The sequence below is a fragment of the Rhodohalobacter sp. 8-1 genome, assembly GCF_038150125.1.
Lineage (GTDB): Bacteria > Bacteroidota > Rhodothermia > Balneolales > Balneolaceae > SW132.
In genome coordinates, this window is the sequence record NZ_JBBVMF010000003.1 from 57672 (window position 1) to 115342 (window position 57671).

The window sequence follows — 57671 nt, forward strand, 5'->3', positions numbered from 1 at the left end:
ATGGGAGATCGCAGGTCGGGCCCGCGATGACTTAGATTAGTGAACAATTTATTAGTCATGCCGCACCCCGATACGGCATCTCCAATTCCTGCCCGAATCGTACATTTTGCCAGGGTTAACCCCACTCCGTTGCTGAGACTGGAGATCTTGGGTCAAGGCCCGCGATGACTTAGATTAGTGAAACAATTTATTCGTCATGCCGCACCCCGATGCGGCATCTCCCATTCATGCCAGAACCATACACCTTGCCAATGGCAACTCCCTCTCCATGGCAAAGATGGGAGATCGCGGGTCGGGGCCCGCGATGACTCATGTACTTTAGGAAAATGTATTCTCCTGGATTCTAATTCCCACCGTCCATCTCAAAACGGTCCGGCCGCTTCCATCGTACGGGATCTTCAGGCGTGGGAACAATTGGATCTTCATAGTTTTGAAGCATCCTCATTGCTTCTTCCACCGCGCGCTCCAGCTGTGGATCGTGCCCTTCAATCACCTCTTTAGGCGTTTGCATAACATGAATATCGGGTTCGATACCTTCGCCTTCAACATCCCATTCGCCCTCCAGGTTGTAGAATCCGCCTCGCGGAGCCACAAAATATCCGCCATCAATAAAAGGAGGCGTATCCCAGGTGCCCACAAGGCCACCCCAGGTTGTGGTTCCGACAAGTGGGCCGATTTCCATCTTTCTGAACAGAAACGGCAGTAAGTCTCCTCCAGAGCCGGCGCGTTCGTTCATCACCATCACTTTCGGGCCCCAGATGCCGGCGCCCGGTGTGGTGAATGGCTTGCGATCACCCGCCTTGCTGTTGAAAAATCCATGCAGCTCACGATCCATAATATCTACCATATAATCGGCCGCCGAACCTCCGCCATTGTTTCGCTCGTCAATCACCGCGCCGAGCTTATCCTGCTGGGCGAAGTAGTAGCGATTGAAATAGTTGTATCCGCTTTGACCGGTATTGGGCACCCACACATAGGCCAGCTGTCCATCCGACATCTCGTCAACCATTCGGCGGTTCCCTTCCACCCATTCGCGCGTTCGCAGTCCGCCCTCACTGCTGACCGGCACTACTGTCACAAGCCGGGCACCTTCCTGATCGGGAGTATCATTCAAAAGCAGCTGAACCTGACGGTTGGCCGTACCTTCAAAATTACTGTAAAAGTTTTCTGTCGGGTTGATGGCGTTTCCGTTCACGGCGAGGATATAATCTCCCTCATTTACATCTATGCCGGGTCCGGATAGGGGAGCTCGCAAATCGGGGTTCCAGCTTTCTGCCGTGTAAATCTTATCAATGCGATACGCACCATTTTGTAGTGAAATATCTGCGCCCAGCAATCCGGCCTGCACATCTTCGAGATCAGGAAAGTCGCCGCCGCCCACATAGGAGTGACCCACAGCTGCTTCGCCGCTCATGATATCGAGCACATAGTTTAGGTCTGAGCGGTGTTTTGCATGAGCCACCCATGGCGCATACCACTCATAAATTTCCCCCCATGGCGCCCCGTGCATGTTGTCGACATACAGGAAGTCGCGCATGAACCTCCATCCATCACGAAAAATCTGTGTAAACTCCTCCATGGGATCTACCTGCACTTTTACGCCGGAAATGTCCAAAGCACCGTCACCGGGTGATTTCTCGCCTGTATCGGTTCCTACAATTCCCCAGGTTCCCCCGCTTCTGTACAACAGGTTTTGTCTGTCGTGAGAAACAACGGCTTCGTTCACGCTTCCCATAAACAAGCTGCTCTCTTGTGCCTCCAGGTCATATTTATGGAGCCGTGTGCCTTCATTTGGAACTGATTCAGTAAAGAACACGCTCCCGCCGGGTCCGGGAATCAGGCCGGTGTAGTTGCGTTCGGGAACGTCAACCGGGAGCGTGCGCTCGGCAATTCCATCAGTGTCAATAACAACTGTTAGCTCCTCTTCGGATTCGGCGTCAGCTTCATCAGTCTCTTCATCAGCGGATGCGGCGGTCTCGTCGTCACTTTTGGGTAGTAGTGGTGACGGTTCGCCATCAGCTAAAACAATCATGTACAGTGCGCGGGTCACCGGCATGTTATAGGAGCTCATATCGAGCCAGCCGGTGTTGAGCCCGTAATCGGTGCTGGCCAGGAACCATATGTATTTTCCATCTTCGCTCCATGCAGGCGTAATGGCGTCCGACATGCCATCGGTGAGCTGATGCGTATCGCCGGTTTCCACGTTGTGCACATGCAGCGCCTTAAACTGATTGTCGAGCAGCTTCACGTAGGCAATCCATTTACTGTCGGGCGACCATACCGGGTTCATGGTCCGGTTTGGATGTGCGTAACCATCGGTGTCGACCATCTCTGCTTCTCCAGATTCCACATTTACATACCAGAGATTATAGTCCGTATCAGTATAGGCGATATGTTCACCATCAGGCGACCAGTCTGGCCGGAAGTAAAACGTTGGGTTCGGAAGCTCTATCATTCGCGGCTGCTCATACCCATACTGATCAGAAATCATAAGCGTATATTCGCCGCTTTCATCAGAAAACCACGCAATTTTATCACCCTGGGGCGACCACACGGGGTACCGTTCAGCGGAAGCTGACGAGTTTGTGAGATTTCGCCATGTTCCATCTTCTTTTGGCACGGTGATGATTTCTCCCCGGAACTGAAAGACAGCCCGTTTGCCCGTGGGTGATATCTCAGCATTATCCATATTGAATGCTGATGGCTCTTCCCATCGCGTACGGCCGTAGCTCATGTCGCCCGCCACGTGAATCTCAAGCTGTTTCGTGGTTTCAGTTTCGGGATCGAGCAGGTGCAGGTAGCCACCCTGCTCATACACAATCATTCCAAATCCGGCATCAATGTTCTTGGCATCAAACTGTGAGTGAAACGTCCACTGTTTCTCTTCATTTGTTTCAGGATTAAACGACCAGATATTGTTGGCGAAATCCCGTTCTGAGAGATAGAACACCTCATCACCAAGCCAGGCCGGATCGGTGTGGCGTTCGCTGTCGGTTCGGGGCGTTTGAACGAGTTCATAAGAATCCAGGTCTACAATCCAGATCGGCTGGGCCTGGCCGCCGCGGTAGTTTCTCCATTCCGGGTCCCAAAACGTGATCGGGTTGTAGGCGATATGTTGTCCGTCATCAGAGATGTCGCCATTGGCAGCCCGGGGAATGGGCAGAACAGTTGGTGTGCCTCCATCAGGGCTGACTTTCCAGATTCTATTGGTTTGCGTGGGATGTCCATCGCGTCCCGATCGGAACAGGATCTCACCTTCGGGCGTCCAGCCGGTCACCATATCTGTGCCAGGATGCCAGGTGAGACGTTCAGGAGATCCTCCTTCAGCCGACACAACATACACATCAGAATTCCCCTCATACTGCCCGGTAAAAGCAACCATGCTTCCATCAGGCGAAAAGTGAGGAGCCATTTCTCCGCCAATGTTGCTGGTCAGGCGGGTGGCATCGCCGCCGGTTCGGTTCACTTTCCAGAGATCGTAGGCGTGCACAAAAACGATACTGTTATCAGAAATGGTGGGTTCCCGCAGCAGTCGTGTGCCTTGTGAAAAGATGGCGGGAGCTGCGATTAAGAATATGAATAAGGTGACTAAAAAATTTAGGCGATAGGACATGAGCAATCGGTTTAGCTAAAGTTCAATTCCAATATATAGAAATGATGGTAAAGAACCATTTGATGGGTGGTGGCTTTTAAACTTGTCAAGAAAGTGGAAGCACCATATAAATATTGGAAGAATGCGTTTATCGATTCAGGAATAGCATGCGGTGTTCCGGGCAAATTTAACTCTTAAAAGTACTGATTCAGCCGATGATGAAACCACGGTTTAAATCATTTGCCCCCCTTCGATTGTATCCCTTTCTTCTGCGAAATCAACCGCCTCGGTGTGTCTGGACGGCCAGATTCTGCTAACCCCGCACTGCGCGCCGGAAAAACCACGGCGCTTGTACGAGGCTATCAAGCGATCGCCCCTGTCGGGGCTTTTTGTTACGTGCAGGCACGGAACCGGCAGCACATCTGCACATGATAACGTAAGTGTTCATAAAGATGAAAACGTCGATTAAAGTCTAAAAAAAACTTTTAAAAATCTGTCATTGGTAGCCTATAATTTTGCTCCAAAAGGCTGGGCAACACCATATGAGAGGTGACAGGATGCGTTTTCCGATCCGGAAGTACTATGCGTTTTGCGAGTGGTGGGTAGTGTGCGGTGTTCCGGGTAAATTTAAATTTCAAAAGCACCTCATCAGATCGTTATTCATCCATGGAATAGATCTTTCATAACCCCTTCGACTGCATTCAATTCTTCTGTAGAATCACCCGCCTCGGGGACTTGAGACGCCTGCCTTCTCTTACCCCGCACTACGCGCCGAAGAACCACGGCGCTTGTACGGGGCTATAATATGGGCCGCCCCTGCAGGGTTTTTTTGTTTCGCGCAAGCGCGTAACCGACTTACATTTTCAATTAATAAGATAAGTGATCATAGAAATAATCTTTGTTTAAACACTAAAACGACACATTTTACAATCTGTCATCGGTAGCTGCCAATTTTGCCCCAAAAGTGGGGCACCACTAAAATTTTGGAGACAGAATAGACCATTGTGTTCTTAGATGCATTTTGAACAGCGAGCGATCAAAATTCATACCGGTAACAAGGAGATCAGCCGGTGGGCGGACAGGTAGGTATCTCCATTCCGGCCAAAAAGCGCGGCTTGCAGTCGATATGACAATGAGAGCGGTTAAGAAAGCACGGCGCATAAATAATAGGAATCGAACTATATCTCCTGTCGCGCCGTGAAAGTTGTTTGCGATTGGCGGCGTAAGTCAGGCCGTTACAAATTTTTTAGTTGAAAACGCCGCCCACTATTGCCACCACGCGATGTCATGTCGACCGAATCCCGACATGCCTTTTGGAGGGATGAGTGGAGACATCTCACTGTTCTTAGATCCATTTTGAACAACGCCTATTCGAAACGGCAACGCCGGATGAGGGTAAGAAGTAATATGTTCAGTATTCTTAAACTGGATCAGATCTATCTTCACGCTTTACGGCCTTATCAAACACACCCCTGAACCCCAAAACGGAAACTCCGCGTTGTTTTGTGATTCTGTCCCCTCTCGAGATGGGATTAAAAGCTTATTACATATTTCATGCTTAGAATCTATCACCAGTAGGATTAAAGAGTGCCGAACGAATCAAATGAGTGAAAGGTGAGATCTTCACCCTATAATAGAGTAGAGATTCCCTGACTAAAAGCTGTATCTTTGGCACTTAATTGAACAATACCAAAGATCACAAAAATTTCTGCCATGCAGATTGAAGCATACCTTACCAAGCAGCTAAAGCAAGTACTTGAACAGTTTGACATTGATCCGGCGGAGATGCCTGATGTACAGCTCGAAACACCCCGGGATCCCGAGCATGGCGACATGGCAACCAATGTGGCGATGCATCTTGCTAAACCGCTTCGGAATAATCCGCGGAAAATTGCCGGAGAAATTCTTGAAAAGCTGGAACTTGATCCTGAGCTGATTGAGTCGGCTGGCGTGGCGGGCCCCGGTTTTATCAACTTCAGATATTCCGATCAATACCTTACGAATGCCCTGAAAAATCTGATCGCGGATGGTGAAGCATTCGGGCGATCGGATGAGAAAAAAGGGACAAAGGCGCTTGTTGAATTTGTAAGCGCAAATCCCACGGGGCCGCTAACGGTAGGCCACGGACGAAATGCTGTTCTGGGCGATACCGTCGCGCGGCTCCTGGAGTGGACGGGGGCCGAAGTTGACAGGGAGTACTATTTCAATAACGCCGGCCGGCAGATGCGTAAGCTCGGGCTCAGCGTGAAGGCGCGCTACTTGCAGGCGATCGGACAGGATGCGGAGATGCCTGAAGATGGGTACGAAGGGGAATATATCAAAGAGATAGCGCAGAGCCTGGTGGATGAACTTGGTAAGAAACTCGCTGATGAAGATGATGAAACCATATTTAAAGAAGCAGCTGAATCGGCCATTTTTGAGCAGATTCAGAATACGCTCAGGCGGATGAATATTGAAATGGATTCTTTCTTCAATGAAAAATCACTGTATGATAGCGGCGCGATTGAACAAACGATCGAGACCTTCAGGGAAAAGGGGATGGCTTATAATGAGGAAGGAGCCGTTTGGTTTAAAACTACGGAATTTGGCAAGGACAAAGACACAGTACTGATTAAAAGTACAGGCGAGCCGACCTATCGGCTGCCTGATATTGCCTACCACGCCAACAAGCTCGACCGCGGATTTGATCTTTGCATTGATGTTTTTGGTGCCGACCATATCGACACGTATCCCGACGTGATGAACGGGATTAAGGTGTTGGGCTACGACCCGGACAAAGTGGATGTTCTTGTGTACCAGTTTGTAACGCTGGTTAAAGATGGTAAACCGTATAAAATGAGCACCCGGAAAGCGAACTTTGTGACGCTGGATGAGCTGATGGACGATGTGGGTGAGGATGTGACTCGTTTCTTCTTTTTGATGCGATCACCCAATACACATCTTGAATTTGATGTGGCACAGGCAAAAGAGACTGGCGAAAAAAACCCGGTGTTTTATCTGCAGTATGCACACGCCCGAATCCAGTCGATTCTCAGGAAAAAAGCTGAAATAACTGAAGAGGCAGAGAATCATAAGCTTGAGCTGCTGACTCATCCGTCAGAGGTTACGCTCATTAAAAAACTTCTGGGATTTCCTGATGTGATTGAACTCGCGGCAAAACATATGGAGCCGCACCGCGTCATTACATACCTGAATGAACTGGCGTCCGACTTTACCTCATTCTACCACGACTGCAGAATTATCGGCGAAGAACAGGCGCTGATGGACGCTCGTGCAGAACTGGCTAAAGCCACCGCACAGGTCCTGGCAAACGGGCTCGGAATTCTGGGGATTACGGCACCGGACAGAATGTAGATGTTAGATTAGAGATAAAAGATGTTAGGTTTTAGGGGATGTAAATCGAAGCTCCTGCTTCGATTGCTTCGCTACAATCGATTCGTTTCTTGCGAGCTCAATCGCTGGTACAGAAATATAACCCACATTTAATTACAACCTTTAAGCTGCTTCCAGTCCTGTCGAACGGGGACGTTCGACCTACGTAGAGCGGCGTCGCTGACCCGCTTCATCGTAGTTCAAAAATGTTCCAATTCTGGTGAAAAGAACGGGTTTTAATGGGTGTCCAAACTTAAAGTGGCTACCGGCGGGAAAAACATCATTCCCTCTCGGGTCAGCGACCCGAGATACTTAGACCGAAGCTCTTGCTTCGATTATGTTGCTTCAAACAATTCGTTTCTTGTGAGCTCAATCGCTGGTACAGAAATATAACCCACATTTAATTACAACCTTTAAGCTGCTTCCAATCCTGTCGAACGGGGACGTTCGACCTACTACTCTGCGGCGATTGAAAAATCAAACTCATAAAAATGCTGACCGTCATTAATTTTTATGGACATGCTGCCGCTGATGCCGGCCAGGTCCCCGGTGCCTGAATCGGGGACGACCTCAAGAATCAGGCGTTCATGTCCCGAGTGCATGGTTCCGAAATGCTGCAACACAAAACTTCCGTTCATGCCGCCGATTTCTCCGGTCACCTGCTCAATAGCCACGTAGCCGGCCGAGCCTTTTACTGGCGTCATGACACTTAACATCTCACCTTTACTTGTGCCCGTGAGGTCACCCTCAAACGATTTATCGATCGATATTCTGTTAAGCTTGATGTCGTTTATTCCTTCAGCATAGCCGTCAATAGGTTTCAAGTCTGCATTGAATGTGCCTGTTGCTTTCATATAAGTTTGATTCTGGATAGAAGTATAATTGGTTTGATTTACAAAGCCATCTTGAAGCTAAGATGCTAAATATTTTCGGTTTTACGGGAAAGTTTGTGGGTAAATCAAAAATGTTTTTCAACCCTAAAAAAACTGCGCATTCCCAGGCTGAATTTTGCAAGGCCTTTAGCCTTTATAGTTTCGTTTAGGAAAGCCAATATTGCATGAAAAGAAGCAGGTGTGGAAATCTGCTTTAATCACGGAACGCAACTGGTTTGGCAAAACCGAAATTTCAATCAATCTGTCCGAATAATTACAAATATATCAGCTGGGGGTTGCTGTAGATTATTGTCGGACATTGGCGCTTAGAAATACAGCTTATAATTACTAATTGAGCTAAAAAAACTGGAATATGAGATTAATCTAATGGCGTGCGTTCGGTTCTTTTGTTAACTAATTTGTCTTTATCAGCTATTAGGCTGAAATCGCTTTTTAGGTAAAAATAGAGAGTATTGAACTGTTTTCCTCTGATTTGACATATATGAGACGACTTCTATTTGTATTGGCTTCCATCATCGCAGTTTTAACGTTCAGCTGCGATACAACTCAGCCGGACTTTGATGATGCGGTCCCGGGTGTGAACACGCTGACCACAACTGTATCACCCGATGAAGGAGGCGAAGTTCTTCCGTCCGAGGGTGAGTTTGTTGAAGGCACCACTATTGAAATTGAGGCTGTGCCAAATACGGGTTACACGTTCGACCGATGGGAAGGTGATTTGGTGGGATCGCTCAACCCGACATTCTTATCGATGACTGACAATCGGTCGGTTACCGCATTCTTTTCAGAAATTGAGGTGCCGCTGACGATCAATATTGTGGGCGAAGGATCTGTATCGCAGGAAATTATTAACCAGGAACAAGAGCAGGCTGCCGCATCACTCACAACTAAGATTAAAACGGATACACCTACAGATACACTTTCGGTTAATCGGGACGGGGGAAATCAGAAACTTCAAAGGGATGGAAATCGCGCGATTGACGAAAGCGTTGATGGGTCGGAACTCAAAAGAGAGCGGCCGCCGTTGCCTGATGAGAGAATTGAAACGACTGAGATTCCTCAGCAACGAGCAGAAACGCGCTCGCAAAAAGCAATTACAACGCTTCAGCTGACGGCGGTTCCCGAAGACGGCTGGCGGTTTGCCCGTTGGGAAGGAGATCTGACTGGCTCACAAAACCCCGATACGCTGGTGGTTGAGACAGAAACAGTTGTAACAGCCATTTTTGAGCAAGAGGTTACCGAACTGTTTACTCTTGATCTCACTATTGAGGGACAGGGATTTATTGAAGCGGTTCCCGACAAATTGGAATATACCGCCGGAGAGGAAGTTATGCTGACGGCCGTTCCGGAAGATGGCTGGGAGTTTTCTCAATGGAGTGGTGACTTAAGCGGAAGCGAGAACCCCGGGACGATCATCATGGATTCGGATAAGCAGGTCACTTCCCGTTTTGTGATGGAAGGATCGGCATCAATGGAGATTGTGCAGCAGCCTTCGCAAACGGTGGCCGGCGAAACGATATCACCGGCTCCAGCCGTGAGATTCACCGACTCAATTGGTGAACCGGAAGAGGGAATAAATATTCAGGCAACGCTGAATGCGGAGAGTTTTTCCGGGAGTTCCGTAACAACCGTTTCAACAAGTGCTGATGGCGTTGCAACATTCGAGCAATTATCGGTTGAAGCGGCCGACGGAAATTACCGAATCGAGTTTGAGGCGTTAGACTCTGATGTGCCCACACTCAGCACATCACAGTTTACAGTCATGGCTGCAGCGGGAGATCCTTCGGCAAGTTCCGTTAGCGTTCCCGATGGTATTGCCGGTGAGTCGACTATTATTAGTATATCCGTTGACGACAGTTTTGGGAACCCTGTATCGGGCGCCGAGGATCAAATAAATGTAGCTGTAACGGGTGATAACAGTGCCTCGCCCGTAGTTACAGCAGGTGGAGATGCGGGAAGTTATACTGCAGAATACACGCCTCAAAGTATAGGCAGTGATCAGATTGCCGTAACATTAAACGGTACAGCAGTTGCCGGGTCACCCGTCGAAAGCGTGGTGACGGCAAGTGATGTGAGTGAGGAAAATTCCACGGCTGATATTTCACCGCAAGAGTTGCAGGTGGGTCAGGAAGCAACGATCACGGTAACTGCAAAGGATGATCAAAACAATCCATTGAGCGGGATTGAAGATGAAATCCAGGTGTCAGGAGCTGGTGATGCAACAGTCAGTTCGTTTACAGAAGACGGGCAGTCAGGCGTTTATTCCGCAACCGTGACCAATACGGTACCGGGTGAGCTTTCCCTGACCGTATCGGTTTCCGGCGTAACGCTCGAGCCTGTGCTTGTCGTCACATTTTTGACAGGCGGCGCGGAAAACATAGAGATTGTGTCGGGTGATAATCAATCGGCTAAGGTAGGCAATGAGCTCCCCAATCCTATCATCGTACGCGTGACAGATGCATTTGGTAATCCTGTTGAGGGTGAGACTATTACATTTACATTTGATGAAACGCCGGGTGCTGCAGTGGGTCGCTCCATTGATCCGTCAACTGGAGTGACAAATACTGACGGGGAAGCGTCGGCGATTGTTACCCTTGGAAACACTCCGGGAACTTACACTGTGGAAGCATCAGCAGAAAATGCGGGAGCTGTCACGTTTAACTTCCAGGCTACGATTGGTCAGGCGTCGGCTATATCCATCACCAGTCAGCCAGCTACCACTGTGGCAGGCGAATCCATTTCACCCTCTCCGGCAGTGGAGATTACCGATGATGAAGGAAATGGCATTGAGGGTATAGAGGTTAGTGCCGGGCTCAATGGCGGAAATTATGCAGAGCAAAGCACTGTTCAGGTATCAACAAATAGTTCAGGTGTAGCGGCATTTGGCGACCTGAGAATTACAGAATCCGGGACAGATTACACGATTACTTTTACGCCGGCGTCTTCATCTGTAAGTGACATTACCTCGGATCCGTTTGATGTATCAGCCGCAGTTGCTGATCCTGCGAACAGTACAGCCGATGTGCCAAACGGTTCCGCGGGAGATGTAACGGAGATAACCATCACGTTGCAGGACGAATTTGGAAACCGGGTTGAAGGCGAGGCACCTAACTTGTCGCTTTCTGTAAGCCTGGGTGCCAATTCCGGTGCATCATTTACCTCAGTGTCCGACGAGGGTAATGGAACCTATCAAGCCAGCTACATACCATCTGCAACGGGCACCGATGAAATTACGATAGAGCTGAATGACGTGGCTATCGATGGAAGTCCGTTCGTGAGTGAAGTGGTAGCTACTGATGCTGAAAACATTGAAATTACCGTCCAGCCGCAAGACGCAGTTGCCGGAGAGGTCATCGACGGATCACCGGCTGTTCTTGTGACGGATGATCTTAGTAACCCCATCGGTAATGTGGATGTAACCGTTTCTGTTGATGGGGGGGCGGGAATTTCCGGTGGTACAACTGTTGTGACCACGGATATTTCCGGAACGGCTGTTTTTGATGACCTTGTGATTGAAACATCCGGCAGTTTCCGTCTCCGGTTTGATGCTCTCGGAGTGTCGGAAGATGCGGTGTCTGACCCGTTTGAAATTTCAGCTGCAGGGGCAGATAAAATTGCGCGTATAAGTGGAAACGGGCAGACCGCAACAGTGTCGGAAGCTTTAGACAATCCGTTTGTGGCAGAAATTACTGACCCCTTTGGAAATCCTGTATCAGGCTTTGCGGTTGAATTTTCTGTTGAGGAAGCTCCGGACGGAGCTGCTGGTCAGTCGTTGAGCAGTGAAACCACAGTTACGGATGCCAATGGCCGCGCCTCTTCAATTCTCACTCTTGGCGATCGTGTGGGGAACTACTCCGTATCGGCTGCATCTGCAGTTGGAAGTGTACTTTTCAACGCTACGGCAGTTCCTGGAAATGCACAGACCTTTTTGTTAGATGAGGTCAGCAGTCCTCAGACAGCCGGCGCTTCATTCCTTATTAGCATTACGGCGTTTGACGAGTTTGACAACATCGCCACAGGGTATAGCGGTACAGCCACTCTTTCTACTACGGCCGGAGCAATCACGCCAGGCAGCTTGAATTTTGAAGATGGAGAAGCATCACAAAGCATACGCGTAAGCGGAGCCGGATCCAGTCAAACTATAACGGCCACAGATGGGTCGATCAGTGGCACTTCAAATGAGTTCGATGTTCAAACGGGCGGCGCATCGAATGCAGAGATCGCACAACAGCCTTCAAATACAACTGCAGGGCAAGTAATTTCGCCATTCCCGGCAGTAGAAGTGACCGACGCGCAAGGTAATCCAATAAGTGGCGTAAGTGTGGAAGCAGGACTGAATTCAGGCGGTTTTTCATCTGGTTCGGCCACACAGACAACAAATAGCAACGGCGTAGCTGAGTTTGGCAATCTTACGATCCAGACGGCCGGTGACTATACGATTCTGTTTAATGTAGCGGCATCTGGTGTGGATGATCCGGTATCCAGCCCGTTTACAATTACTCCGGCTGAGGCAGATCCGCAGAACACGGATGCGTCGGTGCCGAATGGAACGGCCGGAGAAGATACCTCTATACTAATTACCGTTGAAGATGCTTTCGGTAACCGGGTAGATGGAGTTGCCTCTGAATTGGCGATCTCAATTGCAGGAGCAAACAGTGCTACTCCTTCAGCAAATCCCATCGGAGACGGGCAATACCGAGCTGTTTATACGCCAAACAACTCTGGTAATGACCAGGTTTCTATTGAGCTAAATGGCACGCCGATTTCGCGAAGCCCCTATTCAAGCAGGGTTTCAACCAGCGATATCAGCAGCAGTGTTTCATCTGTTAGCGCCAACCCTGAAACGGTTCAGGCGGGCAGTACCTCACAGGTTACTGTGCAGCTTAGGGATGCAAGCGATAACCCGATCACCGGGCTTACAAATTCGGATTATAATATTAATGTAAGCGGCAACGGCTCAGCGGGAACGGTAAGTGAGTCATCGTCCGGAACCTACCAGTTCAATGTCCGGAATACGACGGCACAGCTGGTTACGGTATCGGTTAATGCAAACGGAGTATTGCTGGACGATGCACCACAGATCACCTTTACGGCCGCGGATCCGAATCTGATCGCTATTCCTTCCGGTTCGCAGCCGGGGTCGTCCATCGCGGGTGAGATCATCACAAACTCACCATCAGTAAGAATTCTTGATGAGTACGGTAATTCGGTTCCTGAGGTTAAGGTAACCGTAAGTGAACTGAACGGAGAGTCCTTTGCTTCCGGCAACTTACAACAAACTACAAACAGTAGCGGAGTAGCACAGTTTAGTGATCTGGTGATTAACCGGGCGGCACAGTATCGACTGCTTTTTTCAGCTCAGGGCGGTTTATCAACCACATCACAATCCTTTGTGGTTGATGCTGCGGAAGCTGATGCAGGCAATACAACTGCAAATGTTCCAAACGGCTCTGCCGGAGATCAGACCAATATCACCATCACAGTACGGGATGCTTTCGATAACCTTGTGGAAGGGGTTGATGAGGATTTGGCAGTGAGTGTTAGCGGTGCGAACAGCGGGGCAGATACAGAGCCTGTAACTGATGAGGGTAATGGGATATACTCTTCAGCTTACACTCCTGAGGTCACTGGAAGTGATCAAATCACGATTGAACTGGATGGTGCAGGAATACAAGGCAGCCCCTTTACAAGTGTTGTGATTACAAGTGATGCCGAAAATATTGCCATTAATACACAGCCTGGAAACTCAATCGCTGGTGAATCGATTGCAGGGCCACCTTCGGTTCGGGTTACGGACGATCTTGACAATTCGGTTGGCGGCATAGAGGTAATTGTAAGCATAAATGGACCAGGCTCCCTTGCCAGTGGTACCACAAGTGTAAATACCAACGGCAGCGGAATTGCGGAGTTTGATGATCTCGTGATTGAAACGGCGGGTTCCTACACGCTTGAATTCAATGCGATTGGCGTGAGCGTGAATGCAGTATCCGATTTGTTTGATGTAGCCCCGGCACAAGCTGATAAGATTAGCAGGGAATCCGGAACAGACCAGTCAGCAACGGTTACGGCACAATTGGATGATCCGTTTGTGGTACGGATTACGGATGCATTTGATAACCCTGTATCCGGAACCGATGTTGAGTTTTCGATTATCGACACACCTTTGGGAGCAAGCGGGCAGACTTTGAGCAACACATCTGTTTCTACCGATTCTGAAGGTCTCGCTGAAACCACACTGACGCTCGGCGACATTACAGGGACGTATATGGTGACTGCTGCGGCAGGTGGTATTGGCAGCGTATCGTTCAGCGCAACCGCAAACGCGGCGGCCGCAAACTCCTTCTCGTTTGACCCCATCACTACTCCGCAGACAGCCGGACAGCCGTTTGGCATCCGAATTGTGGCACAGGATAGCCAGGGCAATACAGCATCCGGCTATCAGGGCACAGCAAACCTGAGTGCTGCGAGCGGTGGCATAACACCGGCCAGTACACAATTCACAAATGGTGTAGTTTCGCTCGACGTTGAATTGAATACGGCAGCAGCCGGCCAGTCGATTACGGCTGTTGATGGCTCAATTACCGGAACCTCCAATACGTTTGATGTGGAAAGCGGCGGCGTGAATGCGGCTAACTCTTCAGTCAGTGCCGACCGAACAACCCTTCCGGCGGGAGAAAATTCAACGCTGACTATTGAACTTCGCGACGGAAGCAATAACCCGGTCACAGTGCAGGCTGGCGATATCTCTGTTGATGTTACCGGAAGCGCGAATGCCGGATCAGTCACCGGTGATGCAGGAACCTATACCTCGGTGATCACCAATCAAACTGCGGAAACCGTAACCGTTACAGTCTTAGTGAATAGCACGACTCTGAATGATTCTCCGTCCATTGAATTCACTCCGGCGGCCGCGGATGATCTTGTTCTTGTTTCCGGCGACAATCAAAACGGGGCGGTTACCGAACAGCTCTCTAATGATTTTGTAGTCCGGGTTGATGACGCCTTTGACAATCCTGTACCGAATGAAAACGTGGAATTTGCGATCACTAACACACCGGCGGGTGCAAGCGGTCAGAACCTTAGTAACACATCAACCGTAACCAATTTAGACGGTGAAGCCTCAACACGATTAACTCTCGGGGATACGCCCGGAACCTACACAGTTGAAGCCTCAATCAGTGGTCTGGGAACTGCAACCTTCACCGCAGAAGCGGAGACCGGTACTCCATCACAAATGGCGGTTGTCACGCAGCCGGAAAATACAAAAGCCGGCCAGCCGATCAGCCCTGCACCACAGGTTCAAATCACTGACATTGCAGGTAATCCAGTAGCTAATATAAATGTGACCGTAAGTGAAAACAGCGGCTATACCTTTGATGGCGGAACGCTTACCCGCTCAACGGATGCATCAGGTGTAGCTACGTTTGGCGATCTTGTGATAGAGACATCCGGCAGGTATGCTCTGGTGTTCAATACGTCTGTATCAGGCGTGCCAGGTGTGACTTCGAACTTATTTAATGTGAATCCCGGTGTGGGCGATGCAGAAAGCAGTACGCTTGAAGTGCCTGACGGAACTGCCGGAGAAGAGACTGAGATAAAGATCAAAGTGGAAGATGAATTTGGTAACGCGGTTGATGGTGAGGAAAGCAATCTCTCCGTTTCTGTCAGCGGGGCAAATATCGCATCACCGAATGTAGTTCCGGCACCGGTAGAGGGGGAATATTCGGCGCCATATACTCCATCTAATTCCGGTAATGATACTATTGAAGCAACTCTGAGCGGTGTTGTACTTTCAAATAGCCCCCAGTTTAGTACGGTATCTGTTAGTGAAGTAAGTGCAAGTGAATCTATTGTGCAGGCGAATCCAGCTGTGTTACAGGTAGGAGGAAGTTCGGTTGTTAGGATTGATCTTAAGGATGGGTCCGGGAACCCAATTGCCGGACTAGGCGAGCCAGATTTTTTTTTGAACGTCAGTGGTAACGCCATAGCGGGACTTGTTAGTGAAACGTCATCGGATGGTACATATGAATTTACAGTTCAAAACACGACGGCCCAGCAGGTTCAGGTAACGGTTGAGGCGCAGGGAACGGTACTTGATGATACACCTCAAATTACGTTCAACGCCGGCGACCCTGCCGATATATCAATTGCGAGTAATCCCGGATCAACTACAGCGGGTCAGATTATTTCGGAATCTCCGGCTGTAGAGGTTCTTGACGAATTTGATAACCCGGTACCGGGCGCAGATGTGACGGTTACAGAGCAAAGCGGACAGACATTTGCTTCCGGGGCAACGACTGTGTCGACCAATTCTTTCGGTAATGCCCTGTTTGAAGATCTTGTGATCAATACGTCCGGTCAGTATAACCTCGTGTTTACAGTCGGCGGAAGCATTACGATCACGTCAAACGCGTTTAGCGTAGAACCCGCAGATGCAGATCCGAACTCTACAATCGCTGATGTGCCGAATGGAGCCGCTACAAATCAAACCGAAATTACAATAACCGTTGAAGATCCGTTTGGCAATCGGGTTGAAGGGGTTGCAGGGGCTCTCGCAGTGAGTATTGGCGGGGCGAACAGTGGTGCCGTCACGGAGCCGATCACAGATGATGGAAACGGACGTTACTCTACAAATTATACTCCGGACAGTGCAGGCGATGATGAAATTACGATTACGTTAAATGGCACTGAAATTTCCGGAAGCCCATATTTAAGTACCGTTTCAACCAGTGAAGCAGAAGCAGTTGCTGTAGAAACAGAGCCTTTACAGACAATCGCTGGCCAGGCGATTGCGGGGCCACCTGCAGCCCGGGTTACTGATGCAGGAAATAATGATGTACCCGGTATTGAGGTGATCGCCGGACTGCAAAGTGGCACGTTTAGCAGCGGTACAACTTCTGTAGACACAGATGGAAACGGAATAGCTGCGTTCACTGATCTTGTGCTCAACACGGCCGGGAACTACGTGATGGAATTTTCTGCCATTGGCGTGAGTGAAGATGCGGTCAGTCAGTCTTTTGAGATTATTGCAGCAGGTGCAGATGAGTTGTTGATTAGCGATGGCAATAATCAAACCGGTACCGTGACAGAGTCGCTGACTGAGTCGCTTGAGGTACTTGTGACGGATCCATTTGGAAACCCGGTATCGAACCAGGAAGTGAGTTTTGATATCACTGGCACTCCTGCCGGTGCAACCGGGCAAATTTTGACCACACTCGTTGCTGAAACGGGTCTGGATGGGCTTTTGTCCACAGAACTGACGCTCGGAAATCGTCCAGGAACGTATGAAGTGACGGCATCATCGGGTAGCCTTACTGATGTGACGTTCACGGCAACGGCTGAAGCGGGACCGGCCACAGCGTATGAGTTTGATACAATCCCTACTCCACAAACGGCAGGGCAGCCGTTTACAATCTCCCTGACGGCGCTGGATGACCAGGGCAATACGGCTGATAGCTACGGCGAATCGTTGACACTGAGCGCATCGCAGGGCACGATATCACCTGCAACGGCCGGTTTCACAAACGGAACTGTCAGCCTGGATGTAACTCTTGACCAGGCAGGCAGCGGCATCACCATCACGGCGACGGACGGCATTATTACGGAAACATCTAATGCGTTTGATGTTCAAACCGGCGGGATTGATGCAGCCAACTCATCGGTAGCAGCAAGTCCGCTTAGCTTGCAGGCTGGCCTGAGTTCTACGCTTACGATTGAGCTTCGCGACAATAATAATAACCTCGTTGGTGGCGTGGATGCCGGCAGTTTTGACATTTCGCTGACAGGTGACGCAATAGCCGGGACAATCACTGAGCCAGCAACAGGGACATACACTACAAATATCAGCAACGAAACGGCGGAAGTGGTTACGGCCAGTATCACGGTAAACGGCACGTTGCTAGACGATACTCCTCAAATTGAATTTACACCTGCTGATGCGGATCCGGCAGCAACAACGGCGAATGTTCCAAATGGCGCTGCCGGTGATGCAACATCTATTGTTATCACGGTATCGGATGAGTTTGGAAACCCGGTAACAGGAGCTGAGTCTGCGCTTGATGCATCGGTTAGCAGCGGGCCAAACGCCGGTGAAACATTTACGGCGATTACCGACAATAATGACGGAACCTACGCGACCAGCTATACGCCTTTAACGATTGGAACGGATGAAATTACGATCACGTTAAACAGCGTTGAAATATCCGGCAGTCCATATTCATCTGATGTGATCGCAAGTGATGTAAGTGCTACTAATTCTATCGCCGCTGCGAACCCGACTACCCTTGAAGTAGGGAATCCATCTGTTATAACTTTAGATGTTAGGGACGGAAGTAACAATTCAATTGAAGGATTATCATCCGCAGACTTCAACGTAAGCGCATCAGGATCGGCAACAGCGAGTTCAGTATCTGAAACGTCCACGGCCGGTACCTACGAATTCACTGTAAACAATGAGGCGGCGGAGACGGTCACCGTTACCATTACGGCTACCGGAACTACACTTCAGGATACTCCTGAGATCACTTTCACTGCTGCTGATCCGTCAAGAATTACCGTTTCAACTCAGCCGCAAAATGTGACAGCCGGCGAGTCAATTCCCGGCCCGCCATCCGTAACCCTTGAGGATACATTCAATAATCCTGTTCCCGGTATTAACGTTACGGTGAGTGAGCAGGGAGGACAAGATTTTGCCAGTGGATCCTTAACTGTGCAAACAAATACATTGGGAGTGGCAACATTTTCTGATCTCGTGATTACTGAAGAGGGACAGTACAACCTTGTATTCAGCGAGCCGGGCGGAGTCACGGCCACGTCAAATGTTTTCAATGTAACTCCTGCGAATGCAGATGCAGCCTTCACTACGGCTGATGTGCCAAACGGTGCGGCAACAGATTTTACCTCAATTACCATCACTGTACGGGATGCATTTGGTAACCGGGTTGAAGGGGTTGCAGATGATCTGGCACTGAGTATTAGCGGTGCCAATGAGGGAGCTGCCGTGGATCCAGTTACGGATAATGGAAATGGATTATACTCCACCGGTTACACGCCTATAGAAACCGGGATAGATGAAATCGCGATCACACTTAGCGGTATTGGAATCGATGGAAGTCCTTATTCAAGTAATGTTGTGACAAGTGATGCAGAAAATGTGGCTGTAGAAACGCAGCCGATCCAGACCGTTGCCGGTCAGCCGGTAGCAGGACCACCTGCGGCGCGGGTCACGGATGCAGGAGCTAATAATGTATCTGGTGTGGAAGTAATCGCCGGTCTGATAAGCGGAACGTTCAACAGCGGTACAACATCCGTAGATACGGATGTCAGCGGCATCGCTACATTTACAGACCTTGTGATCAACGCAGCAGGAAGCTACACGATGGAATTTAACGCTGTTGGCGTGAGTAAGAATGCCTCAAGCCAGGTATTTGAGATTATTGCAGCCGATCCCGCAAATCTTGTCATCAGATCCGGAAACAATCAGAGCGCCACTGTTACAGAAGCACTGGCGAATCCATTTGTGGTACGTGTGACCGATGAATTTGATAATCCGGTGGAAAGTGAAGAGATCAGTTTTATAATTTCAAACACTCCTTCGGGGGCCACGGGGCAAAGTCTATCTGCAGCCACTGTTCTGACTGACTCTGACGGCCTCGCCCCTGTTTCATTCACGACAGGCAATGTCTCGGGCGACTACAGCATAACAGCCTCAGGAACGGAAATCGGGTCGGTCGTATTTACGGCAACGGCAGAGCCGGGTGCCGCATCGGCATTTTCGTTTGATACAATCTCTTCACCTCAAACAGCCGGTACCGGGTTTACAATCACATTATCAGCTCTAGACGGTGAAGGCAATACCGCTGTCGACTACAATGGTACGACTACTCTTACCACAACGGCAGGGACCATCAATCCGGCTACGGCAGACTTTACAAGCGGAACAACCTCGGTAAACGTTACTGTTAGTGATGCAGGCACCGATCAGACAATTACTGCTGAAGACGGGGCTATAACAGGTATATCCAACACATTTGATGTTCAAAGCGGCGAGGTTGATGCAGCTAATTCATCAGTATCAGCGAGTCCGCTTACCTTGCAGGCGGGTCAAACCTCCACGCTTACAATTGAGCTCCGGGATGGAAGTAATAATATTGTGTCAGGCGTTGATACGGGTTCATTTAATGTTACGCTGACAGGTGACGCTACCGCGGGAACGATCACAGAGCCAGTTGCCGGTACGTACACGACAAACATCACCAACGAAACGGCAGAAGGAATAACGGCAATTGTTACGGCAAGCGGCACGCAGCTCAACGATGAACCTCAAATCGAATTTACACCTGCTGGTGCGGATCCGGCAGCAACAACGGCCAATGTTCCAAATGGCGCTGCCGGTGATGCAACATCTATTGTTATCACGGTATCGGATGAGTTTGGAAACCCGGTAACAGGAGCTGAGTCTGCGCTTGATGCATCGGTTAGCAGCGGGCCAAACGCCGGTGAAACATTTACGGCGATTACCGACAATAATGACGGAACCTACACGACCAGCTATACGCCTTTAACAATTGGAACGGATGAAATTACGATCACTCTAAACAGCGTTGAAATTTTCGGCAGCCCGTACTCGTCCACCGTGACGACCAGCGATGTGAGTGCCTCGAACTCGAATGCGACAGCCAGTCCTGCGAGTCTCGTAGTCGGTAATCCATCAACGGTGACTGTAGAGCTTCGGGACGGAAGCAATAACCCGATTGCTGGTCTTTCTTCGACAGACTTTAACGTAAGTGCGAACGGATCAGCGACGACATCAGCCGTAAGTGAGATCTCCGGTGGAACCTACGAATTTACGGTCTCTAACCAGGTGGCTGAATCGGTGACGGTAACTGTAACGGCGACGGGTACCACCCTTCAAAGCACTCCTTCTATAGAGTTTACGGTGGGTGAAACGGCAACCATCACAGTAACAACCCAACCAAGCGATATTACTGCCGGGCAATCGATTGCCGGCCCGCCAACAGTCACCCTCGAGGATGAGTTTGATAATCCTGTTCCGGGCGTTAATGTCACGGTGAGCGAGCAGGGAGGGCAGACGTTCGATAGCGGAACACTGACGGTTCAAACCAACGCCTCAGGAATTGCGGCATTCAGCGATTTGGTGCTTTCGTCAGCTGGCCAATACAACCTTGTGTTTAATGAGCCGGGCGGCAGAACGGCCACATCAAATGCATTTGATGTGAGCGCGGCGACGGGTAATGCGGCTCAATCATCGGCGACGGTACCAAACGGTGCGGCCGGAGATGCAACATCGATCGTCATAAATGTATCTGATGAGTTTGGCAATCCGGTAACAGGTGCAGGCCTGGCTCTTGACGTATCGGTAACCGGCGGGCCAAATGCCGGTGAATCGTTTACAGGTATCACGGACAATGGCGACGGTACCTATACGACCAGTTATACGCCTTTAACGACTGGAACGGATGAAATTACAATCACATTAAACAGCGTTGGGATTTCCGGCAGCCCGTATTCGTCCACCGTCACGACCAGTGATGTAAGCGCCTCGAACTCGAGTGCGACATCCAGCCCGACAAGTCTTACGGTAGGAAGCCCGTCAACGGTTACGGTGGTACTGCGAGATGGCAGTGACAATCCAATTACCGGGCTCAGCTCATCAAACTTTGATGTAAACCCAAGCGGGTCAGCCACGGCAAGTACCGTAACTGAAACACCGACGGCCGGTACGTACCAGTTTACGGTATCGAATCAAACGGCAGAATCCGTGACGGTTACGATTTCGGCGACAGGAACGACGATTAATGATGCACCTGCCATTACATTTACCGCAGGTGTTCCTGAACGGCTCATTGTATCCACACAGCCATTGAGCGTCACAGCCGGTGAATCCATCCCCGGCCCGCCATCGGTTACACTCGAGGACCAGTTTACAAATCCTGTCCCGTCGATTGATGTGACCGTGAGCGAACAGGGTGGCCAGTCGTTTGCAAGCGGTACGCTGACGGTTCAGACGAATGCATCAGGAGCAGCAGACTTCACCGATCTTGTAATTGCAGATGCAGGGGAATACAATCTCGTGTTTACAGCAACCGGTGGAAAAACGGCTACGTCAAATGTCTTTGATGTGAGCCCGGCTGACGGAGATGCCTCCCAAACCACGGCGACGGTACCAAACGGATCGGCCGGTGATGCGACGACGATTACGATTTCAGTAAATGATGCCTTTGGAAATCCTGTGACAGGTGCGGCCGGTGATCTTTCGGCAACAGTGAGCGGAGCTAACACGGCCTCAATAAATACGTTTACAGACAATGGCGACGGTACCTATTCCGCCAGCTACACACCAACGGCAACAGGTGACGACACGATTGCAATTACTCTTGGCGGGGCAGCTATCCAGGGCAGTCCGTTTACGAGCACGGTGATCACCAGTGATGCGGCCACGGTAGAGGTGGCAGCTGAGCCCCTGCAAACAGTGGCGGGTCAGCCGGTAGCAGGTCCTCCTGCGGCGCTTGTGACCGACGATTTATCGAACCCGGTATCCGGCATTGATGTGGTGGCAAGTTTGTCAACAGGATCGTTTGCCAGTGGAACATCAACAGTTAGTTCAGATGGAAATGGTGAGTCGGTATTTAATGATCTGGTGGTGACCCAGGCGGGCTCTTACACAATTAACTTTAATGCCCAGGGAGTTGCCGCTGCAGCCACAACTTCAAGCTTTGATGTAATTCCTGCCACGGCATCTGACATTGTGGTCAACTCCGGGAACAATCAAACGGCTACGGTGACCAACACCCTGGCAAACCCATTGTCGGTGCAGGTGAGCGATGAATTTGGCAATGCGGTAGAAGGGAAGTCTGTCAGTTTTGAAATTACCAACGCGCCAGTAGGTGCAACAGGTCAAAGTCTGTCGGCCACAACGGTTCAAACCGATAGTGATGGACGAGCGACCACATCGCTGACTCTCGGTAATGTATCGGGAGATTATAATGTAACGGCGTCCGGTACGGGTCTTGGATCTGTACTGTTTACGGCCACGGCAAATGCGGGCGCAGCATCGCAGTTTGTATTTGATACCATCGCGTCACCTCAGACGGCCGGCTCAGGATTTACCATCTCGCTGACGGCGCAGGACACCGAAGGGAATACAGCCGGCAATTACAGCGGAACGGCCACACTGAGTACAACCGCCGGAACCATCACTCCGGCCACGGCTGATTTTGCGAGCGGACTTGCCTCCGTGAATGTAACGGTGAGCAATGCGGGAACCGGGCAAACAATTACGGCCGAGGATGGGCTCATTACGGGCACGTCAAATACATTTGATGTTTCGAGCGGCGGGATTGATGCGGTCAATTCAAGCGTGTCAGCCAGTCCGCTGACGCTGCAGGCCGGTCAGAGCACAACACTTACAATTGAGTTGCGCGATGGAAGCAATAACCCTGTCGGCGGTGTGGATGCGGGCAGTTTCACTATTGTATTGTCAGGCAATGCGACGCTGGGTGCCATTACGGAAGGAACAAGCGGCACCTACACCACATCCATCACGAACCAAACGGCCGAGACGGTGACGGCCACAGTAACGGTGAGCGGCACGCAACTTAATGACATCCCTCAAATTGAATTTACGGCAGGCAGCCTGGCAGCATTGACGCTGCTATCGGGAGATAATCAAACAGGAACAGTTGCCGAACAGCTGCCGGCGGACTTTGTAGTAGAAGCTGAGGATTCATTTGGCAACCCGGTAAGTGGCGTGCAGGTCAACTTTGCTATTGACCAGATTCCGGCAGGCGCAACAGGTCAGAGTTTGACCAATGCGCAAATTCTCACGGGATCTCTGGGCCGTGCGTTTACTCGCCTTACCCTGGGTAATCTTCCCGGTACATATAGTGTTGATGCTTCTGCTGCCGGGGTTGGATCGGTAACATTCTCGGCCCAGGCAGAAATAGGTGAAGCGTCGGTAATGTCAATTACATCCCAGCCAGGCGAAACGACCGCTGGAAGTGCGATCACACCATCACCGGAAGTAACGGTCACGGATGATGCAGGCAACCCAATTGATGGCGTGTCAGTAAGCGTGTCTGAACAAGGTGGATATACTTTAGACGGAGGGACATTGAGTGTTCTGACAGGTACAGATGGAACGGCTGCCTTTAATGATCTTGTCATCAACACAGCGGATAACTATACCCTTGTGTTTGATGCGGATGCACCGGCGGTTTCAGATGTGTCGAGTAACCCATTCGATGTCGTAGCTGCGGCTGGTGATCCTTTAAATAGCACGGCGAATGTTCCTGATGGAGCAGCAGGTGATCCAACAACCATCACGATTACGGTTTGGGATCAGTTCAATAATGCCGTCACTGGTGCAGATGGTGATCTGAATGTGAGTTTTGTTGCGGGGCCAAATTCAACTGAATCTTCTTTCAGCGGAATTACGGATAATTTAGATGGGACTTACACAACCAGTTATACTCCATCAGCTACCGGTACAGATGAGATAGCGATTACCCTGAATGGAACAAACATAGCAGGGACCACATATTTTAGTACGGTAGAAACAAGTGATGTGAGCGCATCGAATTCATCAGTCACAGCCTCGCCGGGAACATTGCCAGCCGGCAGCAATTCGCTGATAACGGTTGAAGTTCTTGATGGCAGCGATAACGTAATTTCAGGACTCACATCATCTGACTTTTCAATTTCAGTGAGTGGTAACGGAAATGCAGGAGCCATATCAGAAACGGCTACGGATGGCACATATCAGTTCAATGTCTCAAACACGACGGCTGAACAAGTAAGTGTAAGCGTCACAGCCACGGGAACTACGCTTCTCAACTCACCAACCATTACATTCACAGCAGCAGCTGCAGACTTGATGCTGATCACGCAACAGCCGCAAATATCAGAAGCCGCGCAACCAATCGCAGGGCCGCCAACGGCACGAATTACGGATGAATATGGTAACAGAGTGCCAAACGTGGAGGTTACGATTTCTGAACAGGGAGGGCAACCTTTCACAGTCGGAAGTACATCAACACTGAATACGAACAGTTTGGGGCAGGCCATCTTTGATAATATTGCAATAGAGCTGGCTGGAGAGTATAACCTCGTATTCTCGGTAGATGGAATTACAAACCGCACATCAAACCTGTTCACGGTGACGGAAAGTGATCCTGATGCGGCCCAGACAACTGCATCTGTTCCGAATGGTTCAGCGGGGGTTCGAACCCAAATATCCATCACTGTTCGAGACGCATTCGGCAATCGTGTTGAGGGCGCCTCGTCACTGATTGGAGTGCAAATTTCGGGAGCCAACGATGGCAGCACTCTGGAGGGAATACTCGATAATGGTGATGGCGTTTACTCCACAGCCTATACACCATCGACTACAGGTACCGACTTCGTGGCAATTGATATAGACGGTACGGCAATTCCCGGGAGTCCATTCTCGAGTGAAGTAACAACAAGCGATGCGGATAGTGTGGCCATTAGCCAGCAGCCGCTACAAATCGAGGCCGGAAACCCGATTGCAGGGTCACCGTCTGTTACTGTCACTGACCAATTCGGCAATAACGTGTCAGGTATCGAAGTGACGGTTCGTGAAAGTGGCGGGGCAGATTTCGACGCTGGAACTCTAACAGCCACAACAGACGTAAATGGCGAGGCGCTTTTTGATGATCTTCAGATCAATGCGGCAGGAACCTACACCCTGGTATTTGATGCGGTAGGTGTAGAGCTCGACGCAACGTCTGATCCCTTTAATGTTGTACCAGCCGCAGGTGATGCCGGATCAACGGTTGCAAGTGTACCAGCCGGAACAGCGGGTGAAGCAACGACTATTACGGTCGACGTTCAGGATATTTATGGAAATGGTGTTGAAGGGATTCAGGGTGATTTAAGCGTTTCTGTTACGTCAGGAGCTAATACCGGAGCAGGTGTTTCTTCAGTGGTCGATCAGGGAAGTGGTATTTATACCGCCACCTACACACCAACGGCGACGGGAACAGACACATTAACGGTTACCCTTTCAACTATTGCAATATCTAATAGTCCGATTACAAGTTTGGTAAGTGCAGGCGCAGCATCCACCCTTGAGATATCTCAGCAGCCGACTACAACAGAGGCTGGCTCGCTGATTAGTCCATCACCAACCAGTATCGTGAAAGATAGCGAAGGTAATGGCGTGCCGGGCATAAATGTTACAGCTACTCTAAGTGCGGATGATTTCACAACAGCGAGTACTGTCACAGTCACAACTGATAGTGAAGGCATCGCTATTTTTGGTGATCTGACGATAGAAGATGCCGCAACAGGATATACAATTACCTTTGGTACTGAGGCAGCAGGCGTGGCTGATGTAACATCAAATAGTTTTGATATTACTGCTGCTACTGCATCGGGAATTGAAAGCGTGTCGGGCGACGGACAAACAGCTCTCATCAACACACAGCTTTCGGATCCATTTGTTGTCCGTGTCGTGGATAATTTCGGTAACGCTATCGCTGGTGAAGATGTATCATTTACAATTTCCGGTGTGCCATCTGATGCCTCAGGTCAGTCGGTTTCGAATCTGACAGACACTTCAGATGCTGACGGTCTTACTTCCACAACCTTGACATTGGGTGATACAGCCGGAACCTACGCCGTTGATGCAGTATTTAATGGTGTTACTATCACATTTACAGCAGACGCTACGAATTAAATTTGAGCACTTTATATATATTGAACCGGATTTCAGTGCATAGGGAAATATTTGGGTAAAAATAATGTTGATGCCGTCTTATGAGTAAAAATGTATTCGGTTCCGATTTAATTACATGCAGTGAATCACCTAAAACGGGCTTTTACCGTGATGGGTGCTGCAACACTGGTCCGCAGGATCAGGGCGTACATACCGTATGTGCTGTTATGACGGAAGAGTTCCTGGAGTTCTCTAAATCCCGCGGAAATGATCTCTCCACCCCAAAACCACAGTGGAATTTTCCGGGCCTCAAACCCGGTGACCGCTGGTGTTTATGTGCTCCGCGCTGGCTTGAAGCGTACAAAGCCGGCAAAGCTCCCCAAGTAAAACTGGAAGCAACCCACGAAAAAACGTTGGATGTGGTTGAGATGGAAAAATTGCTGGAGTTTGCAGTAAAAGAATAGTTATACCCAGCGATATTTAGAAAAGACCATTCATCGCTATGTTATGATAGTGTTAAATGTTTTGAGTAAACTGCCAGTCTGTACCCAAATTCAGTACATTTTGATGTATGAAATATCAGCAGCTCTTTCGAACAGACGCAGAAAAAACAACTATTCTGATCAGGCTACTTGTTGGCATCGTTTTCGCATCTGAAGGGTTACAAAAATTTCTCTATCCGGATTTGAGGGGAGCCGGCCGGTTTGAATCGATCGGGATTCCGATACCGGAATTCACCGGCTATATGGTGGGTGGATTCGAAGTAATCTGCGGCCTGATGGTTCTTGCCGGATTTTTGACCCGACTCGCTGTTATTCCTTTGATCATTATCATGATCACGGCTCTTTTCACCACAAAACTACCCATTTTGCTGGGCACCGGGTTTTGGGGATTTAGTCTGCGGGAGTTGGATTATTATGGGTTGCTGAGTATGCTTCATGAATCCCGAAACGAACTGGCGATGTTGATTGGCAGCATCTTTTTATGGTTCAAAGGGGGCGGCTATTGGTCATTAGACTACCGTATGCAATCCATTATTGACAAAAATTTCAAATGAATAACGAACTTAGCCGCTCAATTCGAACTCCCGGAGCCATTTTTATGGGGCTGGGATCCATCATCGGGACGGGCATATTTGTAAGTATTGCCATTGCCACTCAAATTGCCGGCAACGGTGTAATTATTTCTATCATCATAGCCGCAGTGCTCGCATCTCTTAACGGCCTGAGCAGCGCACAGCTCGCGGCTGCACACCCTGTCAGCGGCGGCACGTATGAATACGGATACCGGTTCTTGAACTCATGGTTTGGGTTTACGGCCGGATGGATGTTCCTCATCGCAAAGTCGGCATCTGCAGCAACCGCTGTTCTGGGATGTATCGGATATATTTTTTACGCATCAGGAATCGAATCAACGGGCTGGATGATTGTTGGCTCGGGTTTGATTCTGCTGGTTTTGATGACGGTACTCGTTTCAGGCGGAATCAGTAGAAGTAACCGTGCAAACACGGTGATAGTCGGGATCACACTTGCGGGTCTGGCTATTTTCGTGATGACAGGATTCTTCACCAATGGACTCCCAATACGTCCCATTATTCAAGCAGTGACAGATACATCACTCTCATCAATTCTCTACGGTTCTGCCCTGATGTTTGTAGCCTACACAGGGTATGGCCGGATTGCAACGCTGGGTGAAGAGGTGGCTGAACCCCGAAACACCATTCCGAAAGCCATAATTCTGGCAATGGTTTTGATCGTGTTCATTTATCTGGCAGTTTCCCTCACGGCCCTTCAGATTTTAGGAGCCGAAGCTTTTGGTCAAACTGTAGAGGGTGAAGCGGCTCCGCTGATGATCGTGGCGCAGGCGCTGTCGGTTCCGTTTATTGGACCGGTAATCACCTTTGCCGCCATTACAGCGATGCTTGGTGTACTCCTGAACCTGCTTCTTGGTCTCTCGCGCGTGATGCTCGGCATGGCCCGTCGAAAAGATCTGCCGCATGTCCTGTCTTCCATCATGCCGGAGACAAAAAGCCCCGTTGCGGCCGTATGGGGCACAGCCCTGATTATCGGGCTTCTGGTACTCAGCGGTGATGTGGTATTCACGTGGAGCTTCAGTGCGTTTACCGTGTTGATCTATTACGCAATCACAAATCTGTCTGCGTTCATGCTGCCTGCTGAACTGCGTCTCTATCCCCGGATTATTCCGGCTCTGGGTCTGTTTGGATGCCTGTTTCTTGCCTTCTGGATTGAACCGGCAATTTGGGGCAGTGGGTTGGTACTTTTGGGAGCTGGACTGATCTGGCATGCAGTGGCTAAAAAGGTTAAGGTTCTCTGAATCGAAATCCCTCACACTCAACCTGCCAGGTGAAGACGCAGAACTCAGAAACATAGACCGAGTTACTGAAGGCTGAGGCTCTCTGAATCGACATCTCTCAACCTCAATCTGCTAAGAGAAGATAATGAGCTCGGAAACAATGACTGAGTTACTAAAGGCTGAGGTTCTCTAAATCAACTTCACTCAACCTCAACCTTCCCTGAGAAGACAAGCAATTCCGCGACAGAGATAAAGTGACTTAAGGTTGAGGTTTTTCGTTTCAACTCTCCTCAGCCTCAACCTCTTCTGAAATGGTATCGCAGGCTGCATCGCACAGAAAGTTCAATGAGGCTGAGATTCTCTGAGTCAACTTCACTCAACCTCAACCTCACCGCTGACCCTCTCCTCTGTCTCCTCTCCTCTGTCTCCTCTCCCTATCTCCGCGGAAAGGCACCGCTTGATATGGAAAGGAGGACTCCTGGATGAAATCGATGGTTCTTTGGGTTTGATCGCCATGCACAAGTCTCTCCCCTCCCTTTTCCGTGCATTTCGGAAAAGGGAGGAAAGAACAAGTGGGGTGGGTCCGGAATGTGCTCTTCTTTACTTTCGTTACGAATAATTCAATCTCACAGCCGTTACTGTTCGCACATATTTTTCGTAACTTTATCAGTTTAGTCAACTTCAGAAATACCTCTTCATGAGTAAAGCCCCGATCAAGTCAGCGCCTACGTCTAAAAATGGAAAAAGCTCTCCCGCCCATGACAGACCCATTGTCGTAAAAGGTGCCCGTGTTCACAATCTTAAAAATGTGGATGTAGAAATTCCAAGAAATAAGCTGACCGTGGTGACGGGAGTCTCAGGATCAGGAAAATCGAGCCTGGCGTTTGATACGATTTATGCAGAAGGGCAGCGACGCTACGTGGAGAGCCTGTCGAGCTATGCGCGCCAGTTCCTTGAGCGAATGGATAAACCGGATGTCGACTTTATGCAGGGCATCTCTCCGGCGATGGCTATTCAGCAAAAGACAACATCGTCGAATCCCAGGTCAACTGTCGGGACGACGACTGAAATTTATGATTACGTGCGTCTCCTCTTTGCACGTATTGGTAAAACCATCTCGCCAAAGTCAGGAAAACAGGTTCAGAAAGACAGCACGCGCACGATTCTGACCGAGCTGAATGAGATGTACGATGAGGGCACAAAGTTTTACGTGCTCTTTCCGATGGATCTGCGCGACGGACGAAAAATGAAGGATGAGCTGGATGTCTTGAAGGAAAAAGGCTTGACGCGTCTTCTGGACCTGAAGGACGAGTCGATTATTGATCTGACCCGTGATGACATCAAGCCGAGCAAAATCAAACCGGACAGGCACAAAATTTTGATTGACCGCCTGGTGCTTAAGCAGGATGATGATACCAGAAGCCGTATTGCGGATTCTCTTGAGACGGCATTCCGAGAAGGCAGCGGCAGATGCTCGGTGAAGATCCGTGATGGCAAAGAACATCCCTTTAGCGAGCGATTTGAGCGAGATGGCATGGAGTTTTTGGAGCCGTCACCCCAAATGTTCTCTTTTAATAACCCTTTTGGTGCTTGTGATAAATGCGAGGGATTTGGAAAAGTGTCGGGTATTGATGAAGACCTGGTAATTCCTGATCATGAGAAAACCATTCGAAATAACGCCATTGCCCCGTTTGATTCTCCCAAGTTTAGTCAGCATCTGAAAGATCTGATCAAGGTAGCGGCACGGTATCAGCTTCCGATTGATGTGCCTTATAAAGATCTCGACAAAGAGACCCGTAAAATACTTTGGAATGGGAAAGACGAGTATATCGGGATCCATAAGTTTTTTGAGGAGATCAAAAGCCAGTTTTATAAAGTGCATATGCGCGTATTTTATTCGCGATATCGCGGGTACAGCCGGTGTCCTGAATGTGAAGGGTATCGTGTGCGAAAAGATGCGCTCTATGTGAAAATTAACGACCTGCATATTGGGGAAGTGACCGAAATGACGATCGGACACGCCCGTGGATTTTTTGAAGATCTGGAGATCACTGACTTTGAAAAAGAGGTGGCCGGACAGATTCTATATGAGATCCGAAAACGGCTGAAATACCTTGATGAAGTTGGGCTTGACTACCTCACGCTCGACCGCCTTACCAATACGCTCAGCGGCGGTGAATCTCAGCGAATCAGTCTGGCAAACTCACTTGGAAGCTCCCTGATCGGAAGCCTTTACGTGCTGGATGAACCCACTATCGGGCTTCATCCACGCGATAACGATCGGCTGATTAATATTCTGAAATCCTTGCGCGACATCGGGAATACGGTACTGGTTGTGGAACACGATCCGGAAATGATGAAGGCCGCAGATAATATTATCGATATTGGCCCATTTGCGGGATCACACGGTGGTGAAATAGTATTTACTGGTAAGTATGAAGACCTCCTTGAGGCTAAATCACTGACCGGCAAATACCTGAGTGGCCGTATGGAGATCCCGATCCCTGAGAAGCGACGAAAAGGAAACGATAAATCGATCTTCATCAAGGGTGCAACCGAAAATAATCTGAAAGCGATTGATGTGGAGTTTCCACTGGGGAAACTGGTGTGCGTCACCGGTGTTTCCGGCTCCGGAAAATCTACGCTGGTTCACGACACACTGTACGCCCATATTCAGAATCAATTGGGCACGTGGAAAGACAAAATTGGCCGTAACCGTGGGATTGATGGCGTCAGGAATATTGAGGCGGTTGAGATGGTGGATCAGAGTCCGATTGGGCGATCCACACGATCAAACCCCGCCACATACACAAAGGCATTTGACGGTATTCGTGACCTGTTCTCAAACACGCGTCAGGCAAAAATCATGGGTTATACGCCAGGGCATTTCTCATTTAACGTGCCGGGCGGACGGTGTGAAAGCTGTCAGGGTGAGGGCGTTCAGAAGATTGAGATGCAGTTTATGGCCGACATCGAGTTGGTCTGCGAAGAGTGCGGCGGCACTCGGTTCCGAAAAGATATTCTCCAGGTAAAATACCGTGGGCACAACATTCATGATGTGCTGGAAATGAGTGTCAGCGATGCCCTTGAATTCTTTGTTGACGAGGCGACGATCGTCAATAAACTTCAGCCGCTGGAAGATGTAGGGCTTGGATATCTTCAGCTTGGACAGAGTGCAACAACACTGTCCGGTGGAGAGGCACAACGCGTAAAACTTGCAAAATTCCTGTCCAAAACGAATACTGACGAAACGCTTTATTTCTTTGATGAACCCACAACCGGTCTCCATTTTGAAGACATCTCGAAACTGCTAAAATCCTTCAATGAACTTGTTAATCAGGGACATTCGGTGATCATCATCGAGCATAATCTGGACGTGATCAAGTCAGCCGACTGGCTGATTGACATTGGTCCGGAAGGCGGCTTTGGTGGTGGTCAGATCGTAGGCGAAGGCACTCCTGAAGATATTTCTGAGATGGATGAGAGTCATACGGGGCGCTTTTTGAAGGATGTGTTGTGATTAGTCTTTATGACGAACTTCTATCAATTTAAGTATCGTTAGCTGATTGTCAGGCTTGAGTCAGTTTTTTAGTCTTTGTGTCAAAATATCTAAAAAATATACAATGTGTGATCGTTGATGAGTACATTCAGTTTGAGTAATTGAGTATTCGAAGCCATATTTGAAGGAAAAACGTAAAGTTAATCATATGAAAGAGATTATTTTAAAAGTCCCGGATCAGAAAGTTGACTTCGTGTTGGAGTTGGTCAAACAGCTTGGTTTAGAAGTAGAATCAGAGGAAATAGAAATTCCTGAAGAACATAAAAATATAGTGAGGGAGCGAATATCAAAATCGCAAGAAAATCCTGACCGCTTGCTTGACTGGAACAACGTAAAAGGTGGATTTAAAGTTGATTGATGGCTTATAAAATCAATGTACAGCCGGAAGTCAGGAGTGATATTCAAGAAGGAATAGATTGGTACAATGAGCAGGAGAACGGTTTAGGAATACAATTCTTTTCATCTGTGGAGACTCATTTTCGTAAACTTCAATCGAACCCATTTTATCAAGTTAGATATGATGATGTTCGTTGTATGCCAATGAAAAGGTTTCCATACATGATTCATTTCACTGTTGATGAAGCTCAAAAACTAGTAAAGGTTCACGGTGTAATCGGTACTTTAAGAGATCCGAAAATATGGGAAGAGAGAAAATAATATAATCATGAAAGGAATTTGATAGGATAAGTTAGTAAGAGGTATTCAAGTATCATAAGGATGACGTCGACGTCTAAATTTTAGCCAGATTGGCTGATCGATATCGGTCCCGAAGGCGGGTTTGGCGGTGGTCAAATTGTGGATGAAGGCACGCCGGAGGATATTTCTGAGATGAATGAGAGTCATACCGGTCGCTTTTTGAAGGATGTGTTGTGATATGAAACACATTCGAGGAAACAATCCTTGAGATGAGTTTTACCACAATGAAGCTAGCAAAAGTATGCTTATTCTTGCTAATTGCGCATGTTAATGTAAATCAGGGGTACTCTCATAAAAGACTTTCAGAATTGTAACAAAGCCCTTTCCACGATCTCTTGTAAACAAGAGGCTTATTGGCGTTTTCTATCATTAAGATTTATTCCTTTCGCTAAATGAAATGCCAATTTTACCGATAAAAGTCTCTTGGCCGCATTTAAAAAAATGCGGTTTTTGAATAGGATGTAACACTGGCTGCATGATCCCCCGACTACTCTATCTCAACTGGAAGCTGTTTATGGCACGCCTCACTAAGCTGCAGGCGGCGCTGTTGATCGGCTACACACTCTTTCTGGTGAGTATGTTCTTGAATATTATGGGGACGGCTGTTGTCGTGGTGTTCCTGGATTCGACCACCGCTCAGCTTGAGATGGACCTGCCCTGGCTCACGGCCGACATGCATCATCTAATTCTGCTGACGTTTGCGAATGTGTTTTGGTTCATCCACTTCTCGTTTACAAACACACGAATGGTCAATATAGACGAGAACAGAAAGCTTCTCGCCTTTGCTTACCCGTCGCGGAACCTTGCATGGCACCTCAACCTGATGAGCCTCTACCACCCGGTAAATATGATTTATAATTTTACGTGGTTCGTTTTCCTTGGGCTTCAGGTTCACTCGGGCCTGAATATTCCGGTACTTGTGTGCGCGGTAATTCTCAGCTATGGGCTTATTTATTCAGTAAAACAGCGGTTCTTAAAATTGATGGAGCGCAAATTCAGGCTCATCGTCGGAAGCGGGTTGTTTGTGTTCTTTGGAGTCATACTGGCGATTGCTGCAATAACCCGTGACCCAGAAGCTATTTTGGGTCCTCTGGCCATTCAGCTGTCCGAAGTGCTGACTGTGCTTTACTGGCTGCCGGGCGGGATACTTTACAACGCAGCAACTTTTGCCTTTGATCCGCTTACAGTTGCTGTTCTGTTGGTCTTGATGATTGGTTGTATTTACGTTGTGTTCCTGGATCATTATGTACAAACACGCCGTGGTTTGCTCAATCCATCCTTCAAAAAAGTGAATAAAAATATCAGTTCACTTTGGGCCTTTCTGAAACGCTGGCTGGGGCCAAACGCAGGGAAATATCTCTACTACGTGGCCATTCATCCCTATAATAAACTTCAGCTTCTCGCCATACTGATCATACCAATTGTCTACATTCCAATTCTTCTGTTTATGGATTTTGGCGTCATTACACAGATCCTGGTGTTAACCATGCTGGCGGCTATTCCGGTAGCTTTGCTGGCAATGGGAATGGCAAACATGTTTGGCTACGAACATCGTGAGATGCTTCTCCACCTTCAGTTCCCGGTTTCGCTGAAACAGCAGCTACAGGAGCGATTTCTCGGCGTTATCACAATTCCCATTATTCTTTTTTTCGTGATCACCGTGCTGGAAATTATCTACCTTCCGCAGCTTGGTACAGTGTTTGGGATTTACATCGCTAATACCTTTTTCTTTCTCTGTTTTATGCTCTTTTTTATGTGGAGCTCGTTTTATCAGTACCAAACAGCACGCTACAGCACATTCAGCTATAAGCACCCGATTGTTCCGCAGAAAGTTACGTTTACAATATCAATGATGATTTTTGTGCTGGGCTATGCTGTATTTGTTCCGCTGGAGTTTGCGCACAATTACCGGCTTTGGTTTATGGGCTCTTTAATAGGCGTGATCTGCCTCTACCTGATGATAAACATCGAGCTTTTGGCAGGCGCATTCCGTAAGAAAATTTTATTAAAGCTTTGGAGTGATTTTTAAAAGTACCAGCAAGGTAATGCAGGAATTTTGTGATATTTAATTTATTTGAAAGTCATCCCTGCCATAGAGCCGGGATCTCCAATTAATGCAAAAGATTGGGCTTTATATACTTAAGAAGAGGCCAGGTTGCGATTTGTCAATGACTGTATAAGTGAATCCTAAATCCTGTGGTAACAAAAATTTTAGCAATCGTTGTTTAACCGGACTGTACATGAAGCATGCACTTAGTATAATCGACCTGACAAAAGCGTACGAATCGAAACCGGTTCTCCAGGGACTGAATCTTGATGTTCCCACAGGATCGATCTTTGGTCTCATCGGCCCGAATGGCGCCGGGAAAAGTACACTCATCGGTTGCTTGACCGGTCTGCTGGAAAAAGAAGGCGGTCAGATTGTGATTAACGGCCACGAGCTGAATGCGTCCAATGAACTGCTGATTAAAAAAGATGTGGCATCCGTTCTGCAGCCACCGCTTCTTTTTGAAAATTTCACCAGCTATGAATTCACAACGTACGTATGTGAGATGTACGGAACATCAGGCGATGCGCTGAATGATAAGATCAAATCGCTATTCACCTATTTTGAGATTGATGAATATCTCTACGTAAAAGTAAGGCAGCTTTCATCAGGCAGCCGGAAAAAACTGGCATTTTGCACGGCAATTTTAACTGAGCCGAAGCTGCTCTTTCTGGATGAGCCGTTTGAAAGTGTGGATGTTATATCTATAGGTCGGATGAAAACGGTGATTCGAAAGCTGCGTGACCAGGGAATCACGGTGTTTATCACCAGCCATATCCTGGAAGTTGTGGAAAATTTGTGTGATGATATCGCGATTCTGAATAAAGGAAAGATTCTCGCCTACCTCGATGCCAAAACGCGCCGCGAACTGCAGAAAGATTCAAGCCTGAACGAGATTTTCGAGGATTACGTGGGTACAAAAACTTCAGGCGATGAACTGCTGGACTGGATGTAGCCGGTTAACCCGATTATTCAAGAAAAGATGTTATTAACTGTAAAGCACTTAAAGTTTTCCTGGTCAATAATCCGGGTTAAAAATCAATACTTGTATTGGAAATAAATCAACGGCCCGACGAAGGGAAACAGAAGAAATACAAATACCCACCATAGTTCAAATTTATCTCCTTTCCGGATCTCTCTGAAAAGATCTACCGTTGCCCAGATAGACAGGATGCAGATCAAAACTAATACAAAGCTTAATGCAGTCATGTTATTGTCTCGTTAGAAAGTTGAAGACGTTTTTCTCAAATGATTCGTCTTAAGTTGTCTCTTACCTCATGTACTATTTGATGAAATAATCTGCCTTAAAAATCAGGGACTTGACGCTAAAATCCCATTAGAGTCTTCTTATACTTCCTGGAGGGTGATTTAGGGAGTTTTTGGAATGGATAAAATCAAATCAGAAAAGCGATTTTCCAGCGTGTAATGATAGAGTGAGCTGATAATGTTGCTCAGAAAATATTATCGCAGAATTTCGAAAATTTCAAAATCCGGGGTGCTTTCATACGATGATTGGTTCAGTCATCACCAATTTTCCGTCCAAGCAGCATGTCGATAAACGGTTCCCGTATGTCATCGCTGGCGTCTCTGAAATAGTGAAACGTGACGTGGCTCCCCGGGTTACTGGTATCAGCCTCAACGCCCCAGAGTGGTATCAGTGATGTTGGCAGCATTGAGTAGGCTGCATCGCCAATAATCTCAGGTCGGTTGGGATGGCGGACAAGAAATCCATCAGACAAACGCGAAAACCGTTTCAAATCACGGTAGAGCGTAGTGCCTTCAATGGCTTCGAAATCCTCTTCCACGCTGATCAGAGGCTCAGATTCTCCCTCATAAATCTGAATGCCGGAAAAAAGCCCGGTTCTTATGGCATCGGTATAAACGGAATCACGGCTGATATATGTAGCGCGCCACACCAGCTGATTCCCGATCGTTGGTTTTACGACGCCACTTTCAATAATGTGATGTTGTCCTGACGCAAGCTGCTGCATTGCCGATGACGCCCGGTTGTTCTGCATCCATCCAAGCAGAAGGAACAGTGAAAGCCAGAGCCAGGCGGCGGCAAGAAACCGGGTGTGGGATTTGAACAGTGCCAGCGATGTAAAAATAAGCATTCCGCCGGTAATGATGGGATCCACGACCGACACAATATTCAGGGCAAAGCGTGTATCAACAAACGGCCATAGAAGTTCGGTGCCGTAACTGGTAATCAGATCCATAAACCAGTGGGTAGAATACCCTGCAATAGAAAAGAGGTAGATATATGAGAACGAGACCTGCTTTCGAAAGATGAGCCAAAACAGGGTAGCCGCAACGAGCGCGCCAACCGGGATGAATATCAGTGAATGGGTAAACTGGCGATGAATCTCCAGGTTGAAGAGCGGATCACCGGGTGCCTGAATAAAAGCTTCAATATCAGGCAGCATCGCAGCAGCGGCACCAATGATGGCAGGGCGATTCCTGTCGTTCTCATCTGTAAATGCCATTGCGGCCATTGTACCGGTAAGTCCGTGGGTTAGGGGGTCCATTTTTATGTTAGTTTAGATGAATGAGTGCCGCGATAGGTTGATTAAGATACCGATTTCCGAAATGGCAGTTCAAGCTGTTCACCAAAAGCTCCACCTTCGTGTAAATTGAGTGAGGACACGGAAATCCCCAGAAGACGAACTTCTCTCGTTCCTGCCTCAGTTTCATCTAACAGGCGAATGGCCGTCTCGGAAATATCCTCTGCCGAATGAATGAATTGAGGATGTGAATAACTTCGTGTCACCGTGTCGAAGTTTTTGTAGCGAACTTTCAGCGTGATAGTTTTACCGGCTGCATCTAGCTTTTGCATTGAGGTCGCTATCTTTTCCGAGAGCTCTCCCAGGAACTGTCTGATCCACTCCAGATCGGAGACATCCTCGGAGAAGGTTCGCTCTTTGCCGATTGATTTTCGGGTTCTGTGTGATTTCACAGCTCGGTTGTCAATGGCGCGGGCAATTCTGTAGTAGTGATGGCCGGATTTGCCAAATTTTTTCACCAGGTTGACCTCTTCCCACTGTTTGAGATCGGCCCCTGTTCGGATGCCAAGGGATTCCATCTTTCTTAGTGTGGCTTTACCCACGCCGTAAAATTTGCCAATCGGCAGCTGCTCAATAAATTGCTCTGCTTTGCGGGGGTGAATCACACTGAGCCCGTCAGGCTTATCGAGATCTGATGCAATCTTTGCGAGAAACTTGTTAAATGAAACGCCGGCCGATGCCACCAGGTCGGTTTTATCCAGAATATCTCGCTTAATCTCCCTGGCAATAAGGGTGGCTGATGGGTTATTCTTGTGATTTTCGGTGACATCAAGATAGGCCTCATCAAGCGAGAGCGGCTCAACAAGATCTGTATATTCAAAAAAGATCTCGCGGATTTGATGAGACACGTCTTTATACACATCAAACCGCGGCTTTACAAAAATTGCGTGTGGACACCGCTTTACCGCCTGAACAGCCGGCATTGCGGAATGAATACCATATTTTCGAGACTCATAACTTGCGGCGGCAACCACACCCCGCCCTTGTGGTGATCCACCTACAACAACCGGTTTGCCGCGGTATTCCGGGTGATCGCGCTGCTCTACAGATGCGAAGAATGCATCCATATCCACATGAATAATTTTTCGAATCTTTTTTTCAGTCAAAATGGAAATCTTGAAAGGCAGTGAAGCAATAAAACTTCATTTTTTGTACCTTATTGCCGCGAACATTTTTTTTATAAAGATAAAGAAATAATTGGATGGAAGAGTTAAGCGGAGTAACGATTTATTGGCTGATTTCAATTGGGCTACTGGTTGGGTTTGTGATTGATCTTATAATGATGAAGCGTGGTATTAGTCTGATAGGCAACGTCATTTGGGGTGCCGTCGGGTCTGTCATCATTGGTGTGATTATGATCGTGCTAAACGTGTTTGGACCACTAATCTATGCTGCCGTCGGCTCAATTGCTTTTCTGTTTCTTATCAACGTATTTAGTTTTGATCAGGAGCATAAAGACTCTGCTCGTGCAAATTAAAACGATCCGTTAAAACGAACTTCTGTCTTTTGCCTTTCGAACAAAGATTGCCAAAATTAAACGGGTTGGTTTTTTGGCTTATTCCGTCTGAGCTATTTGCACAATTTTATCGAAAAGAGATTGAAAGATTTTCTTTGCGATTTAAAACCACCAAGTTCGTACCTCACCTTACCCTGGGACACCTGGATAATGGAAGTGTACAAGAGATCAAATCCGGGTCACTCAAATCTTTCTTATCAGCGGATGGCGATCTTATCAAGGCCATCCACTCACATCCGGAGTGCAGAACTGAGCCCTATCAAAATTTAATACATGTATTGAACGGAAGTGATCAAATAGAACAGTTTCAGTCGGAATTAAAAAATCTCGTTCCGGGATATCAGCCCAAAGAAGAGTATCATATCAGCCTGATGTATGGAGAAATTCCATGCCGGGCGCTGGTACATGAAATTAATAATTTGTCGAAACGGCTTCCTGAAAAAGTTTCATTTTCAAAAATCAATCTTATTGAACTCAGCGGACAGCCCGGTTCATGGAAAACGCTATGGGAGCATAAATTTATAAACAGAAAAGAGTAATATTTGGAAGTGGTTTTCATATTTGCGAACCTTGTCCATTGTTTGCCATTAATTTAAAAACATATAGATAATTATGAAGGGATATAAGTTTTACGAACAAGTAAATGCTGCTTTTGATGAAGCTGCTGCCTACACGAAGTTTGATGAAGGTTTGCTTGCCCAAATGAAAATATGTAATGATGTGCTGCATATTACATTCCCGCTTGAGCGGGATAATGGTAAAATAGAGGTTATCGAAGCATGGCGTGTTGAGCACAGCCATCATAAGCTTCCAACAAAAGGTGGAATTCGTTACAGTTTAACTGTAAACGAAGATGAAACAATGGCCCTCGCTGCGCTGATGACCTACAAATGTGCTGTTGTGGATGTGCCATTTGGGGGAGCAAAAGGCGGTATAAAAATTGACAAATCTAAATATTCTTTGGAAGAGCTTGAGCGCATTACCCGGAGGTATGCATTTGAGCTGATGAAGAAGAACTTTATTGGCCCGGGTACAGATGTACCGGCGCCTGATTATGGAACCGGAGCCCAGGAAATGGGATGGATTCTGGATACATTTCGGCAGATGAGTACAGACATTAATGCCGAAGGGTGTGTAACAGGAAAGCCTATTGAAATGGGGGGCATTCGGGGCCGGACAGAAGCCACTGGGCGGGGTGTCTATTTTGGCATCAAAGAGGCGTGTGATAATAAAGACGATATGAAAGAGCTTGGGTTAGAGCACGGTATAGAGGGAAAGACATTCGTCATACAAGGCTTGGGTAATGTAGGATACCACGCCGCATTGTACATGGAAGAAGCCGGGGCAAAAATGGTTGGCGTTGCCGAAATTGACGGCTCCATTTACAGCAAAGACGGAATCGACCTTGCAAAGTTAATGGAGTACAAAAAAGAGACCGGTGGTGTTAAAGGGTTTGAAGGAACAGAAACGCTGGCAGACAGCAGTGCGGTACTAGAAAGTGAATGTGATATTTTGATTCCTGCTGCGCTGGAAAATCAGATAAATGAAGGGAATGCCGATAAAATAAAAGCAAAAATTATCGGTGAAGCGGCAAACGGCCCCACCACTGCTAATGCGCACAAAATCATGAAAAAGCGTGGTGCACTCATTATTCCGGATAATTACCTGAATGCCGGTGGTGTAACCGTTTCGTATTTCGAATGGCTCAAAAACATACAGCATGTAAGATTCGGGCGTATGGGGAAACGATTCGAAGAGAACAGCTACAAACGAATTTTGTCGGTCATTGAAACCATCTCAGATCGGAAATTTACGGAAACTGAGCTGGGAACCCTCGCGAAAGGCGGCGGCGAAGCAGAGCTGGTAGATTCGGGGCTGGAAGAGACAATGATCAACGCTTACAATCAAATAAATGAGTTACGAAAAAAACATGACGTTGATTTAAGGACGGCAGCATTTATTAATGCTATCAACAAGGTTGGTCTGATTTATGACCGGATGGGCATTTTTCCTTAAGAAAAGATCAAAAAAAACCTCTGTGACCGTTCAGGATCACAGAGGTGCTATGTTTAAAAAGTATGATATTAACCAAAACATCATGATTACCCTTACGGGGTGATTTCATTGTTAGTTTCAAAAAAACTAACAATTATATTTTAGTTCAGATTATGTCTTAAATATTTATTGTCTGTAGTTCATGGTCATGCTAAAACTATAGTAGAATCTTAATTGGTGTGGTGTCATTGATGAAATATTGTATAGTCATCGGATGAGTTTTTTGGAAAAACGATGTTACCAGGCAGACTGAACCTTGAAACGCATACTAACTTCCACAATTAAAGAGACCACACATGATAGACACCAGCCATAGCAGCATCATCACGAACTCTCTCAAAAGTAGCGCAATCAATGTATTTATAAAGGAAAGAGGAAAAAGCCGGAGAGGTGCCCTGCCTGGTGACGTTAGTTTACTAAAGCCGGGTGATACGTCGGAGCTGACTGATTTTACAGGTAAAGATGACATTGCTCTGATCATCATTTCAGAATTGGTACCGGGTGCTGGGGCTAAACAGATCGAGGGACTGCATGTAGGATTTGGGGATCAATTGAAACTGAAGAATTCTGAGGTCCGAAGACATGTCAAAGATACCTTTGAATTTATTTATTATTTTAGCCATATCGCATCCGCATCACTAAAAAGCGGAGATTCGCAAATCGATGTTGACGTGCAGCATCCAACAGACGATGATATCTGATAGTCTCTCCATCTAAAACTGGGATTTTGCAACAATTAAGCATGAATAAAATATTGCTGCCTCTGTTCTTTGCTCTGATCCCGGTCCATATTCTCGGGCAGGGAATTCCACTGATAACTGAGTATACCTCTGAAGAGTATAATAGTCACAGACAGAACTGGGCTGCGGTTCAGGGAGCGGATGGCAGAATGTATGTCGGGAATTCCGCCGGTATAGTGATTTTTGATGGATCTGATTGGGAGTATAATCACGTGGGAGGAGGAAATGTGGTCCGTTCTTTTGAACGTGCGAGTGATTCAACGATTTATTACGGTGGGCAGAACGAGTTTGGTTTTATAGGCCGTGACAGCCTGAATAGCACGGCCATCGTGAGTCTAAGAGAGAGTTATTTGCCGGATTCATTAGAATTTGGGGCTGTATCAAGTATAGTGGAATACGAAGGGAGTATTTATTTTCAGGCAAGCAGCTACATTTTCAAATATTCCGGCAGTGAAGTGCAGACTTTGGAAGCCGAAACCTCCTTTACAAGAATTTTTTTACTGGATAAAAAGCTTCATGTATTTCAGCGGGAAAAGGGAGTGATGGAATTAAAAGATGCTTCGCTTAGACTTATTCCGGGAGGTGACCGGTTTAAAGATGAAATTGTTTATGGCACGGTATCTTTTGGTAGTGAAGATCTTCTTTTTTCGCGCCCGTCCGGCATAACTGTTTTCAGAAATGGTGACTTCATAAAACCCGGCCACGACTGGATTAGCGAGATGGTGGACAACCGAATCTACAGAGTGACGAAAGTAGATGAGTCCACATTTGCAGTTGGCACTCTTGCCGGAGGCGTCTACATCGCGGATCGCAATCTTAATTTGCTTCATGTAATTGATGAACAAAAGGGTCTTCGTACTAACCTCGTCTACAATCTTTTTACGGACACGGAAAAAAATATCTGGGCCCTGCTTGACGACGGCATCAACCTTATACATTATGGGCAGCCTGTAACCACTTATGATGAAAGGAAAAGTTTATTTGGTGCTGTAACCGACATTGAACAAATAGGAACACGTCTTTATGCAGGAACAACCGAAGGACTGTACATGATGGACAGGGCCACGCAGGATACATTCAGCCGTGTAGATGGGGTTTTACGTGTTGTTGACATGGAAAAGGTAAACAATGAAATCTGGGTTAACGATATTGATAAGGTATCGCGGATTACAAAAGATGTAGCAGAGCCTCTTGTTGATGGGGCGTACAATTCTGTCTCATTTATCAATCAGAAGGATTCGGTTTATTTCACCCGTGGCAGTGAAGTTTTCAAGGCAGGACCAACGTTTGATGAAGGGGCTGAACAATTTATCGACGCTGGCTCACGAATTGTGAGTTTAATTTATCACGAAAACTTTCTGTGGGTACTCACCACATATGACGTAAGAAAATACGACTCGCAAGGAAATGAAGCAGTGGTGTATTCACTAAACAGAGATGATGGAGTTGCCCGATTCCTCAATGTGATCCAAGGGCGGGTAGTGGCTGGAACAGACTGGGGCTTGTTCGTATACGATCTTGAAAAAAATCTATTTACTCGCCCTGAACGACACGGCGGCGACCCGTTTGGTCAGGCTTATTTTATGAAAGAGTGCGCCGAACAGGAAGTTTGGCTCCGTGCTGATATGTCGACCATGCGTGGCGGTATAGTCAATGATAATTGGGGATTTAATGAAACTCCTTATCAGCTAATAGGGGCAGATGTCGACGATACGATTTATGATATATTGTGTGACGGGCAGGAAACGTGGTTTGGAGGGGCGAATGGTATTTATCACCTGCCGGACCTGTCAGGCGATGTCGCCACTGATTTTAATACAAATATCACAAAATTGTTTGTAAACAGGGACTCCCTGATATACGGTGGATATGGCAGCCCTGGAAAGCCAACTGTACTGCCATATGCAGATAATCAGCTTAGGTTTACATTTGCCGGGGCAAGCTTCATCAGACCTGCAGATTCGGAATACAGGGTAAGACTTGATGGGTTTGATGATGGCTGGAGCACTTGGTCGGATGAAGGGTTTAAAGACTATACAAATATTCCTGAGGGCGATTATACACTGAGAGTACAAAGTAAAAATCTTTACGACGTAGCCGGTACGGAGGCTATATTCTCTTTCTCGGTTCTTCCGCCCTGGTACCGTGCCATGTGGGCCTATTTACTATACTTTCTTTTATTTGGTGGTGCAATGTATGCCGTTCATTATGTCAGGGTTCGTCAGATTTTGAAAATACAGAATATCAGGAACCGTATTGCCGGCGACCTTCATGATGAGGTAAGTGCTACACTGAGCAGCATTAGCTATTTTGCGAAGGCGGTAGAGCGAGGGTCAGAAGAGAAAAGAGGTCGTTTTGTGTCTCTAATATCAGAAAGCGCAGATGATGCAAAAGAAAAAATTACGGATATCATCTGGGCCATTAACCCTGAGCATGATGACTGGGAGAGGCTGATGGCCAAGTGCAGGAGATATGCATCGGACTTGCTGGAAAGTAAGGATATTAAACACCAGATTGATATTTCAGATCAAATCACTGGGAAACCAAAAGTGGAAGTCAGGCAGCATTTTTGGCTCATGTTTAAGGAGATTATGACAAATGCGGTGCGGCATTCCGGGGCAGAGCAGATTAATATTACCATTAGAAAAGATGGAAATAAGCTTGTTCTCATAGTTCAGGATAATGGTGAGGGATTCAATATGAATATTATTGAGAAGGGTAATGGCTTGTCGACGATTAAGCAGCGTGCAGAAAAAATAGGAGGTTCTGCTGAGCTGAATACAGAGGAGGGATTTGGAACCCGCTGGTCGCTGAAGGTGAATCTTTAACCGCATATATATGCGTTGAAGCCGATTAGGATTTCCGCTATCATATAATAATAAGCTACGCTATTTCATATGCAGCTTATTCAATATTATTTCTGTAAACCGTCAGTACCATCAAGATTATGAGCCAAAAACAGATAAATGTTTCTATTATAGAAGATAATAGCTACATGAGAGAGGGCTGGGAAACATTTATTGATTTTGAAGATGATATGTGTGTTTTGGGGTCATTTGACTCATGTGAAAAAGCATTCGATACCCCCGATTTTGAGAAATCTGATGTTGTTCTTTTGGACATCAACTTGCCGGGGATGGATGGAATTGAAGGACTCAGCTATATTCGGGAGAAAGATCCTGATAAAATTGTAGTAATGGTGACTGTTCACGATGATGACGAACACATTTTTTCTGCATTGAAAGCCGGCGCTGTGGGTTATCTGATGAAAAAAGTGACGCCGGATGAACTTGTAGAAGCCATCAGGGATGCATTTCAAGGCGGCTCACCAATTACGCCAAATATAGCAAGGAAAGTTATAAATACGTTTCATGTGAATGGAAGTCTGGAAGAAAGGCTAACAAGCAAAGAGCTGAATATACTCAATGAACTTTCAAGAGGGCTTTCTTATGCGGCAATCGGGAAAAAGATTTTTCTGTCTGTTGATGGAATTCGGCATCATATCCGGAATATCTACCGTAAGCTGGAGGTAAATACCAAATCGGAAGCGGTCGCTAAAGGTTTGAGAAACAGGCTTATTGATCCGTAAGCATTAATATAAGTGTTTTTACGTATAAGGAAGCCAGGTTGGCGGCAGATAAAGTCATTATTATAAGTGTTTTACTGCATATATTGTAAATACCACATGGTTATGCGGTGACTTCGAGCCCCTGAATGTTGATATTGAAGTGAGAACACAATAGCTGTTTTAGTATCAGATCTTTAACAGCTTCATACATATGAGATAAAGAGAGGAAAGGTGCTTCTGCCAATTTACGGTGGGAGCATCTTTTGTTTTAACCTGAGTTCGATTTAAAAAAATGGCAAAAACAGTCCAAAATGGGCGTCATCTCGCACTTTCCCGCAGGGACCCTTATACGGGGATTGCGTGATCTACTGTCCTTAACAAAGACAGGAGATACCAAGCCGAGGCGTGGCATGACATAAGTGATGACGAATTAACTTAACTAAAGCACATTTTGGACTGTTTTTGTTGATATCCGATAAATTTAAAAATCGGACTCAGGCTTTTAAAAGATTTATTGTTTCTGCAATTCACAATGAAATCCCTAATGCGATCAACCGCCAGGTTGAAATACGGGGGCGGATTGCTGATATTGACCGACGTGTAAACACCAAAGCCGAGCTTTTAAGCAGTAAAGCTCACATCTAAACTTTATATGAGCACCTTCCTGTCATGATTTCATTTTACCTTGTTATGTTTTTGCTTCCCTGCCTTATTATTGCCCTCGCTTTTTGGCTGGTAAAAAAGGAGACGAATAATAATGGATGATGCGGCAGAAATGACTATGTCGGCAGATGGATATGCAGTAGCAGCTTTTGTAGCCTACCTTGCAATGCTCATAGGGATAGGGGTTTATACGTCAAGGTATTCTTCAAAAGGGATTAGTGAATATTTTATAGGTGGCCGTAGTGTCAATCGATATGTCGTTGCGCTGTCAGCGGTCGTTTCAGGCCGCAGTGCGTGGCTGCTCCTGGGAGTAACAGGGATGGCCTACTCAATGGGCCCATCAGCAATCTGGGCGGTATTGGGCTACATCATTGTTGAGTTGTTTCTTTTTCTCTATTACGCCAAACGGCTGAGAAACTTTACTGAAGCCAGAAACTGTATTACAGTGCCTGATTTTTATGCTGCCAGGTTTGATGACAAGGACGGGTGGCCTAGAATCCTGCTTGTGGTTATTTTTCTGATTTTTATGGTTGGCTACGTGTCTGCACAATTTGTGGCTGGAGGTAAAGCATTTGCTTCGGGGTTTGGGATAGAAATGAACCATGGTATTCTACTTACGGCGGTTATTGTAGTACTTTATACCATTCTTGGTGGATTCCTGGCCGTCAGTATTACCGATATGATCCAGGCGGTGTTGATGATACTTGCACTTGTGATTGTTCCCTTTATAGCAATCTTCAATTTTGGCGGACTGGTCACAATGTTGTCTGAGTTGTCAATGATGGATTTCGCCTATGTAAATCCATTTGCAATATCCGCTGGTGCGGCGATCGGGTTTCTTGGTATCGGGCTGGGATCGCCGGGCAATCCGCATATCCTGGCGCGTTACATGTCGATTGATAACTCTAAACATCTGAAAACGGCCGCCGTTGTCGGAACGGTTTGGAATGTAATAATGGCGTGGGGAGCGGTGTTTGTTGGCTTGGTCGGCCGCGCATGGTTCCCGGAAATTGATATGCTGCCGGCTGGAGACACCGAGAATCTTTTTCCGCTTCTGGCCAAGGAACATTTGCATCCGGTCATCTTCGGGGTGGTGCTGGCATCTATTTTTGCAGCCATCATGTCTACGGCTGACTCTCAACTCCTTGTGGCAGCATCCAGCGTAGTTCGTGATATTTACGACAAATTGATGCGAAAAGGAGAGGAGGTCCCCCAGAAAACATTAGTGTTCTACAGCCGATCAGTGGTATTTTTGATAGTGGTATTGTCCCTGATCTTTGGATATGTAGCCGAAGACCTGGTATTCTGGCTGGTACTCTTTGCCTGGGCTGGTTTGGGTGCCTCCATCGGACCAACTTCAATACTCTCATTATACTGGGAAGGAACCACCCGGTCAGGCGTAATGGCAGGCATGATCGCTGGAACAACCGTAACCATCGCTTGGTATTTCACACCTGTTTTAAGTGATTTGATGTACGAGCTGATTCCAGGTTTTATTGCGGGTCTACTGGTAACATGGCTTGTGAGCTTATGGACATCACCCGCGCCAGATACCAAACGGGCATTTGAGGATATGTTCAAAGATTTTTAAGAGGCTTTGTAAAATGCACTACTGAGAGCCATGCCGAAATCTGATGCGGAGTCGCCCATATTTAACAGAGCTTTTTGCACTGATTGGCTATAAAATTTTTTTCTAAATCCAGCTTTGAAAAGACCTCTTTAAAGAGTTTGATCAAGTGCTCTCATTTAAAGTTGTCTTCGTGAAAGCTGCCTGTTGGCTGGTTTTGTCTGAAAGAATCCCGGCTGAAACGGCTGATGGAAGGCACTAATCCGTTGGTCTGTGAAAAAGTAACGTAAGAAGGCCGGTAATATAATGCTCTTTTAACGCTCATTTAAACTATTGAAACCATCATCTTTGATATTCTTCAACAATATCCCTGTACATATAATGGAGATTACAGTGATAGTTGGAATGATAAAAATCACAGGAAAAATAGTTTGTCCCAATAATCCCATTGCGATGATTTTAGCAATCAGGGCCGTCATCATGATAGACAAAAACACGAAATATGTAGGTGCAAGTAGATAGCCAAACGGCTTTTTCAATGTCAATAGTAGTCCGGACAGAAAGGAAAGCGGCAGCAACAGGCCAAGATCAAGGCCCTGGACAATCAGGGTGGTATAATGTTCTGCTTGCTGTGGAATGATACTGCCATCTGCTAGTGGCGGAACTATAACACCAAGCCACAGACTCCCAATCATAAGGGAGTTCACAATCAGAAATCCACCGGTAACTGTAACCGGAGTAGTGTCTTTGAACCAGTCGGGCAACTGTTCCGGGCTGATGGAAAACATTACGAGAGAAAATGCAAAAAAAGAGAGTCCAAGCAGTGCAGTATATACAAGGAAAAGTTCATTATACATCGCCATTACCAGGTAGAAAAGGTAAGTAACAAGAAAGTAAAAAAGCGTGCCTGCTAAAAGGAACCGGCCTCTTAATGACCTTTTACGAGCCCGCAGTAAAGAGATCAACAGAAGTGGGATTGCCAAAAAAAGAGTCACGTAATCCTGTGCAATTCCCTGCGGAGCCACCTCGGCAGACATATGTTTATAAACGCCCTCTCCGTAAACGTTTACCGTTTCTCCACGAATAGATTCATACTCAAATGGTCCCGGACCACCCCTTGAAAAAATGCCTATGGATGCTGCTATTAATGAAAGAAGGGCTATCAACAGCACGAAAACCGTTATTGTTAATCGATTATTCATACGTTCCGGAAAAATGAGGATTTATCTCAATCTCCGGAATCCTCTATAAATACAACATAGAGGGAAGCCTGATTTCAATGTAATAGATAACTTTACAATCCGGGCTCAGAATTATTAGTGCCTGCTCTTATACTCAAAAATGATATTTACGATATGCAATATAGTACCGGGTCTAAAAATATTGAGCCTTCCAAATTTTCATGTTTGGAAGGACCCGATATGAATGAGCTATCTTAATAAGCAAGGTTTAGAGTATTCGATAGCGGGAAGATTCGCTCAAGAAAAAAGCTTCTTGAAAAATTTTACGACACCACTTTTCTCTTCTTTTTCCTCTTTACCTTTTCGTCCGCCGCTAAGCTGATCAAACGTAGGACGTGGCAACCCTTCTGGAGCGCTTTTTTTCTTTTCAGATCGTTTGTCGCGCTTCTTGGGCTTATCTTTTGATCGGCCTGATTTTTTAGAACTCTTTTTACTTTTTCCGTTTGATGATTTTTTCTTGTCAGGTTTCTTTTCCTGAACTTCTTTAGGAACCGGCAGTTCTTTAGGTGCATACCCAAGATTACTACAGATCTCTTTAATATCGCCGCGATCCTGCTTGGATACCAGCGAAAGGATTTTCGTTGCTTTTCCGTCGCCTACAAGTTCAGCACGGAGCTTGTATTCCTCAACCTCTTCGGGAACATCATAATTAATAACTTTGGAGGCATGCTCCAGGTCAATATCGGCCGCAGATAGCTCACCAACAATGAGGTTTTGAACACTTCCGCTGGTAAACATTTCGAATCGTTCTTTGAATGTTTTTTCATCCACTTTATCATGAACGCTAACAGCTCGGCGCCCGCTTTTTCGCAGTATTTTATAGAGCCGGTCGGCTGTACGGCGAGAAGCTGCAAATATTACAACCGTATCGTCTTTGTTCTCATCAAGGTGAGCCATCAAAATTGATATCTTTGATCTCGGTGGAACATTGATATAGTATTGAGTGAGGTCTTTCTTGATGACTTCCTTGGTGAGGTTAGCTTTCTTGAGCTCCTCTTTTTCGCCGGGCTTCACAAGACTGGGATCGGTCAGGAGTTTTTCCTCTGCTTCCCGAAGGAGCTTACTGTCCTTGGCAGCAGTAAATATCTTTTGGCATTTTTTATTAATGATTCTTTGTGAAATGACATCCACCGGAGTGAAGTCTTCAACCAAATCAGCCTGGTCTACAATCAGTTCTTCAACCTCACGAAAAACCATGCGGCCTGTTTCCAACACATCAGCGAGACGTTTTGGCGTGGAAATGATAATGACTGGCCCGGCTGAAATTGTGGCCAGTTCGTCTTTTATTTCATTTTCGCCTGTCAGGCAGGCACTTTCAATGCCGGCATGATACCCAATGGCCCAAATCCATTCGTCTATTTGCTTCGCTCTTTCTGCGTCAGATGCTAAAATAATGGCCCTTGTTCCCTGTCTCCTCTCCGCTTTGGAGATGCTATTGAGCAGTGATAACAAATAACCTAACTCAGGTTTTTCAGCCGATGTGGTATTGATAACTAAATCGGACCTGGATTCTACTTCACTAAAAATTTTCTTTTGTAACGACGAGGGGCTTTCAATTTGTACATCTTTTAGCCCCTTCAAAATATCAGAACTGAGTCGAAATTGATGAAACGACAACTTTCTACCTCTTTTCTTTTAGATCAAAATTTCAATTAACAAAATACAAGAATATAAAAATTACATGTATCAAGGTGTATATCACACTAAAGGTAACGAAAAAGAGTAAAGGTTGTTACCGATTATTGTCACGAACATGAAATTTGAACACAAGTGTTCTTTTATTGTTGGTGTGGTATTAGTAAAAGCTGAACGCTACGTGTCCGGAATGATTTATACATGTATATATATGATATAGAATCATTTAATCAATTTAGCTGAATATAATGTCGAACAGAATAGCTTTTTTTTCGGACGGATCTGATTTAGTAGAAAATTTTGGTCTTGACGAGTCAGGGAAAGCCATATTCGAATCTCACTATAACATAGCCAGGGGGCATCATATTCCCGTCATCACCCGGGGCGATGAAGAATACGAGATAAACCGGCTGCGATGGGGAAAGGATTTTGGACAAGATGCTGATCAACCCGATATCTTGTCAGCAGGTGGAATTCAAAAGCTGGAGAAAGAGGCAACGTCGAGAGCGATCATTCCAGTGAGCGGATTTTATATATGGAAGCGCGACAATAAAAATGATCATCCGTTTTTTGTGAGAAAAATTGATAATTCACTTCTTTATATAGCGGGTTTTACCTTTCAAGACAAGGAAAATGATTTCACGTATGTAGAGATGCTTATGATGGAATCCAACACATTGATTCAGCCGATCACAGAAAAAATGCCACTTATTTTAAAGAGAGATCATGCGATGAACTGGCTGAAGAATGAACTGGAAGCCGGTCAGATTCACAATATGGCACAGTCGGAGTTTTTGATTACAGATCTTACGGTTCACCGTGTAACAAAAGAGCTGAACGATCTCTCAAAAAATGACCCGTCCCTTATTCAGCCTATTCCCAAATAGGCGAATATTCTTTGCGTTGTCATTATGCTGGCTTTTCAGGCATGGTACCCGGTTTTCCTTCAATTTGATTCTGATAAATCCGTAGTGTTTTATAAGCAAAGTCGATGTCGTCTTCTGCAGCTACAGCATCAAGAATATCTTCCCAAATCATCTGGTTGATACCGCGCCGGCGCCGCGGGTTACTGAGGTGACGGATCGTTAATTTGATCCCGTCATCAACAACATCTGTATACACAATTGGCGTTAGGTTTCGATAATGAATCAGGTATGATTTTGAGGCGTGTTTTATTTGCTGCTCCGCATCGCTAACATACTCCATCAAGTGACTATCGGTAATTTCTTCAAGAATACGCTTTGCCTTTTTCCAATCGCTTTCGAATGTAAATACGACTTCAATTTCATTCCATATAAATTCAAAATCACTGGTATAGTTTGCGATAGATTCACTGAAAACAAGATGATTGGGTAAGTGAATGACGCGCCCTGTACTTTGATCAGCGTGGACCCAATTGCCAATTTCCAAAATGGTAAACTTAAAAAACCGAATATCAATAACGTCACCTTTATGTGTACTCACTTCTATACGGTCGCCGAGCTGGAACGGTTTGCGCCAAACGATAAAGATCCAGCCTGCAATATCGGTCACAGGGTCTCGTAGTGCAATCGCGAGACCGGCTGATAGTAATCCCAGAAACGTTGCCAGGGAGCCCAGCGCTTCAATCCACGTGCGCCCGATCAACAGCAGTCCAAGAAATACAATGGTATACGTGACGTTTTTCCGCCATCGATAGCGGGAAGCTGTCGATTCAATCTGGCGATCTACAATGCGCACGATTACAATTCTGATCAGGATCAGTATGAGGATGATCAGACCCGTCTCTATAAAATTGCCCGTCTGCAGAGATGTTTCTGACATAATCTGCTGTAAGTAGTCCTGAAATTCAGCCATTGAGTCTTAGAAAAGTATTGTTTTCAGTTAGTACAGGGAAGTATTTGTTTTATTACTTCCTGCTTTGTTAAAACGTTAAATAGTGATATTTTACGGTTCTACAAAAAATAAGGAAATTACGAGAAAGCCATGTTATACGGAATTATTATTACATTTATCATTTTGATTGCATTTTTACTTGTAGTAGTTATTCTGCTGCAGCCCGGTCAAAAAGAGGGACTCACAGGCGGACTAGCCGCAGGAATGGCCGGCGGAGCCGCTATGGGAGCCCGGCGCACGGCAGATCTGCTTTCAAAAACCACCACAATTCTTGCAACATTGTTTTTGGTTCTTAGCGTGCTTGCCAATTTTGCTATTGAACGGGGCGACCAGGGACAAAGCACAATTCAGCAGCAGGCAGTACCGGGCGAGGTAGAAACTGATTTCAATGCTCCGTCACAAACGCAACCCGCGATTCCTCAGCAACAGCAGGAAGAGCAGCCTGAAGATCAGAATCAGGATTAGTAAGAGCTGATTTATAGCTTTAGCTTTGTGCAATAATTTCAGATTAAAAAAAAGCCCTGAAGAAATTCAGGGCTTTTCTGTTTTATGAAGTTGTAAATATCTGCTTTCGTCAAAAGTAAGTAATAAAGGACGTTGCAAATCCTTCATTAGTGTGTAACTAAGCTTATGTTACTTTTGACTTTGATAAGAGACTGAGTCAGGTGGCTCTATTTGCTATCCGAGACCGTGCCATTTCCATTCTGCGTGCCGTTTTTAACAACGTCATAAATGAGATAGGGAGGAATATTTAACATTTCCATCTCTATATCGTAATTTCCAAAAACTTCCATGACGGGCTTTTTCAGGTGTCCGCTTGTTTGGTAGGCAAGAAATTTTCCGCCCTCCTTTAAGATCGCTTTTGTTGCCTGAAGGACAATTCGTTTTCGCTCTTTATCTAAAAAGGAGAATGGGATTCCGGATAGCACGTAGTCGATTTGCCCCATGTCTTCTTCGCCAATGACTGATTCAACGTCGCCAGCCAAAATGTTATGAACAGTTACCCGTGGGTCGTCAATTGTATCTTTCAAGTGCCGTGCAAAATCTTCATTGGCTTCGATGAGTATCAGGCGGCTGCCGGATGACATTTTATCTAGTAAAAATCTGGTGAATACTCCATCCCCCGGGCCATACTCTACGAGAGTAAAATCTTTCGAGAAGTCGATATGATTACATACTTTTTTTACACAACGAATGGATGTAGGAATGATAGATGCTACATCGCGATCTTTAATAAACGTTTTAAAAAAGTCGATTTTACCCATGGATCTTAATTCTTATCAAAGTTCTTCTTTTAGTTTTTCTATTTGATCACGAATTCTTGCGGCCTCTTCAAACTCCATGTTTTTAGCAGACTGCAGCATCGAATCACGTAAATAATCGATAAATTTATCTTTGCTTTCAAATGTTACTTCCTTCATAGCGGGACTTGCCTTATACTGGATGCCTTCTTCCGCTACTTTAACAACCTCAAGATAATCATCTTCTTGCTTATCACCAGTATCGAGATCAAAATTACGATTTGATATCAGGGATGGATCAACCAGAGGCTTCAGTTCCTTCTTAATAGTTTGCGGTGTGATACCGTGTTCTTCATTGTATTCCCTCTGAATTTCACGGCGCCGGTTTGTTTCCTCCACGACTTTTTTGATGCTGTTGGTCATTTTATCGGCGTACAAAATTGCTTTACCTCCTACATTACGAGCTGCACGACCTACAATCTGGAACAAGGAGGTTTCGGAACGAAGGAAGCCTTCTTTATCTGCATCAAGAATAGCGACAAGGGTTAACTCCGGGATATCAATTCCCTCTCGCAGCAGATTAATACCTACCAGGACGTTAAAATCACCACGGCGGAACTTGTATAGAACTTCCACGCGCTGCATTGCATCCAGTTCACTGTGCATGTATGCGGCGCTTATTCCAAGGCCTTTTAAATATTCACTGAGCTCTTCACTGAGCCGTTTGGTGAGGGTAATGCAGAGCACCCGCTCGTTTTTCTTAACTCGTTCTTGAATTTCATCAAGTAAGTCATCCACTTGATTTCCAAGCGGCCGGACTTCTATTTCGGGCTCCATCAAGCCAGTTGGACGAATAATTTGCTCTACGAACACACCGTCTGACTGTTCTAGCTCGTAGTCTGCTGGTGTGGCACTTACAAAAACAGCCTGGTTAATCATTGTCTCCCACTCTTCAAAAGTAAGCGGGCGGTTGTCAAGGGCGGATGGCAACCGAAAACCATGCTCTACCAGTTCGATTTTTCGGGAGCGGTCACCGCCATACATTGCGCCAATTTGTGGTACTGTTTGATGGCTTTCATCAACAACCAGGAGAAAATCATCGGGAAAATAATCGAAAAGGCAATAAGGCCGTTCTCCCGGTTTTCGGGCACTCAGGTAGCGGGAGTAGTTTTCGATACCGGAGCAGTAGCCAATCTCCTGCATCATCTCAATATCAAATGTAGTGCGCTGTTCAAGGCGCTTGGCTTCTAAAAATTTCTGCTCATCTTTAAGTACGTCAACCCGCCAGTACATCTCGTCGCGAATCTGCTGGATTGCATCGTCAAGCCGTCCCTTGGAGGTTACATAGTGAGACGCAGGGTATATTCGAAACTCATCCACAGTGTCAAGAATATTCCCTGTGTCTACATCAAAAACTTCCAGTTTTTCAATGTCATCACCCCACATTGATACTCTTAAACCTTCTTCTGAATAGGCCGGGTAAACATCCACCACATCACCACGGACCCGAAAGGTGCCGCGTGTAAAATCGCGATCGCTTCGGCGGTAATGAAGATCAACAAGATCGTACAGCAAGGTATTTCTTGAGATTGTTTGTCCCGTTTCCAGGGTAACGATCAGTTTTTCATATTCAGACGGAGAGCCGATACCGTAGATACAGCTCACAGAAGAAACAATAATAACATCCTGCCGGCCGGACAAAAGTGAGCTTGTTGCCCGCAACCGAAGCCGCTGAATCTCTTCGTTAATCGACAGATCCTTTTCTATAAATTTATCCTGGCTGGAGATATAGGCTTCAGGCTGATAATAGTCGTAGTAAGAGATAAAAAATTCAACTCTGTTTTCCGGGAAAAAATCACTGAACTCACGATAAAGCTGTGCCGCAAGCGTTTTGTTGTGGCTCATTACCAGCGTGGGCTTTTGAATGTTTTCAATAACGCCGGCTATAGTTCTTGTTTTCCCCGAGCCCGTAATGCCCAGCAAAGTTTGAAATTTATCGTTGTGGTCGATTCCCTGCGTCAGCTCCTTGATGGCATTGGGCTGATCTCCTGCAGGTTCCCATGGAGAGTGAAGCTTAAATTTTGACATATCATTAAAAGATAGGGATAAGGATGTCTTTTGTAAACAAAATTTGTGTTAAATCATTTGTATCTTGATGTTATCTTATAAATCGAGGTAGAATTGTGAATTGAAGTAATAAAAGCGCTTCCGTTTTGCTATCTTTCTTCGATTCATTGAAAAAGATATTCGCGAGGCAATTCATCATTAGATCAACTAACGGATTGCTTTGTGTAACAGATTATCAAAAGATTATAAGCTAATAAAGAGTATGACACTTATAGACACAAAAATGCCCCCGCTTACAAAACTGACTGAAGACGAACAGATGCTGAAAGAAGCAGCTGCTGATTTCGCGGATACGGTTATTCAGTCTAAAGTTCAGGAAATGGAAGAGGCCGCTAAGCTCGATCCCGGTCTAATCAAACAGTTTTTTGAGATGGGTTTGATGGGTATTGAGATCCCGGAAAAATACCAGGGCGGTGGCGGCACATTTATGATGAGTATAGTTGCTATTGAGCAAATTTCGCGGGTTGATGCATCCGTTGGCGTTTTTATGGATGTGCAAAATACCCTTGTGAATAATGCTTTCCTCAGGTGGGGATCAGATGAAGTAAAAGAACGATTCCTGCCGCAGCTTGCCACTGAAAAAGTGGGCGCTTACTGTTTATCGGAAGCAGGGTCAGGAAGCGACGCCTTTGCACTGAAGTGTTCTGCTGTGGAAGATGGAGATTCGTATGTTTTAAACGGCACGAAATTGTGGATTACAAACGCTAACGAAGCCGATATCTTTCTCGTGTTTGCAACACTCGATCCAGGGGCAGGCTATAAAGGAATTACCGCATTTATCGTGGAGCGGGGGATGGAAGGTTTTTCTGTTTCTAAAAAAGAGAATAAACTCGGCATCCGGGCCAGTTCAACCTGTGAGCTGCTATTGGAAGATGTTCGGGTTCCTAAAGAGAATATTCTCGGGGAAGTTGGGAAAGGATATAAAGTTGCCATCGAAACGCTCAATGAAGGGCGCATTGGAATTGGCGCACAAATGATTGGAATTGCACAGGCTTCGCTGGATGCGGCTTTATCTTACACGCAAGAACGTAAGCAGTTTGGCCAGGCAATATCAGATTTTCAGGGCGTTCAGTTTCAGCTCGCACGTATGGCCACAGAACTGGAAATGGCTCGGCTGCTTGTGTACAACGCTGCTCGGTTAAAAGAAAATGATCAGCATTTCCTTAAAGAGGCTGCAATGGCAAAATACTACAGTTCTGAAGTAGCTGAAAACCTAAGCTCCATGGCTATTGATCTATATGGCGGTTACGGCTATGTAAAAGAATATCCCGTCGAGAAATACTACCGTGATTCCAAGATTGGTAAAATCTATGAGGGTACATCTAATATGCAGTTGAATACGATCGCAAAAATTTTGCTTCGGTAAGACTAAGTGACAAAGGCTGGCGGGTGTCATTTATGAACCAGCCAATCTTTGTTGAATATCATTGGCAATTGCCAGTGCCGAGGAATTGTTACTTCACTTGATAAAATATACAAGTGAATTAATCTGGCGGCTACTTACGTCTCCCGGGCATCTCACCCGAATGTTATTAAACGCGTAAATGTCACCGGGCCTCGCCTGCCCGATAAGCCTCCGGGAGTCCGGGGTAAATCTGGCTCCAGCATTCATAGTTTTAACTGGGGCCATTCGTGATCTAATGTAGGCGATCTCGAAACCAATAACATCACATCTTGCATCGTAATCGAAATCGTCAAGGAAGGCTC

32 protein-coding genes (1 of these 32 only partly in view) are annotated in these 57671 nt (G+C 46.6%); 21 read left to right on the forward strand and 11 right to left on the reverse strand.

All coding sequences use genetic code 11. From position 1 onward, the window contains the following. Nucleotides 1-196: 196 nt before the first annotated feature. On the forward strand, nt 197-322 hold the full coding sequence (locus AABW11_RS03450) for a hypothetical protein (protein ID WP_340103375.1): 126 nt from the start codon (nt 197-199) through the stop codon (nt 320-322). A 21-nt stretch (nt 323-343) separates the two neighbouring features. On the opposite strand, the gene AABW11_RS03455 is transcribed toward AABW11_RS03450, so the two are convergent. Continuing rightward, nucleotides 344-3613, reverse strand: coding sequence for a S41 family peptidase (locus AABW11_RS03455; protein WP_340103376.1), 3270 nt, complete (start codon nt 3611-3613; stop codon nt 344-346). Between the two features lie 1692 nt (nt 3614-5305). Between AABW11_RS03455 and argS the strand changes: the two genes are divergently transcribed. Next, nucleotides 5306-6946 carry an arginine--tRNA ligase gene (gene argS / locus AABW11_RS03460; protein WP_340103377.1) on the forward strand — a complete coding sequence of 547 codons (1641 nt, stop codon included), beginning with the start codon at nt 5306-5308 and terminating at the stop codon, nt 6944-6946. 473 nt (nt 6947-7419) lie between these two features. On the opposite strand, the gene AABW11_RS03465 is transcribed toward argS, so the two are convergent. Then, nucleotides 7420-7818 carry a DUF3224 domain-containing protein gene (locus AABW11_RS03465; RefSeq protein WP_340103378.1) on the reverse strand — a complete coding sequence of 133 codons (399 nt, stop codon included), beginning with the start codon at nt 7816-7818 and terminating at the stop codon, nt 7420-7422. 520 nt (nt 7819-8338) lie between these two features. On the opposite strand from AABW11_RS03465, the gene AABW11_RS03470 reads away from it, so the two are divergent. The 9 genes from AABW11_RS03470 to AABW11_RS03510 all read left to right on the forward strand — a co-directional run bounded on the left by AABW11_RS03470 (nt 8339) and on the right by AABW11_RS03510 (nt 36127). Continuing rightward, nucleotides 8339-26578 carry a filamin/ABP280 repeat domain-containing protein gene (locus tag AABW11_RS03470; protein WP_340103379.1) on the forward strand — a complete coding sequence of 6080 codons (18240 nt, stop codon included), beginning with the start codon at nt 8339-8341 and terminating at the stop codon, nt 26576-26578. 80 nt (nt 26579-26658) lie between these two features. After that, on the forward strand, nt 26659-27021 hold the full coding sequence (locus tag AABW11_RS03475) for a DUF2237 family protein (protein WP_340103380.1): 363 nt from the start codon (nt 26659-26661) through the stop codon (nt 27019-27021). 107 nt (nt 27022-27128) lie between these two features. Beyond that, nucleotides 27129-27614, forward strand: a complete 486-nt coding sequence (locus AABW11_RS03480; RefSeq protein ID WP_340103381.1) for a DoxX family protein — start codon at nt 27129-27131, stop codon at nt 27612-27614. Next, nucleotides 27611-28891 carry an APC family permease gene (locus tag AABW11_RS03485; RefSeq protein WP_340103382.1) on the forward strand — a complete coding sequence of 427 codons (1281 nt, stop codon included), beginning with the start codon at nt 27611-27613 and terminating at the stop codon, nt 28889-28891. The genes AABW11_RS03480 and AABW11_RS03485 overlap by 4 nt, the downstream gene beginning before the upstream one ends. 676 nt (nt 28892-29567) lie before the next feature. Then, nucleotides 29568-32390 carry an excinuclease ABC subunit UvrA gene (uvrA, locus tag AABW11_RS03490; protein WP_340103383.1) on the forward strand — a complete coding sequence of 941 codons (2823 nt, stop codon included), beginning with the start codon at nt 29568-29570 and terminating at the stop codon, nt 32388-32390. Between the two features lie 187 nt (nt 32391-32577). Next, complete coding sequence (locus tag AABW11_RS03495; RefSeq protein WP_340103384.1) at nt 32578-32787, forward strand: addiction module protein; 210 nt, start codon at nt 32578-32580, stop codon at nt 32785-32787. Further along, on the forward strand, nt 32787-33086 hold the full coding sequence (locus AABW11_RS03500; RefSeq protein WP_340103385.1) for a hypothetical protein: 300 nt from the start codon (nt 32787-32789) through the stop codon (nt 33084-33086). The genes AABW11_RS03495 and AABW11_RS03500 overlap by 1 nt, the downstream gene beginning before the upstream one ends. A 514-nt stretch (nt 33087-33600) precedes the next feature. Continuing rightward, the gene (locus AABW11_RS03505; protein ID WP_340103386.1) at nt 33601-35154 is read left to right on the forward strand and encodes a hypothetical protein; all 1554 of its coding nucleotides are present in this window, start codon (nt 33601-33603) and stop codon (nt 35152-35154) included. 211 nt (nt 35155-35365) lie between these two features. Beyond that, nucleotides 35366-36127: an ABC transporter ATP-binding protein gene (locus AABW11_RS03510; RefSeq protein ID WP_340103387.1), complete on the forward strand. Its 762-nt coding sequence runs from the start codon at nt 35366-35368 to the stop codon at nt 36125-36127. An 83-nt stretch (nt 36128-36210) separates the two neighbouring features. Here AABW11_RS03510 and AABW11_RS20075 read toward each other — a convergent pair whose 3' ends face one another. From AABW11_RS20075 to dinB, 3 genes are all read right to left on the reverse strand, one after another. Beyond that, on the reverse strand, nt 36211-36381 hold the full coding sequence (locus AABW11_RS20075) for a PLDc N-terminal domain-containing protein (RefSeq protein WP_445263735.1): 171 nt from the start codon (nt 36379-36381) through the stop codon (nt 36211-36213). 308 nt (nt 36382-36689) lie between these two features. After that, nucleotides 36690-37700 carry a metal-dependent hydrolase gene (locus AABW11_RS03515; RefSeq protein ID WP_340103388.1) on the reverse strand — a complete coding sequence of 337 codons (1011 nt, stop codon included), beginning with the start codon at nt 37698-37700 and terminating at the stop codon, nt 36690-36692. 41 nt (nt 37701-37741) lie between these two features. After that, complete coding sequence (gene dinB / locus AABW11_RS03520; protein ID WP_340103389.1) at nt 37742-38842, reverse strand: DNA polymerase IV; 1101 nt, start codon at nt 38840-38842, stop codon at nt 37742-37744. Nucleotides 38843-38937: 95 nt separating this feature from the next. Between dinB and AABW11_RS03525 the strand changes: the two genes are divergently transcribed. The 7 genes from AABW11_RS03525 to AABW11_RS03555 all read left to right on the forward strand — a co-directional run bounded on the left by AABW11_RS03525 (nt 38938) and on the right by AABW11_RS03555 (nt 47869). After that, on the forward strand, nt 38938-39213 hold the full coding sequence (locus tag AABW11_RS03525; protein ID WP_340103390.1) for a hypothetical protein: 276 nt from the start codon (nt 38938-38940) through the stop codon (nt 39211-39213). A gap of 47 nt (nt 39214-39260) precedes the next feature. Continuing rightward, the gene (locus tag AABW11_RS03530) at nt 39261-39791 is read left to right on the forward strand and encodes a hypothetical protein (protein WP_340103391.1); all 531 of its coding nucleotides are present in this window, start codon (nt 39261-39263) and stop codon (nt 39789-39791) included. A gap of 73 nt (nt 39792-39864) precedes the next feature. Next, a complete protein-coding gene (locus tag AABW11_RS03535) occupies nt 39865-41268 on the forward strand; it encodes a Glu/Leu/Phe/Val family dehydrogenase (protein WP_340103392.1) in 1404 nt (467 codons plus the stop codon). 335 nt (nt 41269-41603) lie between these two features. Continuing rightward, nucleotides 41604-42008, forward strand: coding sequence for a hypothetical protein (locus tag AABW11_RS03540; protein WP_340103393.1), 405 nt, complete (start codon nt 41604-41606; stop codon nt 42006-42008). A 41-nt stretch (nt 42009-42049) separates the two neighbouring features. Next, nucleotides 42050-44875: a sensor histidine kinase gene (locus AABW11_RS03545; RefSeq protein ID WP_340103394.1), complete on the forward strand. Its 2826-nt coding sequence runs from the start codon at nt 42050-42052 to the stop codon at nt 44873-44875. 119 nt (nt 44876-44994) lie between these two features. Then, nucleotides 44995-45636, forward strand: a complete 642-nt coding sequence (locus AABW11_RS03550) for a response regulator transcription factor (protein ID WP_340103395.1) — start codon at nt 44995-44997, stop codon at nt 45634-45636. 736 nt (nt 45637-46372) lie between these two features. After that, nucleotides 46373-47869, forward strand: a complete 1497-nt coding sequence (locus tag AABW11_RS03555) for a sodium/proline symporter (RefSeq protein WP_340103396.1) — start codon at nt 46373-46375, stop codon at nt 47867-47869. A gap of 290 nt (nt 47870-48159) precedes the next feature. Here AABW11_RS03555 and AABW11_RS03560 read toward each other — a convergent pair whose 3' ends face one another. Both AABW11_RS03560 and AABW11_RS03565 read right to left on the reverse strand, forming a co-directional pair. Further along, nucleotides 48160-49047, reverse strand: coding sequence for a hypothetical protein (locus AABW11_RS03560; RefSeq protein WP_340103397.1), 888 nt, complete (start codon nt 49045-49047; stop codon nt 48160-48162). A gap of 276 nt (nt 49048-49323) precedes the next feature. Beyond that, nucleotides 49324-50703, reverse strand: coding sequence for a DEAD/DEAH box helicase (locus tag AABW11_RS03565; RefSeq protein WP_340103398.1), 1380 nt, complete (start codon nt 50701-50703; stop codon nt 49324-49326). Between the two features lie 266 nt (nt 50704-50969). Between AABW11_RS03565 and AABW11_RS03570 the strand changes: the two genes are divergently transcribed. Beyond that, nucleotides 50970-51608 carry an SOS response-associated peptidase gene (locus AABW11_RS03570; RefSeq protein WP_340103399.1) on the forward strand — a complete coding sequence of 213 codons (639 nt, stop codon included), beginning with the start codon at nt 50970-50972 and terminating at the stop codon, nt 51606-51608. Nucleotides 51609-51630: 22 nt separating this feature from the next. Here the strand turns inward: AABW11_RS03570 and AABW11_RS03575 are convergent, their stop codons facing one another. Then, a complete protein-coding gene (locus tag AABW11_RS03575) occupies nt 51631-52557 on the reverse strand; it encodes a mechanosensitive ion channel family protein (protein ID WP_340103400.1) in 927 nt (308 codons plus the stop codon). Between the two features lie 129 nt (nt 52558-52686). Between AABW11_RS03575 and secG the strand changes: the two genes are divergently transcribed. Continuing rightward, on the forward strand, nt 52687-53061 hold the full coding sequence (gene secG / locus AABW11_RS03580) for a preprotein translocase subunit SecG (protein WP_340103401.1): 375 nt from the start codon (nt 52687-52689) through the stop codon (nt 53059-53061). 206 nt (nt 53062-53267) lie between these two features. Here secG and AABW11_RS03585 read toward each other — a convergent pair whose 3' ends face one another. Both AABW11_RS03585 and uvrB read right to left on the reverse strand, forming a co-directional pair. Then, on the reverse strand, nt 53268-53861 hold the full coding sequence (locus tag AABW11_RS03585) for a class I SAM-dependent methyltransferase (RefSeq protein WP_340103402.1): 594 nt from the start codon (nt 53859-53861) through the stop codon (nt 53268-53270). A gap of 15 nt (nt 53862-53876) precedes the next feature. Beyond that, the gene (uvrB, locus tag AABW11_RS03590) at nt 53877-55925 is read right to left on the reverse strand and encodes an excinuclease ABC subunit UvrB (RefSeq protein WP_340103403.1); all 2049 of its coding nucleotides are present in this window, start codon (nt 55923-55925) and stop codon (nt 53877-53879) included. Nucleotides 55926-56166: 241 nt separating this feature from the next. Between uvrB and AABW11_RS03595 the strand changes: the two genes are divergently transcribed. Continuing rightward, nucleotides 56167-57330, forward strand: coding sequence for an acyl-CoA dehydrogenase (locus AABW11_RS03595; RefSeq protein ID WP_340103404.1), 1164 nt, complete (start codon nt 56167-56169; stop codon nt 57328-57330). A 93-nt stretch (nt 57331-57423) separates the two neighbouring features. Here AABW11_RS03595 and AABW11_RS03600 read toward each other — a convergent pair whose 3' ends face one another. After that, a protein-coding gene (locus AABW11_RS03600) for a GldM family protein (RefSeq protein WP_340103405.1) crosses the window boundary here: on the reverse strand, nt 57424-57671 show its 3' end. It continues 421 nt past the right edge of the window; the window shows 248 of its 669 coding nt (coding positions 422-669); its start codon lies off the right edge, out of view; the stop codon is at nt 57424-57426.

Excerpts from the sequence above, each read along its gene's own strand:
- AABW11_RS03450 (WP_340103375.1), top strand. The coding sequence starts at position 197 with ATGCCGCACCCCGATGCGGCATCTCCCATTCATGCCAGAACCATACAC.
- AABW11_RS03455 (WP_340103376.1), bottom strand. The coding sequence starts at position 3,613 with ATGTCCTATCGCCTAAATTTTTTAGTCACCTTATTCATATTCTTAATC.
- argS (WP_340103377.1), top strand. The coding sequence starts at position 5,306 with ATGCAGATTGAAGCATACCTTACCAAGCAGCTAAAGCAAGTACTTGAA.
- AABW11_RS03465 (WP_340103378.1), bottom strand. The coding sequence starts at position 7,818 with ATGAAAGCAACAGGCACATTCAATGCAGACTTGAAACCTATTGACGGC.
- AABW11_RS03470 (WP_340103379.1), top strand. The coding sequence starts at position 8,339 with ATGAGACGACTTCTATTTGTATTGGCTTCCATCATCGCAGTTTTAACG.
- AABW11_RS03475 (WP_340103380.1), top strand. The coding sequence starts at position 26,659 with ATGAGTAAAAATGTATTCGGTTCCGATTTAATTACATGCAGTGAATCA.
- AABW11_RS03480 (WP_340103381.1), top strand. The coding sequence starts at position 27,129 with ATGAAATATCAGCAGCTCTTTCGAACAGACGCAGAAAAAACAACTATT.
- AABW11_RS03485 (WP_340103382.1), top strand. The coding sequence starts at position 27,611 with ATGAATAACGAACTTAGCCGCTCAATTCGAACTCCCGGAGCCATTTTT.
- uvrA (WP_340103383.1), top strand. The coding sequence starts at position 29,568 with ATGAGTAAAGCCCCGATCAAGTCAGCGCCTACGTCTAAAAATGGAAAA.
- AABW11_RS03495 (WP_340103384.1), top strand. The coding sequence starts at position 32,578 with ATGAAAGAGATTATTTTAAAAGTCCCGGATCAGAAAGTTGACTTCGTG.
- AABW11_RS03500 (WP_340103385.1), top strand. The coding sequence starts at position 32,787 with ATGGCTTATAAAATCAATGTACAGCCGGAAGTCAGGAGTGATATTCAA.
- AABW11_RS03505 (WP_340103386.1), top strand. The coding sequence starts at position 33,601 with ATGATCCCCCGACTACTCTATCTCAACTGGAAGCTGTTTATGGCACGC.
- AABW11_RS03510 (WP_340103387.1), top strand. The coding sequence starts at position 35,366 with ATGAAGCATGCACTTAGTATAATCGACCTGACAAAAGCGTACGAATCG.
- AABW11_RS20075 (WP_445263735.1), bottom strand. The coding sequence starts at position 36,381 with ATGACTGCATTAAGCTTTGTATTAGTTTTGATCTGCATCCTGTCTATC.
- AABW11_RS03515 (WP_340103388.1), bottom strand. The coding sequence starts at position 37,700 with ATGGACCCCCTAACCCACGGACTTACCGGTACAATGGCCGCAATGGCA.
- AABW11_RS03525 (WP_340103390.1), top strand. The coding sequence starts at position 38,938 with ATGGAAGAGTTAAGCGGAGTAACGATTTATTGGCTGATTTCAATTGGG.
- AABW11_RS03535 (WP_340103392.1), top strand. The coding sequence starts at position 39,865 with ATGAAGGGATATAAGTTTTACGAACAAGTAAATGCTGCTTTTGATGAA.
- AABW11_RS03540 (WP_340103393.1), top strand. The coding sequence starts at position 41,604 with ATGATAGACACCAGCCATAGCAGCATCATCACGAACTCTCTCAAAAGT.
- AABW11_RS03545 (WP_340103394.1), top strand. The coding sequence starts at position 42,050 with ATGAATAAAATATTGCTGCCTCTGTTCTTTGCTCTGATCCCGGTCCAT.
- AABW11_RS03550 (WP_340103395.1), top strand. The coding sequence starts at position 44,995 with ATGAGCCAAAAACAGATAAATGTTTCTATTATAGAAGATAATAGCTAC.
- AABW11_RS03555 (WP_340103396.1), top strand. The coding sequence starts at position 46,373 with ATGGATGATGCGGCAGAAATGACTATGTCGGCAGATGGATATGCAGTA.
- AABW11_RS03560 (WP_340103397.1), bottom strand. The coding sequence starts at position 49,047 with ATGAATAATCGATTAACAATAACGGTTTTCGTGCTGTTGATAGCCCTT.
- AABW11_RS03570 (WP_340103399.1), top strand. The coding sequence starts at position 50,970 with ATGTCGAACAGAATAGCTTTTTTTTCGGACGGATCTGATTTAGTAGAA.
- AABW11_RS03575 (WP_340103400.1), bottom strand. The coding sequence starts at position 52,557 with ATGGCTGAATTTCAGGACTACTTACAGCAGATTATGTCAGAAACATCT.
- secG (WP_340103401.1), top strand. The coding sequence starts at position 52,687 with ATGTTATACGGAATTATTATTACATTTATCATTTTGATTGCATTTTTA.
- AABW11_RS03585 (WP_340103402.1), bottom strand. The coding sequence starts at position 53,861 with ATGGGTAAAATCGACTTTTTTAAAACGTTTATTAAAGATCGCGATGTA.
- uvrB (WP_340103403.1), bottom strand. The coding sequence starts at position 55,925 with ATGTCAAAATTTAAGCTTCACTCTCCATGGGAACCTGCAGGAGATCAG.
- AABW11_RS03595 (WP_340103404.1), top strand. The coding sequence starts at position 56,167 with ATGACACTTATAGACACAAAAATGCCCCCGCTTACAAAACTGACTGAA.